The 55,822-nt window shown below is 73.3% G+C and carries 53 protein-coding genes, 2 pseudogenes and 1 riboswitch (1 of these 56 cut by a window edge); of the genes and pseudogenes, 19 read left to right on the top strand and 36 right to left on the bottom strand.

The annotated features are described in order from the left end of the window. Nucleotides 1–346 carry the start of a sensor histidine kinase gene (locus IE286_RS22505; RefSeq protein ID WP_189798587.1) on the bottom strand. Its footprint begins 2,387 nt before the window's first position, so the window shows 346 of its 2,733 coding nt (coding positions 1–346); it begins with the start codon at nt 344–346; its stop codon lies off the left edge, out of view. A gap of 362 nt (nt 347–708) precedes the next feature. Between IE286_RS22505 and IE286_RS22500 the strand changes: the two genes are divergently transcribed. Then, entirely contained in the window at nt 709–1,215 is a 507-nt protein-coding gene (locus tag IE286_RS22500) for a hypothetical protein (protein ID WP_372462573.1), read from the top strand. A 322-nt stretch (nt 1,216–1,537) separates the two neighbouring features. Here IE286_RS22500 and IE286_RS22495 read toward each other — a convergent pair whose 3' ends face one another. From IE286_RS22495 to IE286_RS22475, 5 genes are all read right to left on the bottom strand, one after another. Further along, entirely contained in the window at nt 1,538–6,208 is a 4,671-nt protein-coding gene (locus IE286_RS22495) for a hypothetical protein (RefSeq protein ID WP_189798585.1), read from the bottom strand. A 68-nt stretch (nt 6,209–6,276) separates the two neighbouring features. Continuing rightward, a complete protein-coding gene (locus tag IE286_RS22490) occupies nt 6,277–7,161 on the bottom strand; it encodes a hypothetical protein (protein WP_189798584.1) in 885 nt (294 codons plus the stop codon). 109 nt (nt 7,162–7,270) lie between these two features. Next, a complete protein-coding gene (locus tag IE286_RS22485) occupies nt 7,271–8,797 on the bottom strand; it encodes a hypothetical protein (RefSeq protein ID WP_189798583.1) in 1,527 nt (508 codons plus the stop codon). 118 nt (nt 8,798–8,915) lie between these two features. Then, the gene (locus tag IE286_RS22480; protein ID WP_189798582.1) at nt 8,916–9,611 is read right to left on the bottom strand and encodes a GntR family transcriptional regulator; all 696 of its coding nucleotides are present in this window, start codon (nt 9,609–9,611) and stop codon (nt 8,916–8,918) included. 299 nt (nt 9,612–9,910) lie between these two features. Then, nucleotides 9,911–10,501: a TetR/AcrR family transcriptional regulator gene (locus IE286_RS22475; RefSeq protein WP_189798581.1), complete on the bottom strand. Its 591-nt coding sequence runs from the start codon at nt 10,499–10,501 to the stop codon at nt 9,911–9,913. Nucleotides 10,502–10,593: 92 nt separating this feature from the next. Here IE286_RS22475 and IE286_RS22470 point away from each other — a divergent pair, with 92 nt between their 5' ends. Further along, a complete protein-coding gene (locus IE286_RS22470) occupies nt 10,594–11,646 on the top strand; it encodes an NAD(P)-dependent alcohol dehydrogenase (protein ID WP_189798580.1) in 1,053 nt (350 codons plus the stop codon). Between the two features lie 119 nt (nt 11,647–11,765). Here the strand turns inward: IE286_RS22470 and IE286_RS22465 are convergent, their stop codons facing one another. Both IE286_RS22465 and IE286_RS22460 read right to left on the bottom strand, forming a co-directional pair. Beyond that, the gene (locus tag IE286_RS22465) at nt 11,766–13,187 is read right to left on the bottom strand and encodes a HEAT repeat domain-containing protein (RefSeq protein ID WP_189798579.1); all 1,422 of its coding nucleotides are present in this window, start codon (nt 13,185–13,187) and stop codon (nt 11,766–11,768) included. 377 nt (nt 13,188–13,564) lie between these two features. Beyond that, a complete protein-coding gene (locus IE286_RS22460) occupies nt 13,565–13,957 on the bottom strand; it encodes an ankyrin repeat domain-containing protein (RefSeq protein WP_189798578.1) in 393 nt (130 codons plus the stop codon). 333 nt (nt 13,958–14,290) lie between these two features. Between IE286_RS22460 and IE286_RS22455 the strand changes: the two genes are divergently transcribed. Together IE286_RS22455 and IE286_RS22450 are read left to right on the top strand one after the other, a co-directional pair. Continuing rightward, on the top strand, nt 14,291–14,485 hold the full coding sequence (locus tag IE286_RS22455) for a hypothetical protein (protein WP_125496033.1): 195 nt from the start codon (nt 14,291–14,293) through the stop codon (nt 14,483–14,485). 56 nt (nt 14,486–14,541) lie between these two features. Continuing rightward, nucleotides 14,542–16,161: an ATP-binding cassette domain-containing protein gene (locus tag IE286_RS22450; protein ID WP_189798577.1), complete on the top strand. Its 1,620-nt coding sequence runs from the start codon at nt 14,542–14,544 to the stop codon at nt 16,159–16,161. Between the two features lie 179 nt (nt 16,162–16,340). Here the strand turns inward: IE286_RS22450 and IE286_RS22445 are convergent, their stop codons facing one another. Further along, nucleotides 16,341–17,840 carry an SCO1417 family PLP biosynthesis transcription factor gene (locus IE286_RS22445; protein ID WP_189798576.1) on the bottom strand — a complete coding sequence of 500 codons (1,500 nt, stop codon included), beginning with the start codon at nt 17,838–17,840 and terminating at the stop codon, nt 16,341–16,343. 110 nt (nt 17,841–17,950) lie between these two features. On the opposite strand from IE286_RS22445, the gene yczE reads away from it, so the two are divergent. The 3 genes from yczE to IE286_RS22430 all read left to right on the top strand — a co-directional run bounded on the left by yczE (nt 17,951) and on the right by IE286_RS22430 (nt 20,092). Next, the gene (gene yczE / locus IE286_RS22440; protein WP_229863359.1) at nt 17,951–18,616 is read left to right on the top strand and encodes a membrane protein YczE; all 666 of its coding nucleotides are present in this window, start codon (nt 17,951–17,953) and stop codon (nt 18,614–18,616) included. After that, nucleotides 18,613–19,380 (top strand): glycerophosphodiester phosphodiesterase family protein, encoded by a 768-nt coding sequence (locus tag IE286_RS22435; protein ID WP_189798575.1) that lies wholly within the window; start codon nt 18,613–18,615, stop codon nt 19,378–19,380. Before yczE ends, IE286_RS22435 begins: the two co-directional genes overlap by 4 nt. Nucleotides 19,381–19,717: 337 nt before the next feature. After that, on the top strand, nt 19,718–20,092 hold the full coding sequence (locus IE286_RS22430; RefSeq protein WP_125496038.1) for an RNA polymerase-binding protein RbpA: 375 nt from the start codon (nt 19,718–19,720) through the stop codon (nt 20,090–20,092). A gap of 197 nt (nt 20,093–20,289) precedes the next feature. Here the strand turns inward: IE286_RS22430 and fxsA are convergent, their stop codons facing one another. From fxsA to IE286_RS22410, 4 genes are all read right to left on the bottom strand, one after another. Continuing rightward, on the bottom strand, nt 20,290–20,847 hold the full coding sequence (gene fxsA / locus IE286_RS22425; protein WP_189798574.1) for an FxsA family membrane protein: 558 nt from the start codon (nt 20,845–20,847) through the stop codon (nt 20,290–20,292). 41 nt (nt 20,848–20,888) lie between these two features. After that, nucleotides 20,889–21,692, bottom strand: a complete 804-nt coding sequence (locus IE286_RS22420) for a polyprenol monophosphomannose synthase (protein ID WP_189798573.1) — start codon at nt 21,690–21,692, stop codon at nt 20,889–20,891. Between the two features lie 624 nt (nt 21,693–22,316). Then, nucleotides 22,317–23,918, bottom strand: coding sequence for an amidohydrolase (locus IE286_RS22415; protein WP_189798572.1), 1,602 nt, complete (start codon nt 23,916–23,918; stop codon nt 22,317–22,319). Between the two features lie 57 nt (nt 23,919–23,975). After that, the gene (locus IE286_RS22410) at nt 23,976–24,416 is read right to left on the bottom strand and encodes an Lrp/AsnC family transcriptional regulator (protein WP_029382997.1); all 441 of its coding nucleotides are present in this window, start codon (nt 24,414–24,416) and stop codon (nt 23,976–23,978) included. 201 nt (nt 24,417–24,617) lie between these two features. Between IE286_RS22410 and IE286_RS22405 the strand changes: the two genes are divergently transcribed. Together IE286_RS22405 and IE286_RS22400 are read left to right on the top strand one after the other, a co-directional pair. Then, nucleotides 24,618–25,052 carry a hypothetical protein gene (locus IE286_RS22405; RefSeq protein WP_189798571.1) on the top strand — a complete coding sequence of 145 codons (435 nt, stop codon included), beginning with the start codon at nt 24,618–24,620 and terminating at the stop codon, nt 25,050–25,052. Nucleotides 25,053–25,259: 207 nt separating this feature from the next. After that, nucleotides 25,260–25,508, top strand: coding sequence for a hypothetical protein (locus tag IE286_RS22400; RefSeq protein WP_189798570.1), 249 nt, complete (start codon nt 25,260–25,262; stop codon nt 25,506–25,508). On the opposite strand, the gene IE286_RS22395 is transcribed toward IE286_RS22400, so the two are convergent. Together IE286_RS22395 and IE286_RS22390 are read right to left on the bottom strand one after the other, a co-directional pair. Further along, nucleotides 25,471–26,643: an acyl-CoA dehydrogenase family protein gene (locus tag IE286_RS22395; RefSeq protein ID WP_189798569.1), complete on the bottom strand. Its 1,173-nt coding sequence runs from the start codon at nt 26,641–26,643 to the stop codon at nt 25,471–25,473. The two genes, IE286_RS22400 and IE286_RS22395, sit on opposite strands and share 38 nt — an antisense overlap. Before the next feature lie 230 nt (nt 26,644–26,873). Continuing rightward, a complete protein-coding gene (locus tag IE286_RS22390; protein WP_189798568.1) occupies nt 26,874–27,035 on the bottom strand; it encodes an SCO1431 family membrane protein in 162 nt (53 codons plus the stop codon). Between the two features lie 300 nt (nt 27,036–27,335). Between IE286_RS22390 and IE286_RS22385 the strand changes: the two genes are divergently transcribed. Then, complete coding sequence (locus tag IE286_RS22385; RefSeq protein WP_189798567.1) at nt 27,336–28,712, top strand: cellulase family glycosylhydrolase; 1,377 nt, start codon at nt 27,336–27,338, stop codon at nt 28,710–28,712. Nucleotides 28,713–28,829: 117 nt separating this feature from the next. On the opposite strand, the gene IE286_RS22380 is transcribed toward IE286_RS22385, so the two are convergent. Then, nucleotides 28,830–30,212, bottom strand: a complete 1,383-nt coding sequence (locus IE286_RS22380) for a C39 family peptidase (protein ID WP_189798566.1) — start codon at nt 30,210–30,212, stop codon at nt 28,830–28,832. Nucleotides 30,213–30,524: 312 nt separating this feature from the next. Between IE286_RS22380 and IE286_RS22375 the strand changes: the two genes are divergently transcribed. Beyond that, nucleotides 30,525–31,175, top strand: coding sequence for a uridine kinase family protein (locus IE286_RS22375; RefSeq protein WP_189798598.1), 651 nt, complete (start codon nt 30,525–30,527; stop codon nt 31,173–31,175). A gap of 405 nt (nt 31,176–31,580) precedes the next feature. Then, nucleotides 31,581–33,446 (top strand): AAA family ATPase, encoded by a 1,866-nt coding sequence (locus IE286_RS22370; RefSeq protein ID WP_189798565.1) that lies wholly within the window; start codon nt 31,581–31,583, stop codon nt 33,444–33,446. A gap of 93 nt (nt 33,447–33,539) precedes the next feature. Here the strand turns inward: IE286_RS22370 and IE286_RS22365 are convergent, their stop codons facing one another. The 10 genes from IE286_RS22365 to IE286_RS22320 form a co-directional block, all read right to left on the bottom strand. Next, nucleotides 33,540–34,625: a hemolysin family protein gene (locus IE286_RS22365; protein ID WP_189798564.1), complete on the bottom strand. Its 1,086-nt coding sequence runs from the start codon at nt 34,623–34,625 to the stop codon at nt 33,540–33,542. Next, on the bottom strand, nt 34,622–35,968 hold the full coding sequence (locus IE286_RS22360; protein WP_189798563.1) for a hemolysin family protein: 1,347 nt from the start codon (nt 35,966–35,968) through the stop codon (nt 34,622–34,624). Before IE286_RS22360 ends, IE286_RS22365 begins: the two co-directional genes overlap by 4 nt. Nucleotides 35,969–36,219: 251 nt before the next feature. After that, on the bottom strand, nt 36,220–36,687 hold the full coding sequence (locus IE286_RS22355) for a PH domain-containing protein (RefSeq protein WP_189798562.1): 468 nt from the start codon (nt 36,685–36,687) through the stop codon (nt 36,220–36,222). A gap of 10 nt (nt 36,688–36,697) precedes the next feature. After that, nucleotides 36,698–37,546: an ATP phosphoribosyltransferase gene (gene hisG / locus IE286_RS22350; RefSeq protein ID WP_189798561.1), complete on the bottom strand. Its 849-nt coding sequence runs from the start codon at nt 37,544–37,546 to the stop codon at nt 36,698–36,700. A gap of 55 nt (nt 37,547–37,601) precedes the next feature. After that, on the bottom strand, nt 37,602–37,874 hold the full coding sequence (locus IE286_RS22345) for a phosphoribosyl-ATP diphosphatase (protein ID WP_189798560.1): 273 nt from the start codon (nt 37,872–37,874) through the stop codon (nt 37,602–37,604). A 34-nt stretch (nt 37,875–37,908) separates the two neighbouring features. Beyond that, nucleotides 37,909–38,394 carry a 6,7-dimethyl-8-ribityllumazine synthase gene (gene ribH, locus IE286_RS22340; protein ID WP_189798559.1) on the bottom strand — a complete coding sequence of 162 codons (486 nt, stop codon included), beginning with the start codon at nt 38,392–38,394 and terminating at the stop codon, nt 37,909–37,911. An 18-nt stretch (nt 38,395–38,412) separates the two neighbouring features. Beyond that, nucleotides 38,413–39,741, bottom strand: a complete 1,329-nt coding sequence (locus IE286_RS22335) for a bifunctional 3,4-dihydroxy-2-butanone-4-phosphate synthase/GTP cyclohydrolase II (protein ID WP_189798558.1) — start codon at nt 39,739–39,741, stop codon at nt 38,413–38,415. Then, a complete protein-coding gene (locus IE286_RS22330; protein ID WP_189798557.1) occupies nt 39,738–40,382 on the bottom strand; it encodes a nicotinamide mononucleotide transporter family protein in 645 nt (214 codons plus the stop codon). Before IE286_RS22330 ends, IE286_RS22335 begins: the two co-directional genes overlap by 4 nt. Beyond that, nucleotides 40,379–40,987 (bottom strand): riboflavin synthase, encoded by a 609-nt coding sequence (locus IE286_RS22325; RefSeq protein WP_189798556.1) that lies wholly within the window; start codon nt 40,985–40,987, stop codon nt 40,379–40,381. The genes IE286_RS22330 and IE286_RS22325 overlap by 4 nt, the downstream gene beginning before the upstream one ends. 160 nt (nt 40,988–41,147) lie before the next feature. Continuing rightward, nucleotides 41,148–41,278: riboswitch (FMN riboswitch) on the bottom strand. Nucleotides 41,279–41,384: 106 nt separating this feature from the next. Beyond that, nucleotides 41,385–42,197: a LysR family transcriptional regulator gene (locus IE286_RS22320; RefSeq protein WP_189798555.1), complete on the bottom strand. Its 813-nt coding sequence runs from the start codon at nt 42,195–42,197 to the stop codon at nt 41,385–41,387. A gap of 189 nt (nt 42,198–42,386) precedes the next feature. Here IE286_RS22320 and IE286_RS22315 point away from each other — a divergent pair, with 189 nt between their 5' ends. Both IE286_RS22315 and IE286_RS22310 read left to right on the top strand, forming a co-directional pair. Continuing rightward, nucleotides 42,387–42,881, top strand: a complete 495-nt coding sequence (locus IE286_RS22315) for a nuclear transport factor 2 family protein (RefSeq protein WP_189798554.1) — start codon at nt 42,387–42,389, stop codon at nt 42,879–42,881. Continuing rightward, the gene (locus IE286_RS22310) at nt 42,878–43,804 is read left to right on the top strand and encodes an NADP-dependent oxidoreductase (protein WP_189798553.1); all 927 of its coding nucleotides are present in this window, start codon (nt 42,878–42,880) and stop codon (nt 43,802–43,804) included. Before IE286_RS22315 ends, IE286_RS22310 begins: the two co-directional genes overlap by 4 nt. A gap of 31 nt (nt 43,805–43,835) precedes the next feature. Here IE286_RS22310 and IE286_RS22305 read toward each other — a convergent pair whose 3' ends face one another. Continuing rightward, a complete protein-coding gene (locus IE286_RS22305) occupies nt 43,836–45,134 on the bottom strand; it encodes an ROK family transcriptional regulator (protein ID WP_189798552.1) in 1,299 nt (432 codons plus the stop codon). 181 nt (nt 45,135–45,315) lie between these two features. On the opposite strand from IE286_RS22305, the gene IE286_RS22300 reads away from it, so the two are divergent. Further along, nucleotides 45,316–46,527 (top strand): MFS transporter, encoded by a 1,212-nt coding sequence (locus IE286_RS22300; protein WP_189798551.1) that lies wholly within the window; start codon nt 45,316–45,318, stop codon nt 46,525–46,527. On the opposite strand, the gene IE286_RS22295 is transcribed toward IE286_RS22300, so the two are convergent. The 4 genes from IE286_RS22295 to IE286_RS22280 form a co-directional block, all read right to left on the bottom strand. Further along, nucleotides 46,487–46,945: an acyl-CoA thioesterase gene (locus IE286_RS22295; RefSeq protein WP_189798550.1), complete on the bottom strand. Its 459-nt coding sequence runs from the start codon at nt 46,943–46,945 to the stop codon at nt 46,487–46,489. The genes IE286_RS22300 and IE286_RS22295 overlap by 41 nt on opposite strands. Nucleotides 46,946–47,208: 263 nt before the next feature. Continuing rightward, complete coding sequence (locus IE286_RS22290) at nt 47,209–47,421, bottom strand: hypothetical protein (protein ID WP_189798549.1); 213 nt, start codon at nt 47,419–47,421, stop codon at nt 47,209–47,211. A gap of 179 nt (nt 47,422–47,600) precedes the next feature. Continuing rightward, the gene (locus tag IE286_RS22285; protein WP_189798548.1) at nt 47,601–49,910 is read right to left on the bottom strand and encodes a tetratricopeptide repeat protein; all 2,310 of its coding nucleotides are present in this window, start codon (nt 49,908–49,910) and stop codon (nt 47,601–47,603) included. Nucleotides 49,911–50,111: 201 nt separating this feature from the next. Beyond that, nucleotides 50,112–51,335 (bottom strand): hypothetical protein, encoded by a 1,224-nt coding sequence (locus IE286_RS22280; RefSeq protein WP_189798547.1) that lies wholly within the window; start codon nt 51,333–51,335, stop codon nt 50,112–50,114. Between the two features lie 179 nt (nt 51,336–51,514). Here IE286_RS22280 and IE286_RS22275 point away from each other — a divergent pair, with 179 nt between their 5' ends. Next, nucleotides 51,515–51,820 (top strand): hypothetical protein, encoded by a 306-nt coding sequence (locus IE286_RS22275; protein ID WP_189798546.1) that lies wholly within the window; start codon nt 51,515–51,517, stop codon nt 51,818–51,820. Between the two features lie 13 nt (nt 51,821–51,833). Here the strand turns inward: IE286_RS22275 and IE286_RS22270 are convergent, their stop codons facing one another. Both IE286_RS22270 and IE286_RS22265 read right to left on the bottom strand, forming a co-directional pair. Beyond that, a complete protein-coding gene (locus IE286_RS22270) occupies nt 51,834–52,205 on the bottom strand; it encodes a Rossmann-fold NAD(P)-binding domain-containing protein (protein ID WP_189798545.1) in 372 nt (123 codons plus the stop codon). A gap of 546 nt (nt 52,206–52,751) precedes the next feature. Next, the gene (locus IE286_RS22265) at nt 52,752–53,156 is read right to left on the bottom strand and encodes an STAS domain-containing protein (protein ID WP_189798544.1); all 405 of its coding nucleotides are present in this window, start codon (nt 53,154–53,156) and stop codon (nt 52,752–52,754) included. An 81-nt stretch (nt 53,157–53,237) separates the two neighbouring features. On the opposite strand from IE286_RS22265, the gene IE286_RS22260 reads away from it, so the two are divergent. After that, nucleotides 53,238–53,432, top strand: coding sequence for a hypothetical protein (locus IE286_RS22260; protein WP_189798543.1), 195 nt, complete (start codon nt 53,238–53,240; stop codon nt 53,430–53,432). Nucleotides 53,433–53,453: 21 nt separating this feature from the next. Here the strand turns inward: IE286_RS22260 and IE286_RS27685 are convergent, their stop codons facing one another. Both IE286_RS27685 and IE286_RS22255 read right to left on the bottom strand, forming a co-directional pair. Then, a complete protein-coding gene (locus IE286_RS27685; RefSeq protein ID WP_267970039.1) occupies nt 53,454–53,582 on the bottom strand; it encodes a hypothetical protein in 129 nt (42 codons plus the stop codon). A gap of 159 nt (nt 53,583–53,741) precedes the next feature. Beyond that, nucleotides 53,742–54,065, bottom strand: coding sequence for a winged helix-turn-helix transcriptional regulator (locus IE286_RS22255; RefSeq protein WP_189798542.1), 324 nt, complete (start codon nt 54,063–54,065; stop codon nt 53,742–53,744). 83 nt (nt 54,066–54,148) lie between these two features. Between IE286_RS22255 and IE286_RS27360 the strand changes: the two are divergent. Both IE286_RS27360 and IE286_RS22245 read left to right on the top strand, forming a co-directional pair. Then, nucleotides 54,149–55,072, top strand: a pseudogene (locus IE286_RS27360) (RHS repeat domain-containing protein); the annotation flags it as partial. 144 nt (nt 55,073–55,216) lie between these two features. Next, nucleotides 55,217–55,579: a hypothetical protein gene (locus IE286_RS22245; protein ID WP_189798541.1), complete on the top strand. Its 363-nt coding sequence runs from the start codon at nt 55,217–55,219 to the stop codon at nt 55,577–55,579. A 140-nt stretch (nt 55,580–55,719) separates the two neighbouring features. On the opposite strand, the pseudogene IE286_RS22240 reads toward IE286_RS22245, so the two are convergent. Beyond that, nucleotides 55,720–55,822, bottom strand: a pseudogene (locus IE286_RS22240) (IS5/IS1182 family transposase); the annotation flags it as partial.

Raw genomic sequence — 55,822 nt, 5'->3', positions numbered from 1 at the left:
CGCCGGTGCCCAGCGCGTCGCGGACCTCCGGGTTCCGGGCGTCGCGGCGCAGCTGTGCGACGGCCTCGTCGGTGGCGGCGCGGCTGCGGCGCAACGCGGTGAGGGCGCCGGAGTCACCGGGGCCGGCGAGGTGGACGAGGGTGCGGCGGCGTTCCTGCTGCAGGACGCGGACGGTGTCCCCGGTGGGGCGGGCGACCTGTTCCGTCACGGACGAGGTGGCGAGAAGCCGGGCCGCCTGGCGTCCGGTGATCACGGTCGCGAAGGCCCAGACGACGGTCAGCGACAGCAGCGGCACGAGCAGCAGCGCCACGATCTTCCTGCGGATGGACTTCCCGCGAAAGCGCATGGCCTCCCCCAGCTCGCCCCCTTGGGCCGGGGGTGTACCTGTGCGTCACGAAACGGCGCGAGCCTACTACCGACCACCGGATTATTCGAAGAGCCGACCGGAACGCAAACGTCCGTTCTCGGTCGCGACCGGGTCGAGTCGTCCCGGTACGACGGATGTCTCGGCCGGAAGGGGGATGTACCGGACGGATGCCCTGGTGAGGGGTTCGGCGGGTGAGGGTCCGGTATGTTCCGGCGGGCGGGAATCTTCACGGCCTGCCGTGCGTCCTTGTCGATGGCGCACCGGGACGGTCCAGGGCACACCGGGACGCGCGGAGTCACCGCGGCGGGGCGTGGTACCGGCCGGTGCACAGGCGTGAAGCGGTGCGTGGCGGGCAGTCACGAGGTAGCCGGTACGGGGACACCCGGGGGGCGGGCGGTGCCGGCAGCGGGGAGGGACACATGAGGGGCACACCACAGCAGGCGGACCGCCCCGGTCCGCGCAGACCCCTGTGGGTGGAGGAGCCCGCGCGGCGGCCCAGGCTGCCCGATCCCGTGCGCGAGGCGGCCGTGCGGGCGGTGCTGATCGTCGCCGTGACGCTCGTGCTCGCCGTGACCGCGTTCCTGCTGACGATGGCGGGGTCCTGGCTGGCCTTCCCCATGGTCCTGTTCGCCGTGGCCGGCACGGTGGTGGCGACCTGGGCGGTGCTGGACGTCTGGGTGACCCGGCAGGTGTGGGTGCAGCGCGGCGGCGTGGTCTCGACGCCGCGCAGCACCGCGCGGGCCCTGCGGCGCGAACGGCGCCGGGCCCGGCGGGAGGCGAAGGCCGCCGCGCGCGCCGAGGCACGCATGCGCCGCAGGGGCGGCTCGGAGCAGCTGTCGCACCCGTGACGCCCGTACTGGGCCCGGCCGGGCGTCCGGCGGCGGCCGAGCGGCCCTGCCGTGCCAGGAACGGCCCGGGCTCCGGCGGCGGGCCGTCGACGTGATCCGCCGCGCCCCGGCCTGGCAGGGGTGTCTTCCGCACCCGGACTTCCCAGCCCGGCGACGTCCTCTCCGACCGCTCGACCGCTGTGCCCCGAACGCCGTCCCCGGGGGACTACGGCACGGCGCCGGCCTCCACGACCCCTGCGGGTCATGAAGGCCGGCATCACACCACGGCACTGAACTCGCCCGAACCGTCCGGCCTCCGCTGGGCGGGCCCGGGATCAGGCGATCAGGCCGGCCGTTTGAACATCCGCGTCGCCGTGATCTCGCTGTGCACCGCCTGCCCCTCCGGCGTCGGCTGCGGCAGGCCGGGACGCAGGTGTTCCTCGACGCTGATGTACTTCAGTCCGGCCCTCAGGTCGGCGTCGTTGCGCAGCCTGATGACCAGCGGGAATTCCGCCAGCGCCGTGGTGTCGAACAGGCCGGTGGTGTACAGCAGCTGGACCCCGAGCGCGTCGGCGACGGCGCGCTGCAGCTCCAGCAGATACGTCGCATTGGCCCGCCCGATGGGGTTGTCCAGGAACAGGGTGCCGGCGTGGCGGTGCCGGTCGTGGCCGCGGTCGTTGCTGCGCAGGGCCGCCATGGTGCAGTACAGGGCGATGGCGGCGGTGAGCAGCTGGCCGCCGGAGAAGACATCGCCCATCTGCCCGACCGGGACGCGTTCGGCGCGCAGCACCGCGTCCGGTTTGAGGATCTCCACGGCGACGCCCTTGGGCCGCAGTGCGGCGGCGACCCCGCGCAGCAGCAGGGACATGCCGTCGCGGCGCAGATCGGAGTTCTTCTTCACGGCGGCGCGGGTGGCCTCGTCGATGACCTCCCCGAGCCGCTCGGTGAGGGTGGCCTGGTCGGGTTCCTCGAAGCGGATGCGCAGGAACTCCTGCCCGGACCACTCCCCCAGGCCCTCCGGCAGGCGGGACAGGCGCTGGGCGGAGCGGAGCGTGGCGAGCGCCGACTCGACCAGGCCGCGCAGCCGGTCCACGATCGAGTCCCGGTTGCGTTCCAGCTGGGCGAGTTCGTCGGTGAGGACGCGCAGCCGGGGTGCGAAGGCGTCGGCCCACCGCTGGGCGTGCTCGGGCAGGGCGGAGGCGGGCAGTTCGCGGATCTGCTGCCGGGCGGGGGTGCGCACCTGCTCGTAGCGGGCGGAGTTGGCGTGCCGGACGAGGACGTCGGCGGCCTCGCGCACGGCGGTCTCGGCGGCCGACAGGTCGGCGGCGCAGCCGCGCAGCGAGCGGCGGGCCTCGGCGGCCGCCTGCCGGGCCGCCTCCATGCTGCCGGGGTAGGGCTCCGGGTCGGTCTGCTCCTCCTCCCCGGCCGGATCGCGCAGCGAATCGCGGAGCATCGCGGCGAGTTCGTCGAAGCCGCCGGCCGCGTCCTCGGCGGCCCGGTGGGCGTCGAGCAGCTCCTGGTGGGTCTGCCGGGCCTGCTCCAAGGCCTCGGTTCGGGAGGCGAGTTCGGCGGTGGCGGTGCGCAGCAGGGCCTGGGCGTGGCCGGCGTCGGCGGGGATCAGGTCCTCGGGCAGGTCGGTGTGGCCCTCGCCGTCCGCGGGTGCCAGCCGCTCGGCCTCGCCGCGCAGCCGGCCGAGCTGTTCGCTGGCCGAGGACATGCGGGCCTCCAGCACGTGCACCAGTTCCTCCGCGCGGGCGGCGGCGGCCTGCCGGGACGGGCCGTCGGAGCCGTCGGGCGACTGCAGGAGCTGTTCGGCGCGGGTGCGGACCTTGTTGCTGAGGCGGTCCAGTTCGGCGCGGGCGGCGCTCTCGTCGCTCTCCGCGCGGGCCTGCTCGGCGCGCAGGTCGGCGCCGACGCCGACCTTCTCGTACACCTGGGAGGCGGCCCGGTAGGCCTCGCGCAGGGCGGGCAGGGACGCCTTGGGCGCCTCCGCGTCCGCCTCGGGCAGGTCGTCGGAGGCACCGGCGATCTCGGAGCGTTCGGCGCGCAGGGCGCGGGCGGTGCGGCGGGCGTCGTCGGCGGCGCGCTGGGCGGCCCGGCGGTCCTCGTCGGCGGCGCGGGCGCGCTCCAGGCAGGCCTGGGCGCGGGCCTCGGCCTCGGCGGCCTCGGCGGCGGCCTCCCGCAGCCGGGCCTGCCAGCCGGCGCGTTCCCGCAGCCGGGAGGCGAGCCCGGAGAGGGCGGCGGCGGCACGGCGGGCCTGCTGGGCGGTCTCCTGCCGCTCGTCGCGGAGCCGGGCGGCCTCGGCGGCGGCCTCCTCGGCCTCCGTCAGCGCGGCGCGGGCCTCGGCCAGTTCGGCCTCGGCCTCCTCGGCGAACCGGCGGGCGGCGCGGACGGCCTCGGCGAGTTCGGCCAGCCGTCCCGCCGGGCAGCCGGCACGCCAGGAGGCGAGCCGGGCGGACAGTTCACGGTCCTTGCCGAGCCGGGCGGCGAGCCGGCGGATCTCCTCGTCGCGTTCGGCGGCCCGTGCCCGCAGCGCCTGCCGCTCCTCGTCGGCGGCGAGTTCGTCGTGCATGGCCGGGTTCGGCGGGACGAGGAAGACCTCGCCCTCGCCCGAGCCGGTCTCAGGGGCCGGGGCGAGCAGCGCGGCGGCGGTGCCGACGGCCACCGCGGACCGGGGCAGCAGGGCGGCGTCGGCGAGTGCCTCGCGGGCCCGGGCGTGAGTGTCCGGGTCGGTGATGATCACACCGTCGACGAGTTCGGGCCGGGCGGCCAGCACGCGGGCGTGGTCGGCGGGGTCGACGGCCTGGGCGAGGTAGCGCCAGCCGGGCAGGGCGGGGATGCCCAGCTCGCCGAGGAACTCGACGGTGGCCAGCACGTCCGGGGACGGCGGGAGCAGGCCGCCGTCGCCGAGCGCGCCGAGGATCCGCGCGTCGTCCGCGGCGGCGGTGCGCAGGTCGAACAGCTGCCGTTCGGCGGAGGCGACCGCGTCGTCCAGCAGGGCGCGCAGCTCCTCGGCGTAGCGGTCCAGGTCCTCGGCGGTCAGCGGCCCTTCGGTCCGGGGGCGGGCGGCGGCCTCGGGGGCGTTCGGGGACGCCGCACCCGGTGCGCCGGTGCCGTCCGCGTCGTCGGACGCGGGACGCGGTCCGGGCACCGTGACGCGGGCGGCCGCCGAGGGCAGGCCGAGCAGTTCGGCAAGCCGTTCCTCGGTCGCGAGCGCCTCGGCGGTGCGGCGCTCGGCGTCGTGGTCCCGTTCGGCGGCGGCGGCCGCGGCGGCGGCGCGGGCGTCGATCAGTTCGGCGCGGGAGGCCTCGGCGGCCGCCTCGCGGGCGCGTTCGCCGGCCGTGCGGGCGGCCTCGCGGGCCTCGTCGAAGGCGGCGACGGCGGTCTGTTCCGCGTCGCTGGCGGCCAGCGCGGCACGGGCCGGGTCGGCGTCTGGGGCGCTGTCGTCGAGCCATCCGGCACGGACCGCGTCGGCGGTCTCCTGCTCGACCTCGGCCAGCCGCTGCCGCAGGTGCTCGGCCTCGCTGCGGGCGCGCTGCGCCTCGGTGGCGGCGGCGGTCGCGTCCCGGTGCGCGCTCTCGCTCAGCTCCTGCAGCTGTGCGGAGCGTTCCTCGCCCTCATTGGCGAGGGCTTCGGCCTCCTCGGCGGCGGCGTGCAGGGCGCGGACGAGGTCCACGGCGGCCTCGGTGCGGGCGGCGAGCGCCGGGGCCGCGTCCCGTTCGGCCTCCTGGATCGCGGCGGAGACGCGGGCCACCCGGTCGGCGGCGGCGCGGTGGCGCAGCACGGCCTCGGCGGCCTGCCAGGCGGAGTGCAGGGTGCGTGCCTCGGCGAGTTCCTTCTTCTGCGCGGCGGCGGCTTTCTCGGCGGCGGCCAGCGCGAGGGAGGCGTGCCGGTAGGCGAGTTCGGCGGAGATCAGCGCGCTGCGTTCGCGGGCGCTCTCGCAGTCGGTGACGGCGTGGGCGGCTGCGGTGACGCGCTGGGCGAGGTCGGCGGCGCGGGCCCGCTCCTGCGCGGCCCGGGCGGACAGCCGGCGGGCCAGGGTGCGGGTGCGGCGCTCGGCGCCGGCGTGCACGTCGCGGGCCCGGGCGCGTGCCTGGTCGGCGTCCACGACCCGGCCGAGCAGTTCCACGGACCCGGCGGTGAAGTCCTTCTCGGCGATCAGCTCGGCGCGCCGGCCCAGCTTGTCGGCGAAGCCGCTGACCAGGTCGGCGAGGCCGTCGGTGTCGCGGGTGTCGGTGACGGCGCGCAGCAGCAGGTCGGTGAAGTCGGAGTCCTTCTTCACCGCGAACAGGCCGGCCGCCTCGCCCTCGTCGGCGTTCATCTCGCGCTGGTAGCGGAAGAGTTCGGGGTCCAGGCCGAGCTCGCCGAGGTGCTCGGTCCAGCGTTCGTGGATCTCCTCCCAGTGCACCTGCAGGTGCGGGTAGGCCTTGCCGGCCTCGGTGAGGGCGTCCCGGAACCCCTTCATGGTGCGGCGCCGGCCCTTGGCGCCGGAGGTGCCCTCGGCGGGCGGGCGGATGGAGGTGGCCTCGGCCACGGGCAGGTTGTCCAGGGTGAGGCCGGGGCCGGGGCGGAAGGAGTACCAGGCCTCGGCGAACTTCCGCGGGTCGGTGGAGATCTGGCGTCCGCGCCACTCGCTGACCTTGCCGACGACCACGCACTCGCCGGTCTGCACGTGCTGCCACTCCAGCGCGACGTGCCCGCAGTCGTCGGCGAGGAGGAACTTGCGCAGCACGCCGGAACTGGCGCCGCCGAGGGTGTTGCGGTGACCGGGCAGCATCACCGAGAAGATCAGTTTGAGCAGGACCGACTTGCCGCCGCCGTTCTCCAGGAACAGCACACCGGCCGGGGCGGGGCGGCGCGGCGGGCCGGCCGGTTCCTCCTCGAAGAACTCCCCCTGCGTGGGTGCGGGTTCGGGCACCGGTTCGCCCACGCCCCGCAGGTCGAGCACGGTGTCGGCGTAGCGCGCACCGGCAGGCCCGATGGAGTAGAGGCGGACCCGGGACAGCTCGTACATGGCGGACTCTCGTCAGTGTTGTGCTAATCGGGGTGGTGCGGGGCCGCGGGAGGCGGGCCCCTCAGGGGTCAGGACGGCGTGTGGAACGGCAGCCCGGCCTCGGCGACCAGGTCCAGGTCGTCGGTGTCCTCGGCGGGCAGCAGGCTGGGGGTGCCGTCGGTGACCGGGACGATGCCGAGGTCCAGCAGTTCGGCGAGGGCGGCGCTGCCCGCCATGTCGCGGACCTGGAGCTGGTAGCGGGCGGTGGTGCGGTAGGTGCCGCCGTTGTCGTCGCCGGTGCGCTGCAGGAATCCGGAGTCGGCGAGGAAGGCCATGGCCTTGGCGACGATGCCGGTGGTGGAGGAGGCGGGCCGGCGGGCGTCCTTGGTGGCGCCGGTGGCGCTGCGCCGGGCCCAGACGCGCCAGGCGGCCTCCAGGCCGGGGGCGTCGGTGGCGGGGTCGGTGTTCTCGCCGCTCTCCTCGGCGCGTTCCTCCAGGCGGCGGCAGGCCTGGCGGACGAAGGCGTCGACGCCGTTGACCGTGACCCGGCCGACGTAGGCGTCGTCCGCGAGGTCCTCGGGGCGCGGGAACGCGAGGGCGGCGACAGCGAGATGGGCGAGCCCGTGCAGGAAGCGGTCGCCGGAGTCGGCGGCGGTGCGGCGGGCGTAGTCGCCCATGCGGACGGCGAACACCGAGTCCTCGGCGGCGGTGACCACCATGCCCGCGCGCGGGGACACCTCCAGCACGACCAGGCCGAGGCCGGCGGCCACGGCGTCGGCGAGCCGGGCGAAGGCCGGGTCCTCGCGGTGGCGGCGCAGCAGGTCGGCGTACTCCTGGTCGCGGGCCGGCTGCAGTCTGGGCTGCAGACCGAAGGCGACGAGCCGGGCCGCGTCGGCGGCGTCGGCGGGCGTGACGGGGGCCGGCCCGGCCGCACCGCCGCTGTCCGGCTCGATGCGCTCGACGTGCTCGGTCACGGACACAACTCCTTGTATCTCACGGTGGGACGACGACGGCGGGCGGGGACGGGCGGCGGGCACGGCGGACGGCCGGCGGCACGCTCCGCCGGGGTGGTGGGGCGGAGGGTCACACGGCCTCCGTGCGGTCGGCGGCCATCCCGGCGGCGTCCAGCAGCGCGGTGCCGACGATGAGGTCCGCCCCGCCGAACTCGGGGTCGTCCAGCTCGGTGCCGTCGTCCACGGCGAACAGCAGCTTCTCCTCGCCCTGGCGGTAGGCGGTGCCGACCGGCGGGCTGGCGGCGTGCACGGCCAGCAGGGCGACCAGGTACGGCAGGTCGGGGTCCTGCCGGCGGGCCTCGGCGAGCAGCCCGGACAGCCGGCGCGGCGCGTCGGCCGGCAGGTCCAGCAGCTCCTGGGCGGCGGCCATCTGCTCCTCGCTGAACCGGCTGTCGTCCGGGGTGGCGATCAGGTCGGGTTCGGGCATCTCCGCGCCGAGGTGGTCGCGTTCGGCGGGCGGGGTGAGCAGGAGGTCCACCAGGTCGCCGAGGCGCACGGACACCGGGGTGCGCAGTCCGGTGCCGCGGGCGAAGAACGCGTCGGTGACGCGGAGCGCCTGCTCCAGCGGCAGCGGCAGGGTCGGGGCGAGCAGATGCCCGTACAGGTCCGTGCCGGAGGCGGTGACCGGGGCGGCGAAGGCCTGCCGGTCCTGTTCGGCGCGGAAGAGGGGGCCCGCCTCCAGCAGCCGCACCTGCAGCTGGGTGTGGCGGCGGATGCAGTCCTTGACGATGTCGACGAGTTCGGCGGCGCGCCGCTTGTGCTCGGGGTCCTCGGACTCGTCGCGGGCCCGGCGGATGTTGGTGAGGACCGCGTTCTCGTGCCGGTAGCGCTCGGCGACGTGGTCCAGCGCCTCGGCGATCATGTCGGGGACCGCCTTCAGCCAGTCCACCGCGCGGACGTTGCGCCGGGTGGCCTCCAGGGCGCGGCGCAGCGACTCGGCGTACTGCACGGTGCGGTAGCGGGCCTGTTCGGCGGCGAGCTGGGCGTCGGCCAGCCGGCCCCGGCTGATGAGCACCTCCAGCTTGACCTCGGCGGCGATCTGCGCGCTGGTGACGTCGGTGTCGAGGGCGCCGACGAGGACGTTGACCGCCTCGTCGGTGGTGCGCAGGTACACGCTGCCACCGGGGCCGGGGACCTCCTCGATCAGCTTGAAGTCGTAGTCCCGCCGCACATAGGTGCCGTCGGGCTCGAACGTGCCGTAGACGACGCGGAAGCCGCGGTCGGCGCTGCCGACGTTGATCAGGTTCTCCAGGACCCAGCGGGCCACCCGCTCGTGCTCGGCGGCCGGCCGCTCGGGGGCCTGGGCGGCGACGCGCGGGATCAGCCGGGCGACGACCTCGTCGTGGTCGGCGCCGGTGTCGAAGTCCATGTGGAGCGTGACGAGATCGATCGCGGCGAGGGCGATCTCCGCCATTCCGTACACCGTGTACTCGCCGGCGAGATTCGCCTTGCGCGCGTCGAGGTCGTGCAGGGGCGCGGTGCACGCGAGTGCGCGCAGCCGCCGCGCCAGTCCCTCGTCGGCGGCCGGGCCCAGAGCGGGCCGCGGCCCCGCGCTGAGCTGGGGCGGATCACTGTCCGTCATTGCAGGCGAAGTCACGATCACAGACTAGGTCCTCGATCGGACAACCTCCCAAACGGCGCGGGTCGCCATCGTCGAGGACACGCCACGTCGGCAGCGTGCCGTGCGCTCGTGACCGCGCGCGGGCCGGGCGGGGTCAGGCGGTCTGGCCGACCCTTCGCCGGTAGACCTCGACGACGCCGTCCAGCGACTCGTCGAGGTAGACGGCGAGTTGCTGTTCGGCCTCCTCGCGGCGGCCCTCCTGCAGGGTCTGCAGGAGCTGCTCGTTGCGGGCGAGGTAGGGCTCGTGCAGCCGGCGCGGGTCGTCCACGACGTGGAAGGCGAGCCGGAGTTCGGCGAAGACGCTGCGCATCAGCTCGTCGGTGCGTTCGCTGCCCGCGAGCGCGACCAGCGCGCGGTGGAAGTGGATGTTGGAGGTGCCCAGCGCCTTCCAGTCGCCGGTACGGGCAGCCCGCCGGCCCTCGGCGACGGCCTCCGCCACGTCGTCGAGCGCGTACGGCGGCTCGCCCAGACCGCGCACGACGGCGCACTCGACGAGGCGGCGGGTGCGGTAGATGTCCTCGACGTCCTCGACGGTGAGCACCCGGACGAACACGCCCCGGTTCAGCTCGTGGACGAGCAGCCGCTCGTGGGTGAGCAGCCGGAAGGCCTCGCGCAGGGTGTTGCGGGAGACGCCGAGCGCGCCGCCGATGCTGTCCTCCGACAGCCGGGTCCCGGGCGGGAAGTACCCTTCGGCGATACGGCTCCTGAGGATGTCCGCGACCCGCTCGGCGGTGCTCGTGCGACCCAGGAGGGCGCGGTCGTCGGCCAGTTCTCTCAGGTGCTCAGCCATGCCCGTGATTCAACCGCATCGTGCGAGAACGAAACAACACGGGTATCGCGGAATCGTTCAACGAGCGGCCGAAAACGATCGCCGGACGTGGCGCGAGCGGTCGCGTCGTCCGGCACGGGGGCGTCCGTCGGCCGCGCCGTCCGGTACGGGGGCGTCCGTCGGTCGCGCTTCCGGTCGTCCGGCGGCACTCGGCCGCGTCCTTGGGGACGGCGGCATCCGTCGGCCGCGCCGTCCGGTCGTCCGGCGGCAGGGGGGTGCCGTGGTCCGGCGCCGGTGCGAGCGGTCGTCGTCCCGCCCGGTCATCCCTCCGTCCGGCCGGCGCGCAGCCCGGCGAGGTGGATGCGGACGAAACGGCGCCACGCCGAGCCGTCCCCGTCCGGCGCCGCGGCGACCACCGCGTGGATCGCGGCGACGAGCGCCCTGATGTCGTCGCCGGTCACGTCGGGCGCCAGATGTCCGGCGTCGACCGCCTTCTGCGTGAGCTGCCGGATCCGCTCGAAGGTGGGTCTGCTCACCTCGTCGTCGGCTCCGAGCCGGCCGGCCAGCAAGGACGCGTAGCGGCGCTTCTCGGTGTTGAAGGCGCCGACGAAGTCGAGGAACCGCTCCAGCCCGGCCGCGGGATCGGGATCCGCGAGGGCCGCCGCGGTCGCCTCGTCCAGCTCCTGGACGAAGAGCCGCGCGATCGCGTCGAGGAGGGCGTCCTTGCCCGGGAAGCGGCGGTAGATCGTGCCGACGCCGAGGCCGGCCCGCGCGGCGATGGACTCCATGCTCGCCTGCGGCCCCTGCTCGGCGAAGACCTCGCGTGCCGCCTGGATGACGACGGCGTCGTTGCGCAGGGCGTCGCGGCGCGGCGCGCGCCGGGGGGCCGAGGGGCTGGGTCGTTCGCTCATCGCCCTCAGTCTAGGCGAATCGGAACGATCATTCCGGAGTCGCGTTAAGATGAACCGGAATTCCGCTTCATCTTCATAGAGAGGAGCCGTCCATGAGGAGGACGACCGGCTGGCGGAGCTTCGACCCCGCCTCCAACGCACTGACCCGCGTCACCCTCGACCGGCGTGACCTGCGGCCCGACGACATCGCCGTGCGGATCGACTACTGCGGTGTGTGCCACAGCGACCTGCACCGGATCCACGGGTTGCTCGGCGAGAAGAACCTCGTCCCCGGTCACGAGGCGACCGGCGTGGTCGTCGCCACCGGCGAGAAAGCCACCCGCTTCTGTACGGGCGACCGGGTCGCCATCGGCACGATCGTCGACTCGTGCGGGGCGTGCGCCATGTGCCGGGCCGGGCAGGAGAACTACTGCCACGAGGGCCCGACCACCACCTACGGCGGCACCGACCGCATCGACGGCACGCCGACCCTGGGTGCCTACAGCCGGGAGTACGTGCTGCGCGAGACGTTCGCGTTCCGTCTGCCCGACGCGCTCGATGCGGCCGCGGCGGCACCGCTGCTCTGCGCCGGCATCAGCGTCTGGGAGCCGCTGCGGGCCGCCGGCACGGGTCCGGGGCACCGCGTGGCCGTCGCCGGGCTCGGCGGGCTCGGCCACCTCGCGGTGAAGTTCGCCGCAGCGCTCGGCGCCGAGGTCACCGTCCTGAGCCGCGGCGCCGCCAAGGAGAAGGACGCCCTGCGGCTCGGGGCGGCCGGGCTGATCGTGACCACCGACGAGGCCCAGGTGGCCGCGGCCAGGGGGCGCTTCGATCTCGTCCTCGACACGATCTCGGCCGGCCACGACCTCGCGCCGCTGCTCGGCATGCTGGGCCTCGACGGTACGCTGTGCGTCCTCGGCAACCCCCTGATGGACGCGCCGAAGCTGTTCGAGCTCGTCACCGGCCGCAAGAAGCTCACCGCCTCCGGCACGGGAGGGCTGCGGCAGACCGCGGAGATGCTCGCCTTCTGCGCCGAGCACGGCATCACCGCGGACGTCGAGGTCCTGCCGTCCAGCCGGGTGGAGACCGCCCTGGACCGTCTTGCCGCGGGTGACGTCCGCTACCGGTTCGTGCTGGACATGTCCGACCTGGACCATTCGGACCGGTAGCGGGTGCGGGGCCGGGCGTGGCGCGGCCCCGGCCCCGCACCCTCGTGCGCACGGCAAGCCGCCGCTGCCCGCCCGGTCCCGGGCCGCGCCCCGAGCACGGCCGGGCGGCCGGGGACCGGTCAGGCGAGCGGCGTGTCGCCGGGGCCGATGCGGCTGCGGACGGCCGTCTGCACCTCGGCCTCCTCGGCGGGGTCGGCGGCCAGCCGGCGCAGGCGCTCCACGACGCGGCTGTCCCCGGTCTCGGCGTAGCGGGCGGCGAGTTCACGGGTGCTCTCCTCGCAGTCCCAGAGGCATTCCACGGCGAACCCGGCGGGGAAGGAGGGGTCGGTCGCGGCGAGCGCGCGGGCTGCGCGGCCGCGCAGATGGGAGGAGGCCGTCTCCCGGTAGATGTGCCGCAGCACCGGTGCGGCACAGGCGATGCCCAGGCGGCCGGCGCCCTCGACGAGGGTCCACAGGGCGGGCGCGTCGGGGCCCTCGCCCCGGGCGGTCCGGCGCAGGGCGGCGAGGACGAGGTCGCGGTCCCGGGCGCCGCCGCGGCAGGCGAGCATGCGTCCGGCGGCGGCGCCCAGCGCGCCGGGGCGGCGGGCCCAGCCGCGGGCCCGGTCCAGGGCGGCGTCGCTGCGCATCCGTTCGAAGGCCTCGACGGCGGCCTCGGCCACCGCGGCGGGGCCGGTCGTCGCGGCCGCCTCGATCAGGTCGAGGGCGTCCGGGTCGTCGCTGTCGGCGAGGTAGCGCAGGGCGGTGCAGCGGGCGGCCTCGGCGCCCTCTCGGGCGGCCCGCAGGATCGTGCCGCGGTCCCCGACTCCGGCCACGGCGGCCAGACAGCGCGCGGCGGGGACATGGCGGGCGGTGCCGCGCTCCAGGCCCTGCTGTGCCCAGTCGAACACGGCCTGCACGCTCCACCCGGGGCGGGGGCCGCCGGGCCGCAGCTGCCGTCGCCAGCGGTCGAAGCTGCCGGCCTCCTGGGCGGCCCGCACCCGTCCGGCGATCGCCGGGCGCGGGTCCTCGGCCCACAGCCGCCACGGGCGCGGTTCGAAGGCGTCGCGGACGGCGGCGGCCAGCTCGGCCTCGCCCTGGGGGTCGGCGGGAAAGCGCGCCAGGACCGGTTCGGCCAGGGCGCGCAGCCCGGCGTCGTCGTCCCTGAGCGCCAGCTCGTCCAGGGCCCAGGCCCAGTTGGAGCCGCTCGCGGCGTACCGGCGCAGCAGCCCGAGGGCGTCGCGCCGGCCGTAGGAGGCGAGGTGGCCGAGGACGGCGAGGGACAGCCCGGTGCGGGACTCGTCGGGGTCGAGGGCGTCCTCGGGAGCGAACAGGTGGGCCTCGATCGCGTCCAGGTCGCCGGCGAGGTCGAGATAGAGCCGGGCGTAGTACAGGGAGCGGTTCTCCACCCGCCAGTCGTGGCGGGGATCGTGCCGCACGCACTGTTCCAGCGCCGCCAGCGCCTCGGCGCGGGGGGCGGTGAGCGCGTGCAGCGTGCCGTCGCCTCGGCCCCGCTGCAGAAGGCCGAGCAGCGTGCCGCTGGGCGCTATGACCGGATCGAACATGGACAACACAGCCTCACATCGAGCGTCGACGCAACCGGGAACCGCGCATCACCTGGCTGCGTGACAACACGTCGGGGCGCCCGCCGTTGCTTGCTTGCTGTAGACCATGTCCTCTGCCTCTCGTCGGTGGCCCGGACGGGCCGCATCACGGACCGCGCGGTGCGGCAACACCTGCCCAGCCGTCGCGTCCGTGAATCACGACGTCATGATGACCCGGCGTCCGCGCCGCCGCGACCGAAATTTCCGGCGGCACGTCCCCGCCCGGCCGTGGCCGCCGCCCGTAGCCGGTACGGCGGCGGGACGCACGCCGGGCGCGCCGCCGGTGCCGCGCGGCCGGCCGGCGGGCGGGCCGTCCGGGACGTGCGCGGCTTGTCGTGTCACTGCCGGCCGAACAGCTCCAGCAGCTCGGTCCGGCCGAACATGCGGGCCGTGTCCACGGCCGACGGCGTCCCCGCCGTCGGGTCCGCGCCGCCCTCCAGCAGGACCTCGACGACCTCCTGCTCGCCCTTGAACACCGCTCCGGCGAGGGGTGTCTGGCCGCGGTCGTTGACGCGGTCGGCCTCGGCGCCGCGTGCGAGCAGGGCACGGACGGTGCCGGCGTGTCCGTGGTAGGCGGCGAGCATCACCAGGGAGTCGCCACGGTCGTTGGTGAGGTCGGCCGGGACGCCGGCGTCGATGTAGGCGACGAGCGCCTCGGTCCGCCCCCGCCGGGCCAGATCGAAGATCTTGGTCGCCAGCTCCACGACCTCGGGGTCAGGGGCTTCACTCATGCGTGCGGACCGCCTCTCGCTGTGGACGTCGGGGACTGCGGGGGCCGCGCGGGCTCCCGCGGGGCGCCGGGTACGGCCGTGCGCGGAATCGGCCGTAGGGGTGAACCGCCAGCGTACTGGCCCGGACGGCGTCCTTCGCGCCCGGTGCCGGGGTAACGATCACCGCGGAACGGGCCGGGCGCAACAGGACCGGGCGGCCGGTTCCCGTGCCGGTTCCGCCGCGCGGCGGAAATCGACCCGATCTCACCCAGTTGCACCTTTTGTCATATAGACACATCCTGTGATGCTGGAAGGACTCAGGGTGACTGTCCCCCTCGACACCAGGAGATTTCCATGATCCTCTCCGTCTCAGGCGTCGTCCTGTTCGGCATCCTCGTCTTCGTGTTCTTCCGCAAGGACGGGCTGAAGCCCTCCCACGCGTGCGTGTCGGCCCTGTTCGGCTTCTACCTCGCCAGCACGGCCATCGCACCGAGCATCAAGGCCGGCGGAGAGAGTCTGGCGAGCCTGCTCGGCGGCATGAGGTTCTGACCCGCAACCGCCCGAACGGGGACACCCCGCCCCACCCACCACCCAAGGAGGCACAAGTGGCCCGGCGCCCCCTCCCCCGCATTCTCACCGCCGGCGGCGCCCAGCTCGCGCGGAGCCGGGAGCTGGCCCGGACCGCCGCCGACAACGCCACGGACGTCCTCCACCCGCTGATCGTCATCGCCCGTGGTCTGCGCCGGCTCGCGGCGGCCGGCCGGCGCAGGTGGGCCCAGACCCCGAAGGACCGGCGCGGTCCCCTGCTGTTCCTGGTGGGGTCGGTGATCCTTGTGGTGGCGATGGTGCCGTACGGGCCGCTGCTGGCGGCCCTGACGGTGACCGCGGCGGCGGCCTGGCAGGGCCGCGACCGCACCCCGCCCCCGTCCGAGGACCCGGCCGAGCCTCGCACCCAGCGCCTGGTCGCCCTGTACGAAGCCCTCGTGCCCTACTTCTCCGCCGCCGGCGACCCCGACCCGCTGTACGCCCACGGCGGCGCATGGCAGAAAGCCTTCCCCGACCACCGGTTCGACGACTCCGGCCGCCTGTGCCATCTGCTGATCCGCTACCCCGCCCACTTCACCGACGGCGAACCGGAGGCCCGCGCCCGGATCGAGCACCTGCTGTCCGCCAAGGCGGGCCGCGGGAGGGAGTACCTCTTCACCTGGAACGAGGAGGACAACGAGCTGGCGGTGACCGCGCTCGCCCCGCTGCCCGCCGGCATTCCGGCCCAGCGTTTCGTCACCGCCCCCGGCGAGACCGTGCTCGGCTTCACCGACCCCGGCGAGGTTCCGCGCACCCTCCCCCTGAGCTTCCGCGAGGAACAGCGCGACATGCCGCCGGTCGTCTGGCGCACGGGCCCGCGCTCCACCGAGCCGCATCTGCTGGCCCTGGGCCAGCCGGGCAGCGGCACCTCCACCCTGCTGCGCTCGATCGCGCTGCAGGTCCTGCGCCACGGCGACGTGCTCGTCGTCGACGGCGGCGGCACCGGCGAGTACGCCTGCCTGACCGGGCGCGACGGCGTCCTCGCGGTCGAGTGCACGCTGGGCGGGGTGCTGGCGAGCCTGGAGTGGGCCGCCACCGAGACCGAGCGCCGGCTGATCGCCGTCAACCGCGCACGGCAGGCCGGGCATCCGCCGCCCGACGACACCCGGCGCCCGCTGTGGCTGCTGCTCGACCGGCCCACCGCCTTCACCCATCTGGCCGCCTCCGACGGCCGCAAGGACCCGCAGACGCTGCTGCAGATGCCGCTGCGGCACGGCCGTGCGGCCAACGTGACGGTGGTGGTGGCCGAGCAGTTCGACAGCGCCGACGCGCTGTGCGACGCGGTACGGCAGCACACCCGTGCCCGCGCGGTGCTGGGGCCTGCGACACCGGAGCAGGTCAAGGCCGTGCTCGGCGCCCCTCCGCACACCACGCCGCTCGCCGCCGTGCCGCCCGGGCGCGGATACGCCCGGCTGGGCACGGGCCCTGTGCACCGGCTGCAGGTGCCGGCGACGCCCGACCCGTACGACGACACGGTGAGCGAGGTGCTGCGCCGGGCGGTGCTCGATCTGCTGCCGCCCAGGACGACGCCCCCGGACGGGGAGAGGGTGCCGGAGGACGGCACACCGGTGAGCGAGGCGACCGCCGAGGCCGTCGACGCGTCGATGGCCTCGAAGGCGGCGGTGCCGGACCGGTCCTGAGACAGCGGGGCGGCCGCGCACCGCCGACGGCGCGCGCCTCGCGCGAGGACACGGACGGCGCCGTCACGGGCGGGCCCGGAGAACCGGAGGTCCCCAAAGGACCGGCGGGCCGCGGCGGGGCGGCACCGTCGCATGCCGTCAGGACCATGGATCCGCCCCTCCGGCCGGCGGCGCGGCGGCTACGCCACGAAGCTCCGGATCTGTGCGCCGTTGCCGGACGCGCCCGTGCGGACCAGGCGGGCCGCCGCCGCCAGACGCGCCGCGGCCTCGTCGGCCACCGCTCCGCCGACCGTGAACGGCAGCCGGATGTACCCCTCGAAGGCGCCGTCGACGCCGAACCGCGGACCGGAGGGAATCCGTACCCCCACCCGTTCCCCTGCCTCGGCCAGGCGCGAGCCGGACAGGCCGCCGGTGCGCACCCACAGGGTCAAACCGCCGCGCGGCACCTCGAACTCCCAGTCGGGCAGTTCCCGTCGTACCGCCGCGACCAGGGCGTTTCGGTTCTCCCGGGCCTGTTCGCGGCGCCGCCGCACCGCCTCCTCCCAGCCACCGGTGGCGAACAGCCAGTTCACGGCCAGCTGTTCCAGGACGGGGGTGCCCAGGTCCGCGTAGGCGCGGGCGGCGACCAGGCTGCGGATCACGTCCGGTGCCGCGCGCACCCAGCCGATGCGCAGACCGGCCCAGAAGGCCTTGCTGGCCGAGCCCACGGTGATCACCGTGGAGCCTGCGGGGTCGAATCCGCACATCCGCCGCGGCATGCGCAGGTCCGGGTCCAGGGACAGCTCGCTCATCGTCTCGTCGACGACCAGCACCGTCCCGGCCGCACGGGCCGCCTCCACCAGGCGGCGCCGCTGGTCCTCGTCGGCGAGAGCGCCGGTGGGGTTGTGGAAGTCGGCGACCACGTAGGCGATGCGGGGCGCGGCCTCGCGCAGCACCTGGCGCCACCGGTCCAGGTCCCAGCCGCTCAGGCCCTCCCCCATCGCCACCGGCACCAGCCGGGCACCCGCCTCCCGCATCAGCTGCAGGATGTTGGCGTAGGACGGCGACTCCACCGCGATGCGCTCGCCGCGGCCGCCGAAGAGGTGGCAGATGGCGTCGATGGCGCCCATGGCACCGGTGGTGACCATGATCTGCTCGGGCATGGTCGGGACGCCCCGCGCGGTGTAGCGCTCGGCGATCATCGACCGCAGCGCGGGCAGCCCGGCCGGGTAGTCGCCGTGCGTGTGGGCGTAGGGCGGCAGCTCCTCCAGCGCGCCCCGCACGGCCCGGGTGAGCCACGGCTCGGGTGCCTGCAGGGCCGCGGTGCCCAGATCGATCATCGAGCCCAGTGCCTCCGGCGGCAGGGGCTCCAGTCCCCGGGCGGGCAGCGGGTTGCCGGCCGGGACCGCCGTCCAGCTGCCCGCCCCCCGCCGGGACTCCAGGAAGCCCTCGGTGCGCAGCGCCTCGTAGGCGGCGGCGACCGTGGTGCGGCTCACCGACAGCGCGGCGGCGAGTTCCCGCTCGGCGGGCAGCCGGGCGGCCACCGGGACGCGGCCCTCCAGGACGAGCACCCGGACGCCGTCGGCCAGGGCCCGGTAGGCGGGCGGGCGGCGGCTGCCGGAGCCCGCCGGACGGTGCTGCTGGGAGTTGAGCAGGCGGGAGAGCTGCGCGGCACTCACCACGGAGGTCCACTGCGGCATGCGAACCGGTCCACCTTCCTCGGATTGGCCATGGATGGCCTTCTGCGCGCGGCCACAGAGTGGCACGACCAGGCCACTTCCCATCATCACCCACCGTGAGGGGGACCGCTGTGTCCGATGCCCTGCCCCGGCCGCGCCGCCTGGTGCGGCGCGGCCTCCAGCTCGCCGTCGGCCTCGTGCTGTACGGCGTCAGTTCCGCGCTCGTCGTGGCCTCGGGCCTCGGCCTGGGCCCCTGGAACGTGCTGCACGAGGGACTCGCCGAGCGGACCGGGCTCAGCATCGGCGTCGTGACGACCCTGACGGGCGCGCTGGTGCTGCTGCTGTGGATACCGCTGCGGCAGCGCCCGGGCCTCGGCACGCTCTGCAACGTGCTCGTCGTGGGCCTGGCCATGGACACAACCCTCGCCCTGCTGCCCGGCGTCCGCGCCCTGGCCGTACGCGTCGTTTCGCTGGTGGCGGGCATCGTGCTCAACGGTGCGGCGACCGGGCTGTACATCGCCGCGGGGTTCGGGCCCGGCCCCCGGGACGGGCTGATGACCGGGCTGCACCGGCGCACCGGGCGCTCCATCCGGCTGATGCGGACCGCGGTGGAGGTGACGGTCGTCGTCACCGGGTTTCTCCTGGGCGGGACGGTCGGGGCCGGCACCGTGCTCTACGCGGTGTCGATCGGCCCGCTGGCCCAGCTGTTCCTGCGCCTGTTCGCCGTTCGGGAGTCCCCCTCCGGCACCCGGGCCGTTGCCCCGCCCTCACCCGAGCGGGTGATACTGCACCCGTGACCGCGCCCGCCCGCCACCCGTTCCTCGACCATCCCGGGCCCCTCGCCTTCGCGCACCGCGGCGGGGCGGCCGGCGGCCCGGAGAACACCCTGGCCCAGTTCCGGCGCGCGGTCGCCACCGGCTACCGGTACCTGGAGACCGACGTGCACGCCACGGCGGACGGCCGGCTGGTCGCCTTCCACGACGCCGTCCTGGACCGGGTGACCGGCGCCTCGGGCCGGATCGCCGACCTGCCCTGGGACCGGGTGCGCCGGGCCCGCGTGGGCGGCCGGGAACCGGTGCCGCTCTTCGAGGAGCTGCTGGCGGCCTTCCCCGGGGTGCGCTGGAACGTCGACGTCAAGGCGGACGGTGCGCTGCGCCCCCTGCTGGAGCTGATCGAGCGCGCGGACGCCTGGGAGCGGGTGTGCGTCGGGTCGTTCTCCGAGGCGCGGGTGGCGCGGGCGCAGCGGCTGGCCGGGCCGCGCCTGGCGACGTCGTACGGCACGCGCGGGGTGCTGGCGCTGCGGCTGTGCTCCTGGGGGCTGCCCGCGGCGCCGCGCAGGCCGGCCGTGGCGGTGCAGGTGCCGCTCGCCCGGTGGGGCGTGCCGGTGGCCGACGCGCGGTTCGTCCGGGCCGCGCACGCGCGGGGGCTGCACGTGCACGTGTGGACGGTGAACGACGCGCCGACGATGCACCGGCTTCTGGACCTCGGCGTGGACGGCATCATGACCGACGCCCTCGGCACGCTGCGGCAGGTGCTGGAGGAGCGCGGCGTCTGGGTCTGAGCCGGCTCCGGGCGCCCGCGCGACGGAGCCCGGCGCAACGCTCCGGCCGAAGGATTAGCACTCGGGGCGCGAGAAAGGTACCGTACGCGTTCGGCCTGCCCCAGGCGTACCGTTACTGCGCGTCGAAGGTGCCGGAACGCTGGGTGACAACACCTGGCAGACGTGACAAACCGGGCGCCGGTGGGTACTGCACTGGAGACAAGGCTGCGGCTACGACGGCGACGCATGACCCGGAACGGGACTCGGAACGGGAATCTTTACCGCCGACCGGACGTTGACCGGATGACGACGACAGCGACACCTGTCCTGTGGGCGACCAGCCCGGGAGGCACGATTCATGAGTGAGCGAGCTCTTCGCGGCACGCGCCTCGTGGTGACCAGCTACGAGACCGACCGCGGTATCGACCTGGCTCCGCGCCAGGCCGTGGAGTACGCATGCGAGAAGGGCCACCGTTTCGAGATGCCCTTCTCGGTCGAGGCGGAGATCCCGCCGGAGTGGGAGTGCAAGGTCTGCGGGGGCCAGGCACTCCTGGTGGACGGCGACGGGCCGGAGGAGAAGAAGGCCAAGCCGGCGCGTACGCACTGGGACATGCTGATGGAGCGGCGCACCCGTGAGGAACTCGAAGAGGTCCTCGAGGAGCGCCTCGCCGTTCTGCGCTCCGGTGCGATGAACATCGCCGTCCATCCGCGGGACAGCCGCAAGAGCGCCTAGTCCTCGCGCGGACGTGGCCGGCTCGTCCGGCACGCTCCGACAGGGCCGCGGGCGCCGTACGTCTTTTCAGGGGGCGTACGGCGCCCGCGGCTTTTGTCGTGCCCCGCACAGGTCCGGGCGTGGCCGCACCGAAAGGGGCCGTGTCCCGGGCGGGCACGACACGGCCCCTGAGGCTCACGACGGCAGGCGGACGCCTCTCAGCGGGTCAGCGGCGGGCGCTGCTCCCCCGGGCCGTCCTCGGGCTCCTGCCGGATCACCTCGCCCGGGACCACCTTGCCGCCGGGACCGCCGGTGCGGGCCCACCGGAAGGCGTCGCCCAGGGGGCCGGCGCCGGCCCGGCGCAGCCGGCGGTCGACCGTCCGCTCCACGCGCCGGCTCACCAGCCGCTGGACCGGCGGGATCAGCAGGAGCAGTCCCGCCGCGTCGGAGATCATGCCGGGGATCATCAGCAGCAGCCCGGCCAGCATCGTCAGGCCGTTGCCGCCCCGCCGCCCGGACGGAACCCCGCCCTGGCGCAGGGTGGCGTCGAGATCCCGGAAGGCGCGCCCGCCCGCCCGCTTGATCACCACGGCGCCGGCCACGAAGGCGGCGACCAGCAGCAGGAAGACCGTGAACCCGTTCGCCGCCCCGGCGACCATGGTCAGCAGCCAGACCTCCAGCACCAGCCAGACCGCGAGGACCGCCGGCAGATACTTGCGCAGCCGGGAGCGCGCGGAGCGGGCGGTGTACGGGGAGGTCGAAGCGCCTGTCGTCATGCTCCCAGTGTGCCGAACCCCGGCTCAGGACCGGATAAAAGCTACGGCCGGGACGCCGGGCCCTTCTTGCCGGTGATCCTGCTCACCCGCTCACCCACGCCCCAGGCGGTGACCCGCCACAACGCCTCCACGAGGATGTCGCGGCTCATCTTGGAGTCGCCCAGTTCGCGCTCGACGAAGGTGATGGGGACCTCGACGACGTGGTAGCCGGCCTTCACCGCGCGCCGCGCCAGGTCGACCTGGAAGCAGTAGCCCTGGGAGGCGACCTCGTCCAGGCCCAGGCCCTCGAGCGTCTCGCGCCTGAAGGCCCGGTAGCCGCCGGTGATGTCCCGCAGCGGCAGGTCCAGGGCGAGACGGGAGTACAGGCTGCCGCCGCGGGAGATGAACTCGCGGCCCTTGGGCCAGTTCACCACGCGTCCGCCCGGCACCCAGCGCGAGCCGAGCACCAGGTCGGCGCCCTTGAGGGCGGTCAGCAGCCGGGGCAGCTCCTCGGGCTGGTGGGAGCCGTCGGCGTCCATCTCGACCAGCACGCCGAAGTCGCGCTCCAGGCCCCAGCGGAACCCCGCGAGGTAGGCGGCGCCCAGGCCCTCCTTGCCCTTGCGGTGCAGGACGTGGACCTGCTCGTCCTCGGCGGCCAGTTCGTCGGCGAGCTTGCCGGTGCCGTCGGGGCTGTTGTCGTCGGCCACCAGGACGTGCGCCTCGGGAACGGCCTTGCGCACCCGGCCCACGATGGCCTTGATGTTCTCCGCCTCGTTGTAGGTCGGGATGATCACCAGCGCGGTGCCGAGCGGGCCGAACCGCCTCTGCTGGCCGCGTCCCGCGCGGGTGCCCTCGCCGTCGTTCACTGCTGCCCCTTCATGTCCGTACGCAGGGGACCACCTTAGTGGTCAGGGCCTGCGGGGATGTGCCACCACGGCCGTGCGGTGACGCCGGTGCGGCGCAAGTGGGGCGAACCGGTCCTCCCCGGCGGTCCGCCGCACCCCCCGTGCGGGCCGCCAGGGCCCGTGCCCGGCCGCGGCGGACCGCGGTGCGACCGCCGCGGGTCCGGGATCCGCCGGCCTGCGGACGGGGCCCGGTGCCCTTCGGGCCGACCTGGGACCCGCTGGCTGCGGGTCGACCGAGAGCCGTTGTCTACTGAGCACCCGGGCCCCACCCGGGTCACACCTGCCGACCGTCCGGAACGTCTCCCCCGCCGACGCGGGCGCTGCGCCTGGCTCCCGTGACGGTGTCCCGGTACGGCACACCGTCCCTGACCCAGCGGCACTGCGACGCGGGCACGGAAGTTCCCAGGCCGGGCGTCCGGTGGTGGACGCGGCAGAACCTACCGGCCCCCCGCCGCCGCCTGTCAAACAGCCGCCCGGTCCGCCGGGCGGGGCGCCCGCCGCGGGCCGGAGCGGACAAAGCGCAGGTAGCGCGACAGGACGCGGGGGCGGACAGGGAACGGATGCTCTCCGGGGCGTGCGGCCAGATCACTCGCCCGGCCGTACGAACACCGTCCGCCCGCCCACGACCGTCCGCAGGCACAGGGGCAGATCCTGGCCGGGGCTGAGGTCGGGCAGCCCGGGGGTGCCCGAGCGCGGGTCGGTCGACCAGCGGGCCACCCGGTCGTCGGGGGCCTGGACGACGAGCTCGCCGGTCCGCCACACGGCGTAGTCCGCGGGCGCGCCGGGCACCAGGACGCCCGCGTCGTCCCGTCCGATCGCCCGCCAGCCGCCCCGGGTGTGCGCGGTGAACGCGGCACGCACCGAGACGCGGTGCTCGGGTGTGCGGTGGAAGGCGGCGGCCCGGATCGTGCCCCAGGGGTCCAGCGGGGTGACCGGGCTGTCGGAGCCGAAGGCGAGCGGCACGCCCGCGCGCAGCAGGGCCGCGAACGGGTTGAGGGTGCGGGCCCGCTCGACGCCCAGCCGCTGGGCGTACATGCCGTCCGGGCCGCCCCACAGCGCGTCGAACGCGGGCTGCACGGACGCCGTCAGGCCCAGCTCGGCGAAGGCCGCGATGGTCTGCTCGGTGAGCATCTCGGCGTGCTCGACGCGGTGCCTGGCGGCACGGATGCGCGCCAGTCCCATCTTCTCGGCGGCGGCCCGCACGCCCTGGACGACCGCGGTGACGGCCGCGTCGCCGATGGCGTGGAATCCGGCCTGCAGGCCCGCCTCGGTGCAGGCGACGACGTGCGCGGCGACCGCGTCGGCGTCCAGGTGCGCCGTGCCGGTGTGGCCGGCGTCGGCGTACGGGGCGTGCAGGCAGGCGGTGTGCGAACCGATGGAGCCGTCGACGAACAGGTCGCCGGCGGCGCCGGCCGCGCCCAGCTGACGGGCCTTGTCCACGTCCCGTTCCGCCCAGTAGCCCACGACCCGCGGGCCGGGCTCCTGCGCGGCGAGCTTCAGCAGGGCGGTGAAGTCGTCCTCGGACGAGATGTCCGGACCGCCGCACTCGTGCACGGCGCCGATGCCGAGGGAGGCCGCGTGGGCGAGCGCGGCGCGCTGCGCCTCGGCTCGCTGCGCCGGGGTGATCGCGCCGAACGCGACCGCGCGCACGGCGTGGTGGGCGTCGCCGGTCAGCGGACCGTCCACCGGGCCGAGGCCGGGCACCAGGTCGAGCAGCGCGGTGGTGACGACCGCGGAGTGCACGTCGATGCGGCTGAGGTACAGCGGGCGGCCGCCGGTGGCCTCGTCCAGTTCCGCGCGGGTCGGCGGGCGCCCGCCGGGCCAGCGGGCCGCGTCCCAGCCGTGGCCGAGCAGGACCCGGTCGTGCGGCCGGGCGGCGGCGAACTCCCGCACCCGGGCCAGGGCCGCCTGAAGCGAGAGCGCGTCGGACAGGTCCAGCCCGGTGAGCGCCAGGCCGGTGGCGGTGGTGTGCACATGGGCGTCGGTGAACGCCGGGGTGACCAGGGCACCGTCGAGGTCGATCACCTCCTCGACGCCGTCCGCGAAGGCGTCGGCCGCGCCCTCGGACCCGACCCAGGCGATGTGCCCCGACTCGACGACCATCGCGGTGGCGAACGGGTCGGCGGGGCTGTGGATCTCCCCGCGGCGGAGGAGGACGGTACGGGGTTCGGCGGTGCGCTCACTCATGAGCACCAGTCTCGCGCGTCACCGGCGCGCCCCGGCACGCAGGGCGGCCGACGGAGGTCAGATGCGCGGCGGACGCGCCTCGTACGGCGTGGACAGCACCACGGTCGTCCGGGTCGACACGCCGGCCAGGCTGCGCACGCGGGCGAGAAGCTCCTCCAGCTCGTGGGGGGTGGCCACGCGCACCTTGAGGATGTAGTTCTCGTCGCCCGCCACGCTGTGGCAGGCCTCGATCTCCGGCACCCCGGCGAGGCGGTCGGCGATGTCGTCGGGGGCACTGGGGTCGAAGGGCTTCACCGAGATGAACGCCGTCAAGGGCAGTCCCACGGCCTCGGGGTCGACGACCGCGGCGTATCCGCGGATGACGCCACGCTGTTCCAGCCGCCGCACCCGCTGGTGCACGGCCGAGGTGGACAGGCCCGTGGCCTTGCCCAGGTCGGTGTAGCTCATCCGCCCGTCCTTGACGAGCAGCTGCACGATCTGTCGGTCCAGCTCCTCCATGGCGCAAGAACCTACAGGGCGCGCACGGCTCCGTGCCGGTCGCGTCCTCCGCGGCGCACTCCCCCTGCCCGCATGTGAGCAACGCCACACCCTTCGGGTGCCGTTCGTAATGCTTCCGTGATTACCGCCGTGAGCGGACGGGAAGTGCTTGCTGTGGTCGAGGCCGAGCGCCTCACGGCCCAGCTCTAGGGGGAGAATCCCATGCACAGTGTCAAGCGCCGTTCCGTGTCCAAGCGGCAGCAGCAGGTTCTCGAACTCCTGCCGGACAGCGCCGCGTTCGACGACGGCGACGCCGATGAGTTCGACGACCACGACACCGAGGTGTACCGGGTGATCTGCCCGGAGTGCGCGCAGCCCATCGCCCTGCTGCCTGACGACGAGGTGCTGCCGCAGCACGCGCGGTGCGCCTCGCCGTGGAACCCGTTCGGTGCGACGGTCTGCTCCGGCACCGGACGCAAGGCCTCCGACGCTCGTCCGGCGAGCGAGACCTTCGCCCCGCAGGAGCAGAAGACCGCCGTGGTGCTGACGCTTCCTCAGGGACTCGACTGGCGGATGCAGCCCTTCTCCCACGTGGGCGGCCCGGGCTCCCGTCCGATGCGCGTGCCGGTCCCGGCGATGCGCCGTCGGGCCGCCTGAGCCGTCGGGGCGCCCGCCCGGCCCGGGTGCCACGCTCCGCACCGGGGCGCAGGGACCGCCGTGCGCGGGATCCCGTGCGCGGCGCGGCGCGGCCGCAGCGGGAGCCCGCGAGCGGCGCGGCGGCACCGGCACGGACGTGGACGCCGGTGCACGCACGCGCGATTCCGGCGACAGTGACCTGGGCCCGCCGTGGCGCGTTGCCCAGGTATGACCCGTATCGCCACGGCCGGCGAACGCCGGCGCCGGATCGTCGTGCCGCAGCCCGCGGCACCGCTGCTGCCCGTGCCGGCCCCGCTCACGGATCCGCCGATCTACCGCGACCTGGTGCGCACCTGGGCCGACCGCGGCCGCATGCTGCCGGGACGCCACGACCCGGAGTGGGCCCGGCTCGCCGCGCCGTTCCCGGGGCTCGGCCTGTTCAGCGACTCTCGGGACCCGCGACGTGACGGGCGATGACCATGCGCTGGATCTGGTTGGTGCCCTCGACGATCTGCAGCACCTTGGCCTCCCGCATGTAGCGCTCGACCGGGAAGTCGGCGGTGTAGCCGTAGCCGCCGAGCACCTGCACCGCGTCGGTGGTCACCTTCATCGCCGTGTCCGTGCAGAACAGCTTGGCCATGGCGGCCTGACGCGCGAACGGCCGGCCCGCGTCGCGCAGCCGTGCCGCGGCCAGGTACAGCGCACGGCCGGCCTCGATCTGGGTCGCCATGTCGGCGAGCATGAAACGCAGCCCCTGGAAGTCGGAGATCGGCCGCCCGAACTGCTGCCGGTCCGCGGCGTACGCCACCGCTTCGTCGAAGGCCGCCTGGGCCAGGCCGATGGCGCAGGCCGCGATGCCGAGCCGTCCGGCATCCAGCGCGGACAGCGCGATGGCGAAGCCCTGTCCTTCCTCGCCGATGCGCCGCTCGTCAGGGATCCGGACGCCGTCGAGGTGGATCTGCGCGGTCGGTGAGCCCTTCAGGCCCATCTTCTTCTCCGGCGGCGCCGCGCTCAGGCCCTCGGCGTCGCCGGGCACCAGGAACGCGGTGACGCCCCGCGCCCCGTCTCCCCCGGTGCGCGCCATCACCGTGTAGAAGTCGGCGACCCCTCCGTGGGTGATCCACGCCTTGGTGCCCGTGAGCACCCAGTCGTTCCCGTCGCGGACCGCCTTGGTGCGCAGGGCGGCGGCGTCCGAGCCGGACGCGGGCTCGGACAGGGCGTAGGCGCCGAGCAGGTCGCCGCCGAGCATGGCGGGCAGATGCCCGGCGCGCTGCTCCTCGGTGCCGTAGGTGGCGAGCGCGTAGGAGGCCAGGGTGTGCACGCTCAGGCCCAGGCCGACGGTCAGGCGGGCCGCGGCCAGTTCCTCCAGGACCTGCAGATAGACCTCGTAGGGCTGGTCCCCGCCGCCGTGCTCCGCGTCGTAGGGCAGGCCGAGCAGGCCCGAGCGGGACAGGAGGCTGAACACCTCACGGGGGAAACGGCCGGCGTCCTCCTCCTCGGCCGCCTTCGGGGCGATCTCGTTCCGGGCGATGTCACGCACGAGCGAGATCAGTTCCCGGGCCTCGTCCGTGGGCAGTTGCCGGTCCACCGGCTGCGGGGCGCGGTCGGGCATGGCGACGCTCTCCTCCCTGTCGGGCACAGCGGCGGAAGGGCGCCTTGGGTGGGGCGGCTCCGCCGGAGGGTTCTCGGGGCCGGCCGGTACTCGCGCTTCCGGATCGCGGAAGCAGCTGACCAGCGGCTGCGCGCAGTGAGTATGCCCGATGGGCGGCGCGGAGTCACCGGTTAACGAGCGCTTACTTGAAGAAAGGGCTCCGGCGCCTCACGCCCCGGTGAACGGAGGTCTCAGAACAGGCCGAGCCGGGTGACGAGCATCGCGATCACCACGACGAGGAGCCAGCCGAGGACGTGCTCGAGGAGGGCGGAGCCGTCGCCGTCGCCCTTCGGGCCACCGGTGCGGACGCGGACGGGAGTGACAGGGCCGGCGGAGGCGGAGTGCGCGGTCATGGGCATCTCACTGGAGAAGGCTGGGGAACGGTCGTACTGGGTGGACCCCCCCGGCCGCCGGACTCGTGCCCGCGGCCCCCAGTCCACCTTGCCACCCGCCGCGGACGGCGCGGCGGAGACTTCGGTCACAGCCGGCCCGTCGACCTCATGACAGGTCCGCGACAAATTTGCCCGTTCGCATCCCTGTACACACCCGCCCCGGCGGCTGTACGGTCTCGGGCCGTATGGACTCATGGGAGCGCTCCCACCCCCCGCTCGTCCCGCACGATGTCCCGTCGGTTCGACATGCAGGAGGAACGCGTGAGACGTCTCATGGCACTACTGGCGACCCTCGCCACGGCACTGGGGCTGGTGGCGCTGGCCGGCCCGGAGGCGACCGCCGCCCCCGGCTGCCGGGTGGAGTACACCGTCGCCGGCCAGTGGCAGGGCGGCTTCCAGGCCGGGGTCAGGATCACGAACCTCGGTGATCCGCTGAACGGCTGGACGCTGACCTTCACCCTGCCGGACGCCGGGCAGAAGGTTGTCCACGGCTGGAACGCCGCCTGGTCGCAGTCCGGCTCCACCGTCACCGCCGCCGGCACCGAAGGGAACCGCACGCTGGCCACCGGTGCCTCGGTCGACGCCGGCTTCATCGGCTCGTTCACCGGCGCCAACCCCGCACCCGCCGGCTTCGCCCTCAACGGCGTCGCCTGCACCGGCTCCGACGGAGGCACCACGCCGCCCGCCACCGGCGACGACGCCACACCCGTCGGGATCAACGGCCGGCTCCACGTCTGCGGCGTGCACCTGTGCAACCAGTACGGCCGTCCCATCCAGCTGCGCGGCATGAGCACGCACGGACTGCAGTGGTTCAGCCAGTGCTACAACGACGCCTCCCTGGACGCGCTGGCGCGGGACTGGAAGGCGGACCTGCTCCGCATCGCCATGTATGTGCAGGAGGACGGCTACGAGACCGACCCGGAAGGCTTCACCCGCCGGGTGAACAGCCTCGTGGACGAGGCCGAGGCCCGGGGCCTGTACGCCCTGATCGACTTCCACACCCTGACGCCCGGTGACCCGAACTACAACCTGGAGCGCGCCAAGACCTTCTTCGCCTCCGTGGCCGCCCGCAACGCCGCCAAGGACAACGTGATCTACGAGATCGCCAACGAGCCCAACGGCGTGAGCTGGGCCGCCGTCAAGCAGTACGCCGAGCAGGTCATCCCTGTGATCCGGGCGGCCGACCCGGACGCCGTCGTCATCGTCGGCACCCGCGGCTGGTCCTCGCTGGGGGTCTCGGACGGCTCCGACGAGCGGGAGATCCTCGCCAACCCGGTGAACGCCGACAACATCATGTACACGTTCCACTTCTACGCCGCGACCCACAAGGACGACTACCGGGCCACGGTGAGCCGGGCGGCCTCGCGACTGCCGCTGTTCGTGACCGAGTTCGGCACGGTGAGCGCCACCGGTGACGGCGCGGTGGACCGGGCGAGCACCACGGCCTGGCTGGACCTGCTCGACCAGCTGAAGATCAGCTACGCCAACTGGACCTACTCCGACGCTCCCGAGGGCAGCGCGGCGCTCAAGCCGGGCACCTGCTCCGGCACCGACTACAGCAGCGAAGGCGTGCTGACCGAGTCGGGCGCGCTGATCAAGAACCGGATCAGCGCCCCGGACGACTTCCCCACCGGCTGACCGCACACACACCGGGCGGGGCTCCGCACGAGACGGGAGTTCCGCCCCCGTGCCGGTCCGGGGAACGCCTGGCCGTCGGCGCGCGGCACAGCCCCGCGCGCCGGCGGCATCCGCACGTCAGCGCACCCCGACGCGCTCCAGCGCCCGGCGCTGCGCCGGGGTCGGGCGGGCCGGGAAGTAGAGGTAGCAGATGCCTCCCGAGCCGCTTCGGATCGTGCCGTCGGCGTCGTAGCGCTTGGTGCGCAGCCAGACGGTCTCGAACTCGCGGCGCCGGTAGACCCGCCGGACCGCCTCGTCGCTGGGTGACGCCGGGTCGTTGGCGACGACGTCACCGTCCGCGGTGAAGCCGACGATCGCCATCAGATGGCCCGACGTGCCGTAACCGGCGCCGGTCAGCTCGGTTTTGAGGAAGGACTGGGAGGTGATCACCGGGATGCCGGCCGCGATCAGGGTCTCGGCCTCGGTGAGGGAGGCGAGCCGGGTCACCACGCCCTGCAGACCGTCGAAGGTGGCCGCGTAGGCGGCGTTGAAGGGCCAGTTGCCGCACCCGGCGTACTGGTAGTCGTAGGTGGAGCGAGCCGCGTGGCAGACCTGCGGGTCGGCGTAGGACGGGTCGACCCAGGACAGCTGTTCGGGGGTGAGCCGGCCGCCCCAGTACTCGACGACCATCTGCGAGGAGGTGGGGCTGCACCAGGCCTCGCCGCCGTTGTCGTACTCGGGGTACTGGCCCTTGTGGATCTCCTGCGAGTACCGGGGGACGCTCAGCTCCCGGGCGGTGCCGCCGGGGGCGGAGGCGGGGACGGTGAAGCGGTCGGGGATGTCGGAGCCCATCGCGCCGATCCGCCGCACCACGGGGGTGAGCCGGGTGCCGGGCGTGCGATGCAGCGTCAGGCGCAGCCGGTAGGAGGCCAGGCGCAGCCCGGTGGACGGGTCGTCGATGGAGAAGGTGTCCGTCCAGACCGAACTCCTGCCGTCCTTCTGGCCGTCGACCGAGGTCCGCTTGATGTCCTGGTCGCCGGCGGCCCAGCGGCCCATGACGTACCAGGGGGTGGCGGTGCCGTCCGTGTAGGTGCCCTGCAGCTCGACCTGGAGCCAGGTGCCGGCCGGGGTGTCCGCGTTCCACGACACGACGGCCTCGGTGGCGGGCACGGCCAGACGGTGCACCGGGCTCGTCCAGGTGGCGTACTCCCAGGTGGCGGTCTTTCCGGTGTGGGGGTCGGTGTAGTCGGTGGTGCCGGCGGGCGTGGCGAGTTCGAGGCCGGGGCGGGCCCCGGCGCGCGGGCGGGTGCCGTGGGCGGTGCCGCTGCGCCAGTCCGCGAAGCTGGTCCAGGCGTGGTAGTCGATCGGGCGGGCGGACCCGGTGCGGGCGCCGCCCGCCGGGGAGGGGGCGCCGGACGGGGCGGCGCCGACGGCGGCCGCCGGGACCGTGCCGCCTGCCACGGCGGCCACGACGGCGGCGGTCAGGACGGCTCTGCGGGAGGGCTGGTCGGCTGTGCTCATGGGTGGCGAAACCCCCAGGTGTCCGAGTCGGGGCGGAGGGCGGTCCGTGCACGGCGATGCGCCCACTATGGCGGCGCACAACGGGTCCTGCCAGTACTTCGGGCGACGCCACACTCGCCGATATTGGTCTGGACCGGTGGCGGGTGCCCGGACGGGCACCGTGATCGGTCCCCGCGCGCCCGCCGGGGCGGAGGGGCGGCCGTAGACTGTCCGCGGACCTCCGCCGTCCGCCCCCGCGCTCCCGTCAGGAATCATCCGCCCCACTCCCCTCGTCAGGTATCGTCCGCCCCGCGCTCCCGTCAGGAATCCGCCATTCACGTCCTCGCCCGCCGCCTGCGCCGTCTCGCGCCGTCCGTGGGCCCCGTGCGGCTCGTGGGCGTCGACGGCCACGCGGGCTCGGGGAAGTCGACCTTCGCCGGACGGCTGGCGGCCGCACTGGACGGCGCGCCCGTGCTGCACCTGGACGACATCGCCTGCCACGAGGAGCTGTTCGCCTGGGACGGGCGGCTGCTCGACGAGGTGATCGCACCGCTGGGGCGGGGCGCGACCGCCCGGTACCGCCCCTACGACTGGCGTGCCCGGCGCTTCGGGTCCCCGCGTGCGCTGCCGCCGGCGCCGGTGGTCCTCGTCGAGGGCGTGGGCGCGGGCCGCCGGACGCTGCGGCCGCATCTGGCCGGGCTGCTGTGGATGGACCTGCCGCGCGAGGAGGCCTGGGCACGAGGGCGGGCCCGTGACGGCGAGGAGCAGCGGGAGTTCTGGTCCGGGTGGACCGAGGCGGAGCGCCGGCACTTCGCCGGGGATCCCTCCCGGCCGTTCGCCGACCTGCTGGTGCGGCAGGCGGAGCAGGGGTACGAGGTGCTGCCGGGGCCGTCCGGACGGCTCGGTCCCGGGCTTTTCGTCACGCACCGTGAGGAACCGTCGGCAATGTGTGGGACGTGTGAAGACCCGCACGGGGGAACCTGACCCAGTCCCCCAACTTCGCTTGACCGGGGGGCCGTACAGGCCTTACGTTCTCAATGTGCGGTCATCGTGGGACCGCTCGAAGACACGAAGCCCCCGGTTGTTCCCCCGTGACCGGGGGCTTCGTTCTGTCCCGGCCCCTCTTCCGCGGCGCCGCACGGTGTCGCCCGGTCACCCTTGGTCACCGAGTGCGGGGCGCTCGTGTCTGCTCCCACCTCGTCGAACGCCCCGTACCGCACCCTTCGGCGGCGGGCACCCCGCAGGTACCATGCCCTCGGTGCGACCTTCGAACGGCTGCTTCGCGCACCTGCAACTCCGGTCCGCGCTACAGCGGTTCGGCCGACGGCAGCCATCGGGCGACCGCCCGGTGGCCGACCAACGGGGGCACGGGTTCGTGTGGGGGACGGGATGGACTTCGGCACGCAGGGCCACCAGGCCCCGGCCGATCTTGCCTGGCTGCGGGGCGTGGACGCCTACACCATGGGCGCCTATCCGCAGGCGGAGGAGGAGTTCCGCGCGGCGGTGCGGATGGACCCCGGGATGGCCGACGCCTGGCTGGGGCTGCACGCGCTGCGCGTCGACACCACGACCGCGCTGCTGAAGATGTTCCGGCACCGGGACCGGTTCGGCGAGCAACGGGCCCGGCACCGCCGCACCCTGAACTCCTGGTACTGGCTCGGCTGGTGGGTGCAGCCGGTGCTGGAGACCCCCCGGGACCTGCTGCTGGCGCACGCCTCGCACTGGCTGGACGGGCGTCATGTGCCCGAGCTGGACCGCGCGCTGGCCGGGCTGCCGCCGGTGGACACCGATCCCCAGGTGCGGTTCCTGCACGCCTGCCGCGCCTATCTGGTCAAGGACTGGGAGGAGCTGGTCCGGCACACCGACCCGCTGGTGGACGATCCGGTGCTGGGCATCGAGGCCGGCCTGTTCGGCGGCATGGCGCGGGTGAGGCTGGAGATGTACAGCCAGGCCGAGCCGCTGCTGTCGGCGGCGCTGATGCGCTGCCGCAGCGAGCAGCCGCAGCGCAAGGAACTGCGGTACTGGCTGGCCCGGGCGCACGAGGGCACCGGACGCAGCGCCGCCGCACTCCCGCTGTACCGGGCGGTGCACCGGGTCGACCCGGCGTTCATGGACACCGCCGCACGGCTCGCGGCGATCACCGAGTCCGACGGATACGGCGACGGCGGCGACCTCGCGACGGTCACCCTGTCCGGCGCCGGCCAGGAGACCGCGGACGGGCCGGACACCCTCGATCCGCTGTTCGGCACCGAGGGCCGCGCGCCGGAAAGCGGCGACGGCGGCTTCCCGGGCTCCGCCGCCCGGCCCCCGCTCACCCCTCCGGCGGTGCGGGAACGCTCCTCCTCGCCGGCCGGTCCGCTGCCCGCCGGCCCGACCGACCCCGCCCTGCTCGAACAGGCGCTCGCCGAGCTGGAGCGCATGGTGGGCCTGGAACCGGTCAAACGGCAGGTCAAGGCGCTGTCCGCGCAGCTGAACATGGCCCGGCTGCGGGCCGGTCAGGGGCTGCCCGTGCAGCCGCCCAAGCGGCACTTCGTGTTCTCCGGCCCCTCGGGCACGGGCAAGACCACGGTCGCCCGCATCCTCGGCCGCGTCTTCTACGCCCTCGGGCTGCTCGGCGGCGACCACCTGGTGGAGGCCCAGCGGGCCGACCTGGTCGGCGAGTACCTGGGGCAGACCGCCGTGAAGGCCAACGAGCTGATCGACTCCGCGATCGGCGGCGTCCTCTTCGTCGACGAGGCGTACGCGCTGTCGAACGCCGGCTACGGCAAGGGCGACGCCTACGGCGACGAGGCGCTGCAGGTGCTGCTCAAACGCGCCGAGGACAACCGCGACCACCTGGTGGTGATCCTGGCCGGTTATCCGGAGGGCATGGACCGGCTGCTGGCCGCCAACCCGGGGCTGTCCTCCCGCTTCACCACCCGCATCGACTTCCCGTCGTACCGCCCGCACGAGCTGACCGAGATCGGCAAGGTGCTCGCCGCGGAGAACGGCGACCAGTGGGACGAGGAGGCGCTGGAGGAGCTGTCCTCGATCGCCACGCACGTGGTCGACCAGGGGTGGATCGACGAGCTGGGCAACGGAAGGTTCCTGCGCACGCTGTACGAGAAGAGCTGCGCCTACCGGGATCTGCGGCTGTCCTCCTGTGCGGGCCCGCTGACCCGTGAGGACCTGGCCACGCTGCGGCTTCCGGACCTGATGCAGGCCTACGGCGAGGTGCTGTCGGGCCGGGGACCGCAGGATCCGCGGGACGCCTGATCCCCGGTCGTCACGGACACACTCGGACGGCGGGCCGCGGGCAGCGGCCGGATGGCGGTCGCTGCCCGCGGGCGTGCCGTCCTTCGACGGCCCTCAGGTCGCCAGCACCTGCTCCGGCTCGTCCGTCCCGCGCGGGCCGGTCACGCGGATCTCCGGCGTGACCCGGTGCGCCGGGTCCCGTACCTCGCCGACCAGCAGCTCCAGCACGTCCTCCAGGGCCACCACGCCCAGCACCCGCCCGGAGGCGTCCGCGACCTGGGCCAGATGGGTGGCGGCGCGGCGCATCACGGTCAGGGCGTCGTCCAGTGGCAGCTCGGAGCGCAGCGTCGTCATCGGACGCCAGATGTGCTGCGGGACCGCCCGGTCGGAGTCCTCCAGGTCGAGGACGTCCTTGACGTGCAGGTAGCCCATGAAGGCACCGCTGTCGGCGCAGACGGGGAACCGGGAGTACCCGGTGCGCGCGGTCAGCTCCACGATCTCCCCGGGGGTCACCGAGGGGCTGACCGTCACCAGGTCCTCGCGGCCCAGCACCACGTCCATGACCGGGCGGGAGCCCAGCTCCAGGGCGTCCTCCAGGCGCTCCTGCTCCTCCGGGTCCAGCAGACCCGCCTGCCCGGAGTCCTCCACCAGACGGTTGAGCTGTTCGCTGGTGAAGACCGTCTCGACCTCGTCCTTCGGCTCGACGCGGAACAGGCGCAGGATGCCCTGGGCGCAGGCGCCGAGCGCCAGGGTGACCGGCTTGCACAGCCGGGCGAAGGCGACCAGGCCGGGGCTGAGCCACAGCGCGGCCTTCTCCGGGGCGGCCATGGCCAGGTTCTTCGGCACCATCTCACCCACCACCAGGTGGAAGAAGACCACGGCGGCGAGCGCGATGACGTAGCCCAGCGGATGGACCATGCCCTCGGGCAGGTGCAGCCAGGTGAACACCGGCTCCAGCAGGTGCGCCACCGTGGGTTCGGCGACGGCGCCGAGCGTCAGCGAGCAGACGGTGATGCCGAACTGGGCGGCGGCCATCATCTGCGGCAGCCGCTGAAGGCCGTAGAGCACCTGGCGGGCGCGGGCGGTGCCGAGCGGTTCGATCTGGCTGCGGCGGACGGAGACGAGCGCGAACTCGGCGCCGACGAAGAAACCGTTGGCGAGCACGAGCAGCGCGGCGAGGAGAAGTTGCAGCACGCTCATCGGGCGGCCTCCGCCAGGGACGCGGCGGTCTCGGCCGGGGGCGCGGTGCGGACCACGCGGACCCGCTCGGCGCGGTAGTGGCCGACCTGGCGCACGGACAGCAGCCAGCCGGGCAGCTCCGCCTTGTCGCCGGGGGCCGGGATACGGCCGAGCAGGTCGGCGACCAGGCCGGCGACGGTCTCGTAGGGGCCCTCGGGGGCCTCAAGGCCGATGCGCCGCAGCAGGTCGACACGGCAGCCGCCGTCGACGTCCCAGGCGGGCCGGCCGTCCTCGGGCGGGGCGGGGGCCAGCTCCGGCACGTCCTTGGCGTCGTGCTCGTCACGGACCTCGCCGACCAGTTCCTCGACGACGTCCTCCAGGGTGACCACGCCCGCGGTGCCGCCGTACTCGTCGACGACGACCGCGATGGGCTGCTCGCTGCGCAGCCGCGCGAGCAGCGGCCGCACCGGCAGCGTCTCGGGCACCAGCAGCGCCCGGCGGGCGATGCGGCCCACAGGGGTGCGCAGCCGCTCGTGGGCCGGGACGGCGAGGGCGTCCTTGAGGTGGACCATGCCGACGACCTCGTCGATCCGCTCCCGGTAGACGGGGAAGCGGGACAGGCCGGTGGCACGGGTGAGGTTCACCACGTCCTCGGCGGTCGCCGAGGACTGCAGGGCGCTGACCTTCACCCGCGGGGTCATCACGTGCTGTGCGGTCAGCTCGCCCAGGTACAGGGTGCGGACGAACAGGTCGGCGGTGTCCTCCTCCAGGGCGCCGGCCCGTGCCGAGTGCCGGGCCAGGGAGACCAGCTCGGCGGGGGTGCGGGCGGAGGCCAGCTCGTCGGCGGGTTCCACGCCGAGCGTGCGCACCAGCCGGTTGGCGACCGTGTTGAGCGCGCTGATCACGGGGCGGAACAGCCGCGAGAAGACGTGCTGCGGGCCGGCGACGAACCGCGCGACCTGCAGCGGCCGGGACACCGCCCAGTTCTTGGGCACCAGCTCGCCGATCACCATCTGCAGGGCGGAGGCGAGCAGCATGCCCACCACCACGGCGGTCCCGGACACCGCCCCGTCGGGTATGCCGACGGCGGCGAAGGGTCCGCGCAGCAGGTCGGCCAGGGCCGGTTCCGCCAGCATGCCGACCACCAGGGAGGTGATGGTGATGCCGAGCTGGGTGCCGGACAGCTGGAAGGACAGCTCGCCCAGCGACTCGACGACCCGGCGGGCGCGTCGGTCGCCGTCGGCGGCGGCCTGCTCGGCGTCCTGCCGCTCGACCGTGACCAGGCCGAACTCGGCGGCGACGAAGAAACCGTTGGCGAGGATCAGCAGGAAGGCCGCTCCCAGGAGCAGCAGGGGGATGGTCATGATGCCGCCGCCCGGGCACGGGCGCGGACCTCGGCGGGGTCCGCGCTATGTCGGCTGGGGGCGGCGCAGGTACTGCAGGACGATCCGTCCATCGCCGGAGGGAGTCACTCCTCGGGTAGCAGGAGCCCCTGGCGCCGGGCGCGCTCAGGGGCGGAAGCGCGGTGGACGCGCTTCCGCCCCCCAGATTAATCAAGACCGCGGCGAATGCGTCAGGGCACAGGCCCCGGACCCTTCCCTGAGACGGACCCTGGTCAGCCCTGGGACGTGTCCCGGGACGGCTCCGGGTCGTGCAGCGAGCGGGCCTCGACCAGGGCGCGCAGGGCCCGGGCGTCGGCGAGGGCGCGCTTGCGTGCGATGCCGGGCTGGATGCCGAGCGCGGGCAGGCTGGTGCCGTCGCTGAGGTCGAGGAACACCCACGGGTCACCCGTGCGGAGGTTCACCTGGAGGATCTCCGGCCAGGCCAGACGGCGGCTGCTGGCGATGTTGACCACGGTGACGCCGGAGTCGTCCGCGACCACCTTGGGCCGGGAGAGCAGGACCAGCACGGCGGAGATCAGCGCGGCGGTGAGCACGAAGCTGAGGCGCTCACCGGGGCTGAGCGGGTCCAGCAGCAGGGCGACGGCCGTGATCACCACGAAGAGGGCGACCGCGGCCGTCAGCAGGACCGCGCGGACGTGTCCCGGCCGGAAGGTGACGGGAAGTGCGGGCAGGTCGGACATCGCTCGTCCTTCACAGGCGGCAGGCGTGGATGGCCGTGGTGAGGATGGCGCGGGCGCCGATGGCGTACAGGTCGTCCATGATCCGCTGGGCGTCCTTGGCGGGAACCATGGCACGCACAGCGACCCAGCCCTCGTTGTGCAGCGGGGAGACGGTCGGGGACTCCAGGCCGGGGGTGAGCGCGACGGCCTTCTCCAGCTGCTCGACCCGGCAGTCGTAGTCCATCATCACGTACGTCCGGGCCACCAGGACGCCCTGCAGGCGGCGCAGGAAGCGCTGCACCTTGGGTTCCTCGGCGTCGGCGCCGGTGCGGCGGACGACGACCGCCTCGGACGTCATGATCGGCTCGCCGATGACCTCCAGGCCGGCGTTGCGCAGCGAGGTGCCGGTCTCGACGACGTCGGCGATGACCTCGGCGACGCCCAGTTCGATGGCGGTCTCCACGGCGCCGTCGAGGTGGACGACGGAGGCGTCGATGCCGTTGTCGGCGAGGTGCTTGGCGACGATGCCCTCGTAGGAGGTGGCGATCGTCCTGCCGTTCAGGTCGCTCACGCCACTGGCCGTGCCCGGCTTGGTGGCGTAGCGGAAGGTGGAGCGGGCGAAGCCGAGCGCGAGGATCTCCTCGGCCCCGGCTCCGGAGTCGATCAGCAGGTCGCGGCCGGTGATGCCGATGTCGAGGCGGCCGGAGGAGACGTAGATCGCGATGTCGCGGGGGCGGAGGTAGAAGAACTCCACCTCGTTCTCCGGGTCGACGATGCGCAGCTCCTTGGAGTCGCGGCGCTGCTGGTAGCCGGCCTCATGCAGCATGTCCGCCGCAGGGCCGGAGAGTGAACCCTTGTTGGGGACGGCGATGCGCAGCATGAGGTCGGCTTCCTTTGCGTGAGGGGGGTTGCTACAGCTTTTTACAGCAGGTGGGTCACAGGTGGGCGTAGACGTCGTCGAGAGAGATGCCGCGGGCGACCATCATCACCTGGACGTGGTACAGCAACTGGGAGATCTCCTCGGCGGCCGCGTCCTTGCCCTCGTACTCGGCCGCCATCCAGACCTCGGCGGCCTCCTCGACGACCTTCTTGCCGATGGCGTGGACTCCCTTGCCGACCAGTTCGGCCGTGCGGGAGGTGGCGGGGTCGCCGTGGGCGGCCTTGTGCTGGAGCTCGGCGAACAGCTCCTCGAACGTCTTCTTGGACATGGTGGTGCTAACCCTACGCGGTCCGCCTCGCCGGTCAGCGCCAGGGCTCGGAGACCGAGCGCAGCGTGGCGGCCGTCGCCACCGCCGCGGTGACCGCCTCGTGGCCCTTGTCCTCGCTGGATCCCTCCAGTCCGGCCCGGTCCAGGGCCTGCTCCTCGGTGTCGCAGGTGAGCACGCCGAAACCGACCGGCACGCCGGTGTCGACGGCCACCTGGGTGAGGCCCTGGGTGACGCCCTGGCAGACGTAGTCGAAGTGCGGCGTGCCGCCGCGGATGACGACGCCGAGGGCGACGATCGCGTCGTAGCCCCGGCCGGCCAGCACCTTGGCCACCACCGGCAGCTCGAAGCTGCCGGGGACCCTGAGCAGGGTCGGCTCGTCGATGCCCAGCTCGTGCAGGGCGCGCAGGGCGCCGCCGACCAGGCCGTCCATCACCTTTTCGTGCCACTGCGCCGCGACGACGGCGACCCTGAGGTCCCCGACGTTCCGTACGGACAGCTCCGGTGCACCCTTGCCGCTCACATCTCTCCTCGTGTGTCGTTACTGGTTGCCGCAGGTGGAGGCGGACGCCGCGTCCAGCCAGGGCAGGTCGTGGCCCATCCGGTCCCGCTTGGTGCGCAGGTAGCGGAGGTTGTGCTCCCCGGCCTGCACGGGCATCGGCACCCGTCCGGTGACCTTGATGCCGTGGCGCAGCAACGCCTCGGTCTTGTCGGGGTTGTTGGTCATCAGCCGCACGCTCGCGACCCCGAGGTCCTTGAGGATCTCGGCGCCGGCGCCGTAGTCGCGGGCGTCGGCGGGCAGGCCGAGCTCCAGGTTGGCGTCGAGGGTGTCCCGGCCGCGTTCCTGCAGCTCGTAGGCGCGCAGCTTGGACATCAGCCCGATGCCGCGCCCCTCGTGTCCGCGCAGGTAGACCACCACTCCCCTGCCCTCGCGCTGGATGCGTTCCAGGGAGGCGTCGAGCTGGGGGCCGCAGTCACAGCGCAGCGAGCCGAACACGTCGCCGGTGAGGCACTCGGAGTGCAACCTCACCAGGACGTCCTCGCCGTCGCCGAGGTCGCCGTGGACGAGGGCGACGTGCTCGACGCCGTCGGCGGTGGCGCGGTAGCCGTGGGCGGTGAAGGTGCCGTGCCGGGTGGGCAGGTGCACCTCGGCCTCGCGGCGCACGGCGGGTGTGTCCGCGCCGTCGCCCTGCCCGGCCGGGGCCGGGTGCTCGCGGGAGCGGCGGTAGGCGACGAGGTCCTCGATGGAGATGATCGTCAGGCCGTGCTCGCGGGCGAAGACGAACAGCTCGGGCAGGCGCAGCATGCGCCCGTCGTCCCCGGCGATCTCCACGATCGCGCCGGCCGGGCGCAGCCCGGCGAGCCGGGCGAGGTCGACGGCGGCCTCGGTGTGGCCGTCGCGTTCGAGCACGCCGCCGGGCCGGGCGCGCAGCGGGAAGACGTGGCCGGGGCGGACGAAGTCGGCCGGCTGTGCGGTGCCGCTCGCCAGCAGGCGCAGGGTGGTGGCCCGGTCGGCGGCGGAGATGCCGGTGGTGACGCCGTGCCCGGCGGCGGCGTCCACGGAGACGGTGAACGCGGTCCGCATCGACTCGGTGTTGTCCGCGACCATCTGAGGGAGATTCAGCCGGTCGAGTTCGTCCCCGGTCATGGGGGCGCAGATCAGGCCGCGGCAGGCGCTCATCATGAAGGCCACGATCTCGTCGGTGACCTTCTCGGCGGCGACGACGAGGTCGCCTTCGTTCTCGCGGTTCTCGTCGTCGACGACGACGACCGGGCGGCCGGCGGCGATGTCGGCGACGGCCTGCTCGACCGGGTCGAGGGTGATGTCCGCGAGGTGGTCGGTGCTGCAGAGGACGGGTGCCGCGGTCATGCGGGCGCTCCTTCCGGGACGGGCTGTGCGCTCCGGCGCGAGCGCAGCCACCAGTCGCGCATGCCCCACAGGACGAGCGCGCCGTAGATGACGTAGACGAAGCCGGAGAAGGCGAAGCCATGGGCGAAGTTGAGCGGGACGCCGACGGCGTCGACGAGCAGCCAGGCGAACCAGAACTCGACCATGCCGTGCGCCTGGGCGTACATGGCGACGACGGTGCCGACGAAGATGTAGGCGTCGGGCCAGGGGTCCCAGGACAGCGACGGGTAGGCGTGGAACAGCGCGGCGAGTGCGACGGTGCCGACGGCGGCGGCCGCCAGCAGCGCCGCCCGCTCGCGCCAGGTGGCGAACCGGACGGCGATGTGACCGTCCGCCGCCTGCCCGCTGCCGCGCCTCCAGTGCCACCAGCCGTAGACGGCCACGGCCATGACGACGACCTGTTTGCCGGCGCTGCCGGACAGGTGGGCGGTGGCGAACGCGGCGAAGAGGATCAGGCCGGACAGGAACTGGGTGGGCCAGCTCCACAGGGACCGGCGCCAGCCGAAGGCCAGGCCGAGCAGGCCGATGACGTTGCCGGTCATGTCGGACCACTTGATGTGCTGGCCGAGGAGGGTGAAGGCCTCCGAGTTGAGCCAGTTCACCGGCCGGCCCCCTGCACGCGGTCGCCGAGCAGCCGTTCGACGTACTTGGCGACGACGTCGACCTCGAGGTTGACGGGGTCGCCGGGCTGCTTGATGCCGAGGGTGGTCAGGGCGAGGGTGGTGGGGATGAGGCTGACGGTGAAGAAGTCCTCGCCGGCCTCGACGACGGTGAGGCTGATGCCGTCGACGGTGATGGAGCCCTTCTCCACGACGTAGCGCGCGAGGTGGGCGGGCAGGGAGATCGTCACGACCTCCCAGTTCTCGGAGGGGGTGCGCTCGAGGATCGTGCCGGTGCCGTCGACGTGGCCCTGCACGATGTGGCCGCCCAGCCGGGCGCCGACGGCGGTGGGGCGTTCGAGGTTGACGCGGGAGCCGACGGTGAGGACGCCGAGGCTGGAGCGCTTGAGGGTCTCCGCCATGACGTCGGCGGTGAACTCGTCGCCCTCGTGGTCGACGACGGTGAGACAGACCCCATTGACGGCGATGGAGTCGCCGTGCCGGGCGCCCTGGGTCACGACGGGGCCGCGGAGCCGGAAACGGGCGGCGTCGCCGAGGTCCTCGACGGCGGTGACCTCGCCCAGCTCTTCGACGATTCCGGTGAACACTTCCCGGGTCCTCCTGCCTCCTCGGGCACGGACTCCGGGGCTGTCGACGGACGACAGAGAACACGGGCGAGGACACTCGGGGCGAACGGCGCCGCGGCGGAGGACGCCCGTGCGGGCGTACCCGCGGACGGCGGCGTCCACACAGGTGTGTGCCCGCCCGCCGCGCACTGCCTCCCATCCGGACTTTCACCGTCGGTCCAGGAATTCCACCTGGTCAACCGACCGCTGGAAGCGGCCGGGTCGCGGACTTTCACCGCCGGTTCGGACTTTCACCGACCCCGGAGTGCGCTGCTTCAGGTACAGGGCAAGTGTGCCACGCCCGGTCGGCGTCCAGACAGGTGACCGGTGTGTGCTCGCTCACAGAGCGCAGTGTCCGCCGGCCCGGGCCGCCCTGCGCCTACGCCGTTGCCGCGGATCCCGGCAGCGCGTCCTCGGCCAGGCTCCGCACCAGTGTCCGCAGGTGCGGGTTCCTCGTCGCCGGGGACCAGCAGAAGGCGAGCGTGGTGGAGGGCAGGTCGGTGACCGGTACGGCGGCGACCTCCTCGGGCAGGCGGTCGACGACCGTCGAGCCGACCACGGTGATGAGACGGCCGAGGGCGACGCGGTCCAGGATCTCGTCGAGGCCGGCTTCGGGGCATCGGTCACGGTAGCTGCTCTCCCCGCGAAGGTCGGCGACCACGACGCCGTCCCGGCCGGCCAGGACGTGTCCCCGGGGCACCAGCGCGACCGGGTCCTCCGTCCCTGTCCTGATGGCCCGCAGGCCGCCGAGCTCCTCGCTGCCGAGGCACACCAGGGCGGCGTCCGCGGTCCCGTCCCGCACCGCGCCCGTGGTGTCGTAGGTGAAGACCAGTTCGGGTTCGGGTCCGTCGTAGCGTCGCAGCACGTGCGGCAGGAACCCGCTGCCGGTTCCGGGGCGTACCGCGATGGCCGGGCCGGCTGCGTGCGCCGACTGCCGGGTGCGCCGTACCGCGGCATCCAGCCGACGCAGCAGGCGCCGGCATTCCTCGCGGAAGGTGTCTCCCGCGTCCGTCAGTTCGACCTTCCGACTCGTGCGGTTCACGAGCCGCACGCCCATCCGCCGCTCCAGGCGGGCGACGGCGCGCGAGAGCACCGGCTGGGTGATGCCCAGGTTCTCTGCTGCCCGGCCGAAGTGCAGTTCGTCGGCCAGCGCGGAGAAGTACACGAGTTCACGGGTCTCCAACCGATCCATGCTTTCAGGGTATCGCCGCATGTCACATCGGTCATGGCCAAGGCCGACGCCCATCTGATCCACTGGCTGTCGCCGGGACTTCGGCCCTGCCGGTCCGGCCACGCTGCGTGCATGCGAACCCTTGCCTCTCGCGGCCCGCCGAGCCACGCGGAAGGCACCGCGACGCCCTACAGGAAAGAGATCCGAATCATGAGTGACGAGCGCGAGGTGCAGGAAGTGCTCGCCCGCTACGTCCGCGCCACCGACCGGCGTGACGGCAGAGCACAGGGCGCCCTGTTCACCGACGACGCGGTGGTGCAGATCCACACCAAGGAGGGTCCGGACCGCTACGAGCCGTTCGGCGAGCCGTTGATCGGCGGTGCGGCGGTACAGTACGCGGTGGACAACTTCATGGAGCCGCATCCCGAGGGCGGCTCCAGCCACCACACCACCTCGGACCACATCATCGAGGTCGACGGTGACCGGGCTCACCTGAACGCCCAGTTCATCGTGTTCCGGGTGCGCGCCCGGCGCCGTCCGGAGGCCGGCTGGCCGGCCGGTGCCCTCGGCGCCCAGGGCACCGTGGAGCCGATCGAGTCGGGTTACTACGACACCGACCTTCGCCGCATCGACGGTGAGTGGAAGATCGTACGCCACGATGTCCTGATGGACATGCCGATGGCCCTTCCGGGGGGCCTGACGTGAAGGCGATGGTCTACCGCTCCTACGGGGGTCCCGAGGTACTCGAACCGGCGGAGCTGCCGCGGCCGAAGGCGCACGTTGACTCGGTCGTCGTCCGCGTGAAGGCGGCGGCGCTCAATCCGGCCGACCTCGCGCTGCAGGCCGGCGCGCTGGACGACGCGGTCGCCACCTACTTCCCGGTGGTCCCCGGCTGGGACATCGCCGGGGTGGTGGAGAGCGCCGGCCCCGCGGCCACCGAGTTCGCCCCCGGCGACGAGGTCGTCGGCTACATCCGCAGCGATGTGCAGCATGCGCACGGCGGACTGGCCGAGCTGGTCTCCGCCGATGTGCGCACGCTGGTGCACAAACCCTCCACCATGGGCTTCGCCGAGGCGTCCGGACTCCCGCTGGCGGGCCTGACGGCGTACCAGGCGGTGGTGCACACCCTGGACATGAGGCCCGGCGAGACCCTGCTGGTCCACGGTGCGGCCGGCGGTGTCGGCTCGCTCGCCGTGCAGATCGGCCGGTCACGCGGCGCCCAGGTGATCGGCACGGCCGCCGAGCGCGACCATGGCTATGTGCGCTCCCTCGGAGCCACCCCGGTCGTCTACGGCGACGGTGTCGCCGAGCGCGTCCTCGACCTGGTGCCCTGCGGTGCGGACGCCGTCCTCGACACGGTCGGTCAAAGCGTTGTGGCCGCAACCGCTGCCACGGCCCGGCCACGTGCCCGCGTCGCCTCGGTGGCGGACATCGGCCTGCCGGGCGTCACCCCGGTGTTCTGCCGGCTCGACGGTGACGACCTCAGGGCCGTGGCCGATCTGGCCGCCGCCGGCCGGCTCTCCGTGCGGGTGGGTGCCGTCTTCCCGCTGGACCGTGCCGCTGACGCGCAGCGCGCGCTCGCGGCGGGCAGCACCGGTGGAAAGATCGTGGTGAGCGTCGCAGACTGACCCGCCCTGTGAAAAGGACCGGGCCGACGGGTCAACGGCCCTGCCCCGACGGCGAGTCGGGCACCGCTCCGGGCGGGGTGACCAGGTCCTCCTGGGCACTGTCGCGGGCGGTGAGCAGGGCACCGCGCAGCACGGCGGCGCCGCCGAGGACGCCCGCCCGCACCTCGGTGCGCAGCGGGGACAGCCGGGCGACCCGCTGTTCCACCCGCGCGGCGAGCGCGTCCCCGCCGGCCTGGCCGATCTCCCCGCCGAGGACCACGCAGCCGGGGTCCAGGACGGCCGCGACCGAGGCGACGCCGAGGGCAATCCGGTCGGCGAGGGCGTCCAGGAAGCGTGCCGCTCTCTCGGTGTCGGCGGCCTGCTCCTGCAGCCCGCCCGGTGCCGTCCCGTCCGCCACGGCCGTCGCGGTCCCGGCAGCCAGCCGCGCCGCGCGCCGCACCAGATCGGCCGCGCCCTCGGCGCCACGGGCCTGCGGCACGCCGGGCCCGTGGCCGGCGATCCCGTGTGCGGCCGCCAGGTCCACCACCGCCGGCGCCGAGGCCAGCCGGTGGAAGCCGCCCTCGCAGTCCGTGGCGGAGGGCAGCCCCGGGGTGCCCGGGACCGGCAGGAAACCGATCTCTCCCGCGCCGCCGGAGGCGCCCCGGCGCAGGGTGCCGTCCAGGATCACGGCCGCGCCCGTGCCCCCGCCGAGCCACAGCAGGACGAAGGTGTCCCGGCCGCGTGCCGCGCCGTCGCGCTGTTCGGCGAGCGCGGCGAGGTTGGTCTCGTTCTCCACGACGACCCGGGTGCCGGGCAGCCGTCGCTGCAGCACGGTCACCAGCCGGCGGTGCCACACGGGCAGGCCGGTGGAGTCGCGCAGTTCGCCGGTGGCGGGGTCGATCAGGCCGGGCGCGCCGACCGTGAGGGTGTGCAGCCGCTCGGCCCTCCCCCGCCGCACCGCCTGCTCCACGAGGGCGACGGCCTGCTCGACGGCGGGGCCGGTGGCGGTGTCGGTGCCGATCGGCGCGCCGGCTCTGGCCAGTTCCCGGCCGAGCAGGTCGGCCACGGTCACCGTCACGCCGTCGGTGCGCACGTCGAGGGCGGCGAGCTGGGCGCGGTCGGCGGCGATGCCGTACAGCCGGGCGTTCGGTCCGCGCCGTTGCTGGTCCGACTCCCCCACCACGGTGATCAGACCGGCCGCGCTCAGGCGTTCGACGAGGTCGGCGACCGTCGGCCGGGACAGGCCGGTGAGCTGTTTGAGCTGCCCGGCCGTGAGCGGTCCGCGCTGCTGCAGCAGGCGCAGGGCGAGCCGGTCGTTGATGACCCGTGCGGTGCTCGGGGATGCGGGCATGCCGGGGATCCTCCCAGGTGTGCTGGGCCGCGCCGCGGCGACCGTCTCTCCCTCTGTCTATCAGGCAGGGTTCCTGATAGTTTACGCCGCGTGACGGCGCGGGGACCCGGGCACACGCCACCCGGTGCACGGCCCGCGCCGCCGCACTCGTGGACGAACGCCATACGGGGAGGGGCGGAGCATGAGCCCAGGGGTCGAGCAGCGGCGCGAGGTGCGGCGCGCCCGGTACGCCGTGGCCGCCGTGTTCGCGGTGCACGGGGCCGTCACCGGGTCGTTCGCCACGCGGGTGCCGTGGATCCAGGACCACGCCTCCATCGGCGCCGGCCAGCTCGGCCTCGCACTGGCCTTTCCCGCGCTCGGCGCGTCCGTGGCGATGCCGCTGGCCGGCGGCATCAGCCACCGTTTCGGTGCCCGTACCGCGCTGCGCGGGCTGCTCGCCCTGTGGACGCTCAGTCTCGTGCTGCCCTCCCTCAGCCCGAACCTGCTCACGCTGTGCGCGGCGCTGTTCGTCTACGGCGCCTCCTCGGGCATGGCGGACGTGGCGATGAACGCCCTGGGCGTGGAGGTGGAGAACCGGCTGGGCCGCTCGATCATGTCCGGGCTGCACGGCATGTGGAGCGCGGGCGCGCTGACCGGCTCGGCGGGCGGCACGCTCGCCGCGCACCTCGGCTCGGACGCACGTCTGCATCACGCCCTGGCGGCCGGCGTGCTCACCGTGCTGGGGCTGGTGGCCTGCACCTGGGTCCTGGACGTCACCCCGGGCGAGGACGAGGAGCCGCCGCCGCGGTTCGCGCTGCCGCCGAAGTCGGCGCTGCTGATCGGCGCGATCGGGTTCTGCGCGGTCTTCGGCGAGGGCGCGAGCCTGGACTGGTCGGCGGTGTATCTGCACGACCGGCTGCACACCTCGGCCGGGCTGGCGGCGGCGTGCACCACGGGGTTCACGCTCACCATGGCGGTGGCCCGGTTCGCGGGCGACCGGATGGTGGACCGGTTCGGCTCGGTACGCACGGTACGGGCGAGCGGGGTGCTGGCCGTCCTGGGCGGGCTGCTCGTGGTGCTGGCGGGCCATCCGGCCATGGCGATGTGCGGTTTCGCGCTGATGGGCCTCGGGATCGCCGTCGTGGTGCCGCTGTGCTTCGCGGCGGCCGGGCGCAGCGGCCCGAACCCCAGCCAGGCGATCGCGGGCGTGGCGACCGTCACCTACACCTCGGGGCTGATCGCGCCGAGCGCGATCGGCGGGCTCGCGCAGGCGGCCGGCCTGGTGGCCTCGTTCGCCCTGGTGACGCTGCTGGCGTGCGGCGTGGCCGGCTTCGCCGGGGTGCTGCGGCCCGGTGACCGGGGCCGGCCGACGGTCAGTGAGCGCTCCGCAGAAGTTCCCGACCCGCGGCCCTGAACTCCTCGCTCCACGGGGCGGGGCGCAGGGTGTCCGCGTCCAGCCGGACCAGGACCCGGGTGCCGTGCGCATAGGTGTGCGCGCCGTCGGGGGAGCAGAAACGGAAGCCGTACGTCAGCCCGGTGGTGCCGAGCCGGTCGAGCCACAGGTGGACGGCGTACTCGCCGGGCAGGGTGACGGGGGCCTCGTAGGTGATGCGCAGTTCCTTGACCGCGTTGCAGGCGTCGCCGGCCGCCGCCCAGTCGCCCGCGAAGCCCAGGCCGCGCTCCTGCCACAGCCGGGACCAGGCCCGCTCCACCAGCAGTGGGTAGCGCGCGTTGTGCAGCAGCCCGAGCGCGTCCAGGTCGTCGAAGTGGACGGTGACGGGGGTCAGCCGCCCGTAGGACAGGGCGGGGGCGACGGGTGCTTCGGCGGTCACACGGTACTCCTGGGCTGCTGGTGGGCCGACGGTACCCCGCCATACTAAGCAGGCGCTCAGGCGGGCTCGCTGTGCGGTCCCGGGCTCCCCGGACACGACCGCCCGGTGCCCCGGCCGGCGATGACGGCGGACCCGCCGGGCGGGCCGACCGGATCACAGCCGCTCGGCCGGCACCAGGTCGCCGGCCGGCGGCCCCATGTGCGGCAGCAGCCGGTCCTGCCCGCCGTCCAGGTCCACTTGGTCCGTGATGCTGCTGGTCCCCTTCACCACTGCCTGATCGCCGAGGAGATCGGTACCTTGGGGGTCGTCGCCGTGGTCGTCGGCGGACTGATCACGAGCCAGGTGGTGCCGCGCGTGGTGCGCGCGGACATGCGCTTGCGGGCGAACGCCTTCTGGACGGTGGTCCCCTGCTCGACGGTTGCCTGTTCGTCCTGGTCGGACTCGAACTCCACTCCGACAGCCAGAGGCTGCCCCATGACGGTCTGTCGTGGGCGGTGTTCACCACCCTTCGCCGCGACCGCCGTCGTGATCGGCGTGCGTCTGTGACCCCACGGGCGTTGGTCCCGCCGGGGCGCTGCGCGTACCGCCCCGTGGCTGCGTGTGGTCGCCGCAGGATCCGGTCGAGCCACCGTGCCTTCGTCCCCCTGCAGCACCACTATGACCGGTGGCGATTCCGCCAGTGTTCCGCCCACTGCTTGATGAGCCGGGCAGTGGGGTCGGCCTCGCCCAGAGCGGCCATGGCCTTCGGAACCAGCTCGCTGTAGTACCTGTTGGCTTGCGCGGTGTCCCCCGCCTCGCCGACGCAGTTGGCCTTGCGGTGTTGGACGCTCAGAGTCCAGGTGCCGTGTGGCCCCTGCACTCGGTGGAACGCGTCCTCCAGGGCGGCGAACATCCGCGCGGCCAGGTCGTGCCGGCCTGCCGCGCAGGCCCAGTGGGCACTGTTGTAGCGGGCTACCAGTGTTGTCCAGTGCTCGGGTCCGAAAACCCTCTCCAGGTCGGGGATCAGGCGTTCGCATTGCTCGTACGCCCCCTGGGGGTCGCCCGAGTCACCGGTCCACTGCACCAGGCGCTCGCGTGCGTCGAGGGTGGTCACGTGGTCGGCACCCAACTCTCGTGTCAGGACATCGAGCACCTCCCGTAGCTGGGCCGCGGCCGCGCCCGGCAGGCCCGCCTCAGCCGTCCAGCGCGCTGCGCCGAGCAAGACCTGCACGGTGATCGGGTGGCCGGTGCCCAGGGCACGCACGGCCCAGGGCGCCAGCTCTTCGAACTGTCGGTGGGCGGCGGCGACCTCGCCGCTCTCGCCCGTCCAGCGGGCGCGCTGGAGCCTGGCACGTATGGCTGTCGGATGATCGGCTCCGAAGGCCGCGGCGATCGGCAGGACGAGATCTGTGAGCCGGCTGCGTGCGTATTCCGCGTGGCCGCACTCCCCGGCCCAGTGCCCTTGCCCCTGGAGCGCCAGCAGGGTGGTGGGGTGGCGTCGGCCGAGGACACGCACGGTGTCCCGGGCGAGTTCGTCGAAGAGGCGATGGGCATCGTCGCGCGCACCGGATTCGCCGGTCCAGTGGGCCAGTTCCCGACGGGCGGCCAGCGAGCGGGGATGGTCGGGGCCACACGCCTCGTGAAGGCGGACGGTGAGATCGGCGAGCTGCAGCCGGGCGCCCTCCGCATCGCCGTCTTCACCCTTTCGGTGCGCTGCCAGGAGGAGGACGAGCAGTATGGTGGGGTCTTCCGGGCCGAGTGCCCCGTCCAGAACGGTGCCGAGCGCGGACACCAGTTCCGTGTCGGGCATCCCTCGTTCGCTCGGCGGGCGACGGTCGTGCGGTCCGGCGTCCGCCGTCCGGTGCGCCTTGACGTGTGCGGACAGCTGGTCGTACAGCTCGGCGGCTTCTGACACCTTCCCCGCTTGGTGGGTCGCGTAGGCCTGTTCGATGCGAGCCGCCAGCGTTTCCGGGTGGGCGTTCCCAAGCACCCGTGTCGCCGCCGACGCGAGTATGCGCCAGCGGGCGAGCAGGTCTTGAGTCTGTGCGGGAGTGCCGGGATGCGCGAGATCGATGATCGCTGCGCGACGCTGTCGTGCGAACCATCCGGCCGCCGTACCAGGCTCCGCGTCGAGTGCCGCACCGTCTTCGGCGACTTCGGCGACATCGCTGGCTGACAGCCGCGTATCGGGATGGTCCGGGCCGAGCACTCGAGCGCTGCGAGCGGCGACGTCGAGCAGCAGTTCTGCCGCTTCCGTCCAGGGGCCGCACCGGGCGCTCCACCAGCCCAGAAGGTGCTCGGCAGCGAGGGTGGTGGGGTGATCGGCTCCGCGCTGGTCGACTCGGCAGGCGACGATCTCGTCCAGCAGGTCGACGGCCTCCTGGTAGTAACCGGCATCGCCCAGCCATTGGGCCACCTCGTACTGGATCTCCAGGGTCCGGACGTGCGTGGGACCGAATTCGCGCTCGGCGATGGAGAGCAACCGGTCCGCGGCTGCTACCGCCTCGTGTGGAGGTTCGGCGGCGCAGGCGTTCTTCGCTTCCCGGTACGCCGCTTCCAGAGGGGTCGGGCGCCGCTCCGCCGTCCGATCGCGCACGTGTGCCGGCCCTGGGGAGGCCGTCGGACGGCCCGCCGTGGACAGGGGTTCCGCGGACGCGGACGGTGGGCACCGCGCGGCATCCGGGCAGGCACCGTTCGCCACGGTGGTGCCCGACGATGCGGTGACGGGGATGGTGGGCAGGCGTGACAAGGCCTTTCGCGCACAGGCCAGGGCCCTGTCCACCTCGTCCTGGGCTGGATACCCGTGTTCTTCCGGATGCGCACACCACGTCCGCACCTCCCTCAGGTGGCGCAAGTCGCTGAAGCCGACACCGGTGAGGCGGTTCAGGTACGCCAGTTGCGAGCTGCCCTCCGGTACTCGTTGCCGCAATCTGCCCCAGGCCCGGATGACCTCACCGGACCCGACTGGCTCCGCTTCCTGGAACATGCGGACCGACAGTGCTCCCCGCGGCCCACTGCGTCGTGCATCCACAACGAGAGGCTACTCAACGGGCGGTGCTGTTCACAGTGGCGGAGGGCGGCGGCCGGTTGGGCGACGCCGGCGCGCGGGGTGTCCGACGTGACCTCGCCGACGCGCTGCCTGCCGAAGGATCACGCGAGGCGGCCCCGGAACCCGCGGCGAGCGACATCAGCCCCCCTGCCGCAACTCCATGCCGTTGACTCCGGGCTGCAGCCGATAGTGGGGCCGGGATACGGGGTCGACGCTTCGGAAGCCCCGGCCTTGGTTGTCCAGGACGCTGGTCCCCTTCTTGCCGTCGGCCACCCAGTCGAGTGTCACGGTGAAGGTGCAGTCGCCGGCGCAGTCTCTGGTCACGTCGAGTTCGAAGACCTCTGGATCAGTCAGGGAGATCTTGTAAGGGAAGTCCACCGCGGGGGAGGTTGTTTGGCCCGTGTAGGCGTCGACGGCGGGTTCGGCGGTGAGGGTGGGCGGGGTGGCGGAGAGGTCGACGTCGAAGTGGCGCTCGGTGACTCCACCACCGCACTGGCCGCTCGACACCACGATGCCGGTGGCCGGCCCGGGGTGGCGTGCGGTGATGTTGATGTGCATGCCGGTGAGGAGCACGCTCTGCTGCGTGCGGCCCTGAACGGTGACCTGGATGGACGGCTTCAGGCGGACGGCCGTCCGCGGGGGCGCTCCTCCGGGCTGGAGCTGGGCGAGGTACTGCTTCGCGCTCCCGTCGAACCACGCTGAGGCGCACATGGAGGAAGCCGAGGAGGCCTGGACGGCGATGGGGGCCTGGCCGGTCCACGTGCCTGGATCCGCCGACGTACCGGACGAGGAACCTGCTGCGGCGGCGGTCTGCGCTGGGACCGCCCCAGCGGACGAGGAGCTGCCGGCGCGTGCCGGTGATGCGGCGTCACCGCCGAACGGATCGGCGGTCACGAGCCACGCGACCAGGGCCGCGGCACCGGCGGTTGCCAGCGACGCGAGCACAACGGTACGGGGCAGCAGACGGTTGCGGCCCTGTGGCCCGTCGGCGTCGGACGGTGCGGGCTCAGACGGCGGCGTCCGGGCTGCGGAAGCGATGGTGCCCTGTGCTGGATCGGAGGCGATGGGCACAGCAGGAGCCGGGGAGTTCAGGACGAGCGCTGTGCTGTGCCACTTCTTGCGGGTGTCATCGACCACCTCCTTGTCGTTGCGGGTGGCGGCCTTGGCGAACGCGACGGCTTGGTTGATGTTGGGGAACCGCTTGCCCGAGAGCATCTCCTGCATCGTGCTCTTGGAGACGCGGTGACCCCAGGCCTCCGTTTCTCCTTCCAGTTGCCGCAGCGACGGCTGCCCGCCCCGGATGCGCACCTCTCTCAGCCAGGCCGCGAACTCCTGACGCGCCGTCTCGTGCCGATCCCCCACCGAGCCCACCCTTCCCGGACTGTCCGAAGCTGTCCGATGGATTTCGCCGCACGTCCGGGCTTGGACGGGATCGTCCGCCAGGCGTGACACCCCGTTCCTGCCCCGGCTGTCCTGGATCCATCCCACATCCGCCGGGCCCCTGGCAAGGGGTCTGGCCGTGCTGTGCCCAGGAGGCCGACATGACCACCATCCGCGCCTTCCTCGACCTCGACGACATGCCCACGCCGCGCTGGATCACGCAACTCGACCCGTGCCGGATCGTCGAGCTGCTCTGCCTGTGGGACTGGCTCGTCCGGCAGTGCCCCGACCCGGCGCGACCGATCGAGTACCTGGCGCGGTTCACCCGCGTCTCCGAGCAGCGCCTCCACGAGGCCCGAGAGATCCGCAATGCCTGCGCTCACCCTTACAAGGTCACGCACCTGCCCGCGTACCGCCTCACCAAGGCCCTGGCCACCACCCGCCGGGCTGTGCAGGCCCTCACCTGATGCTCACGACCGCCTACGCGGTACCTGGCGGACGGTTCCTCGCAGACGCTCCGCCGCATCTGCGAGAGATCGCCGAGACGAACAGCGCCTTCGCGGGCACGAGTTCACACCGCACGACGTCCGCAGGCCCTGCGCCACCGAAGAGTGAGGCCCGGATGCCGTCGACATCGTCGGCCCCGACGGCCAGGCGCAGCGGCGGGTTCTCCATCGTCGTCACCGCCGTGATCGCGTCCGCGACGGCCTCGGCGTCACCGAAGGCCTCGGGTGGCAGGGCGGCGAAGTCCGCGAGAAACTTCCCGACCATCGGCTCGTAGACGTCGGGAGCGACGACATGGAGGCCGGCGGCGAACTCGGTGGCGAAGACACCCGGTTCGATGATGGTCACTTGGCTCTCGTGGGGGCCAGTTCGTGGGCGAAGGCCTCGCTGATCAGCTCCACAGCACCCTTGGACGCCGCACACAGCCCGGAGGACGGCAGCGGACGTACGGCGGACACGGCCAGCACGGTGGCGGCCCGGTGCGGGACGGGTGCAGCACGAACCCCGGCAGCGGCACTCCGAGTGCCAGAGCGAGGGGGCCGGCCGCTCCCGGCCCGCAGGGCGCACCGGGCGGCCGACGATCAGGTGGCCGGCTCGCGCGTACCCGGCCCTCACCGCCGCGCCGATCTTGACTCCGCGGTCCCGACCACCTCGCCGGTCTCCTCGTTGCCCGCGCTCCGGCCGACCACCGGCCTACGGGCGCTTCGGCCGTACGGGTCCGGCTGCCGGACTCCAGCGAGGGCTGCCGGCCGAACGCGACCAGTCACCGCAGGTTTGCCGCACCGATGGCCGGTGCCCCCATGCCGCGCAGGCCATCTCGGCAGCAGGGGTCGCCCGGAGAACGCCGGGGCGCCTCGACAGTTTGCATCAGGACGCCGTCGCTGCGATCTCCGTTCAGCGGACGGGCCCGGGCCAGTAGGCCAGGCCGTCGACCGGCGGCGCCTGCTCGGTGGCCTCCTGGGGCGAGTCGTAGAACTCATAAGCGTTGCTCAGGCCGCCGTGCTCGAAGACTCGGGCCATCCGGGCCGAGGGACAGGTGATGCGCAGCGAGCCTTCGCATGCCTTGATGCGTTTGGTGATCGCGACGATGGTGCCCAGGCCCACGGAGTCCAGGAAGGGCACGAAGCACAGATCGAGGACGAAGTTGCGGTGTCCTTCGCCGAGCAGCTCGATGACCGCCTGGCGGAGCGTGGCGTGGGTGTGGACATCGACGTCGCCGTCGACCTCGACGACGGTCCAGCCATTGGCCGTGTCGCAACTGACGGCGATCTGCTCGGTACGGGCGATGGTCCAGCGCATGGCCCATCCCTCCTCGGTTCCGGACGGTGCCGGGCCCCCAGCGACGCGTTGCACACTCGCCGATGCCTGTGCCGGGTGCAGATGCCGCCTGTCTTCATCATGAACGCCGCGTGCGCGGCCGGCACCCTCATCCCGGCGCGCCAGACCTACGAGGGCCGCTTCGACCACTCGGCGGTCACCACCGGCACAGTCGAGGACCTGCCGGGCCGCGACCCCCTCCACCTCGGCACCTGGGCCGCCGCACATCGCCGGGGACTGCTCGACCAGCTGTCCTGACAGACAGCTGCGACCTACGGATCACGTCGTTGCGGCGGCGGCCGCCTGCTTCAGCAGGGCGTTCAGCAGATGCACATCCGGCCTGCGGGCGGTGCCGGTGCGGATGACCGTGTAAACGGTACGGGTGACCGGGGCGAGGAGCGGGTGCACGCTGACCTCCTGCTGTTCACCGATGGCCGGCCGAGGAGCGAGCGCGATACCGGCCCCGGCCGCCACGACGCATGCGCCCCGCGGCCCCTCACGCCCGGCCGCTTTCCGCCTCACCGGGCAGGGCTGCGGCCGGGCCCTTCAGTGTCCAGCCCTCCACGGTCACATCCGCGTACACCTCGCCTTGGGTGACCGGCTCGCCGCAGTGGGCGCAGACCGCCCGGGGGTGAAATCGTGGTCGTGGTGGCGCAGCTTCATGGGCGGGGAGGTGGTGAGCCAGCGATCCCCCCAGCGCAGCAGTTCACGGATGACGCCGAGCAGGTCGCGGCCGGCCTCGGTGAGGTAGTAGCCGTCGTGGCGCGGGTCATCGGGCAGCGGGCGGCGCTCCAGGACACCGTCCGCGACCAGACTCTTCAGCCGGGCGGACAGGCGGTCGGTGGGGGCTCCGGTGTTCTTGGCGATCTGACGGAAGCGATGGTTGCCCAACGCTGCACCGAACCTGTGGAGTCTCGTCGTGGCACGAGCCGTCCAAGCGGTGGGCGCAGCGGCACAGCTGCCCACCTCCCTGGCTGTCCCGCAAACCCGACACCTGGCGCTACGAGTGGGACGCCGAGGACCGCCTCACCTCAGTGATCACCCCCGACGGCACCCGCTGGCGCTACACCTACGACCCGCTGGGCCGCCGCACCGCCAAACTCCGCCTGGCCGAGGACGGCGAAACAGTCGTCGAACGTGTCGACTTCACCTGGGACGGCACCACTCTGTGCGAACAGACCACCACGTCCCCCGACCTGCCCCACCCGGTGGCCCTCACCTGGGACCACCAAGGCCTACGCCCCATATCCCAGACCGAACGCCTCCTGCCCGCCGCCGACGCCTCACAAGAGGAGATCGACTCCCGCTTCTTCGCCATCGTCACCGACCTGGTCGGCACACCTACCGAGTTGGTGGACGAACACGGCCACCTCGCATGGCGCGCCCGATCCACCCTGTGGGGGACAACGGCATGGGCGGCGAACAGCACCGCGTACACACCGCTACGCTTCCCGGGCCAGTACTACGACCCACAAATCTGGTCTGATCACTTGGGCCTGGCCCCAGACGTTTGCCCTGAGGAAGAGGAGGCCGACGAAAGTAAACTCAAGCTTGGCGAAATATACGTTTACCGCGTCGTGATGGATGATGAACTCAAGGACATACCCGGCCCCGCCAACCGAAGATACCGAAATCTAGGCGGGGCAGAGGTGAAATACTTCTCCACTACCCCTGAAGGAGCCGCTGCGTGCGCACGTGAGGCATTTCATCAATTCAGAGACAAAGTCCCCTACACACTCACGAGAGGAGTCTTTCGAGAAGACGTGATCAGGGACATAAGCCGCATTCCAAACCTCGCCGACGCCGGAGGGAAGGTAGACTCGCCCATGGCGCTATCGAACGACGAGATAACACAGATTGGCCGCGTACGAATTCTTCCTTACACACCCATAGTATAGGTCCATAAATTGCACTTGTATATCACGTCTTATCGAGACGCCACCCTGTCCACCTGGCGAGACATTATTCACCCTAGTAGTGAGATCGAATACACGCACGCAAAACCGTACGCAATCCGAGCTGATGCCATTTGCATGTCGGAAATGTTCGCGCTTGAGCGTTACGGCGGCTCTTCACGCCGCGATGTCGCTCAAATTTTCGATAATTTGCGGAACGACGGCATGCCACCTTTGGTTGTAGTTCCGCCGTCGCAGCCAGTGCAGCGCACATCGGCAGGGACGTACGAGGCAGTCCCCGAGATGTGCGCAGAAAGCCCAGCATACTACGGTTTTTCTCGCACCTTCCAAGCCATTAGCCGCTGGAACGAAAGGAAGTTCTCGCGCAAGATCGCGAGTCTCATCCTCGACCTTCCGTTGCTCGGCTTGAATGATCCGAACGACCTGTCAACACCTAAATCCGTAAGGGAAGCCATGATTGATTATCTTACGCCACGCGATGCTGTATGATACACACGCGCTAAAAGCTGGAAGTCGATCTGTTGGCCGCTTGTCGAACTTAAACTCGTAGCCTCAGACTCGAAGGTGTTGCCCTAAGGGCTGTCCCGTAAATCGCTTCTGGCGTGCCGGGTGACCTGCTCGTTTGCCGGTCACCCGGCGAGGGCGAGGTTGTGCGGGCGGGCGACGCCGAGCATGGCGTGATGCACGCCGTCACCCCTGAGCCGGCAGTCGCGGAGAATCTTCCAGCCCTTC

The sequence above is a fragment of the Streptomyces thermodiastaticus genome (assembly GCF_014656135.1).
GTDB lineage: Bacteria > Actinomycetota > Actinomycetes > Streptomycetales > Streptomycetaceae > Streptomyces > Streptomyces thermodiastaticus.
This window is presented reverse-complemented; position numbering and strand designations above follow the sequence as displayed.

Bases quoted from the DNA above. Each gene is read 5' to 3' on its own strand.
- IE286_RS22390 (WP_189798568.1), bottom strand. From the start codon at position 27,035: ATGACCGCGCACTCCGCCTCCGCCGGCCCTGTCACTCCCGTCCGCGTC.
- hisG (WP_189798561.1), bottom strand. From the start codon at position 37,546: ATGCTGCGCATCGCCGTCCCCAACAAGGGTTCACTCTCCGGCCCTGCG.
- IE286_RS22455 (WP_125496033.1), top strand. From the start codon at position 14,291: ATGATCCTCTCCGTCTCAGGCGTCGTCCTGTTCGGCATCCTCGTCTTC.
- IE286_RS22265 (WP_189798544.1), bottom strand. From the start codon at position 53,156: ATGCGCTGGACCATCGCCCGTACCGAGCAGATCGCCGTCAGTTGCGAC.
- IE286_RS22290 (WP_189798549.1), bottom strand. From the start codon at position 47,421: ATGGGGCAGCCTCTGGCTGTCGGAGTGGAGTTCGAGTCCGACCAGGAC.
- IE286_RS22260 (WP_189798543.1), top strand. From the start codon at position 53,238: ATGCCGCCTGTCTTCATCATGAACGCCGCGTGCGCGGCCGGCACCCTC.
- fxsA (WP_189798574.1), bottom strand. From the start codon at position 20,847: ATGACGACAGGCGCTTCGACCTCCCCGTACACCGCCCGCTCCGCGCGC.
- IE286_RS22355 (WP_189798562.1), bottom strand. From the start codon at position 36,687: ATGTCCGACCTGCCCGCACTTCCCGTCACCTTCCGGCCGGGACACGTC.
- IE286_RS22470 (WP_189798580.1), top strand. From the start codon at position 10,594: ATGAGGAGGACGACCGGCTGGCGGAGCTTCGACCCCGCCTCCAACGCA.
- IE286_RS22275 (WP_189798546.1), top strand. From the start codon at position 51,515: ATGACCACCATCCGCGCCTTCCTCGACCTCGACGACATGCCCACGCCG.
- IE286_RS22445 (WP_189798576.1), bottom strand. From the start codon at position 17,840: ATGCCGCAGTGGACCTCCGTGGTGAGTGCCGCGCAGCTCTCCCGCCTG.
- IE286_RS22460 (WP_189798578.1), bottom strand. From the start codon at position 13,957: ATGAGTGAAGCCCCTGACCCCGAGGTCGTGGAGCTGGCGACCAAGATC.
- IE286_RS22345 (WP_189798560.1), bottom strand. From the start codon at position 37,874: ATGTCCAAGAAGACGTTCGAGGAGCTGTTCGCCGAGCTCCAGCACAAG.
- IE286_RS22245 (WP_189798541.1), top strand. From the start codon at position 55,217: ATGTTCGCGCTTGAGCGTTACGGCGGCTCTTCACGCCGCGATGTCGCT.
- IE286_RS22360 (WP_189798563.1), bottom strand. From the start codon at position 35,968: ATGACCATCCCCCTGCTGCTCCTGGGAGCGGCCTTCCTGCTGATCCTC.
- IE286_RS22370 (WP_189798565.1), top strand. From the start codon at position 31,581: ATGGACTTCGGCACGCAGGGCCACCAGGCCCCGGCCGATCTTGCCTGG.
- IE286_RS22315 (WP_189798554.1), top strand. From the start codon at position 42,387: ATGAGTGACGAGCGCGAGGTGCAGGAAGTGCTCGCCCGCTACGTCCGC.
- IE286_RS22475 (WP_189798581.1), bottom strand. From the start codon at position 10,501: ATGAGCGAACGACCCAGCCCCTCGGCCCCCCGGCGCGCGCCGCGCCGC.
- IE286_RS22380 (WP_189798566.1), bottom strand. From the start codon at position 30,212: ATGAGCACAGCCGACCAGCCCTCCCGCAGAGCCGTCCTGACCGCCGCC.
- IE286_RS22335 (WP_189798558.1), bottom strand. From the start codon at position 39,741: ATGACCGCGGCACCCGTCCTCTGCAGCACCGACCACCTCGCGGACATC.
- IE286_RS22305 (WP_189798552.1), bottom strand. From the start codon at position 45,134: ATGCCCGCATCCCCGAGCACCGCACGGGTCATCAACGACCGGCTCGCC.
- IE286_RS22285 (WP_189798548.1), bottom strand. From the start codon at position 49,910: ATGTTCCAGGAAGCGGAGCCAGTCGGGTCCGGTGAGGTCATCCGGGCC.
- IE286_RS22495 (WP_189798585.1), bottom strand. From the start codon at position 6,208: ATGTACGAGCTGTCCCGGGTCCGCCTCTACTCCATCGGGCCTGCCGGT.
- IE286_RS22410 (WP_029382997.1), bottom strand. From the start codon at position 24,416: ATGGAGGAGCTGGACCGACAGATCGTGCAGCTGCTCGTCAAGGACGGG.
- IE286_RS22415 (WP_189798572.1), bottom strand. From the start codon at position 23,918: ATGAGTGAGCGCACCGCCGAACCCCGTACCGTCCTCCTCCGCCGCGGG.
- IE286_RS22395 (WP_189798569.1), bottom strand. From the start codon at position 26,643: ATGCCCGACCGCGCCCCGCAGCCGGTGGACCGGCAACTGCCCACGGAC.
- IE286_RS22400 (WP_189798570.1), top strand. From the start codon at position 25,260: ATGACCCGTATCGCCACGGCCGGCGAACGCCGGCGCCGGATCGTCGTG.
- IE286_RS22480 (WP_189798582.1), bottom strand. From the start codon at position 9,611: ATGGCTGAGCACCTGAGAGAACTGGCCGACGACCGCGCCCTCCTGGGT.
- IE286_RS22365 (WP_189798564.1), bottom strand. From the start codon at position 34,625: ATGAGCGTGCTGCAACTTCTCCTCGCCGCGCTGCTCGTGCTCGCCAAC.
- IE286_RS22465 (WP_189798579.1), bottom strand. From the start codon at position 13,187: ATGTTCGATCCGGTCATAGCGCCCAGCGGCACGCTGCTCGGCCTTCTG.
- IE286_RS22300 (WP_189798551.1), top strand. From the start codon at position 45,316: ATGAGCCCAGGGGTCGAGCAGCGGCGCGAGGTGCGGCGCGCCCGGTAC.
- IE286_RS22430 (WP_125496038.1), top strand. From the start codon at position 19,718: ATGAGTGAGCGAGCTCTTCGCGGCACGCGCCTCGTGGTGACCAGCTAC.
- IE286_RS22320 (WP_189798555.1), bottom strand. From the start codon at position 42,197: ATGGATCGGTTGGAGACCCGTGAACTCGTGTACTTCTCCGCGCTGGCC.
- IE286_RS22405 (WP_189798571.1), top strand. From the start codon at position 24,618: ATGCACAGTGTCAAGCGCCGTTCCGTGTCCAAGCGGCAGCAGCAGGTT.